This is a genomic window from Microbacterium testaceum (assembly GCF_001476285.1).
GTDB classification, from domain to species: Bacteria; Actinomycetota; Actinomycetes; order Actinomycetales; family Microbacteriaceae; genus Microbacterium; species Microbacterium testaceum_B.
This window is the reverse complement of the sequence record NZ_LDRU01000032.1, coordinates 1-56874: the sequence shown is the minus strand read 5'-3', so window position 1 is coordinate 56874 and position 56874 is coordinate 1. Positions and strand designations below refer to the sequence as shown.

Here is a 56874-nt window from a genome sequence, read left to right as displayed (position 1 = left end):
GCTCGGACGGGTCGAAGACGCCTTCGCCGCGCGCGAGCGCGAACACGCGCTGTCTCGTCTCGGTGCCCGGGCCTGGGTCGCGGAGACCCGCGATACCGCACAAGTCGTCCTCGACAGGCTTCAGCGGCCGAGCGGGCACCGGTTCGATCGCGTCGGCTTCATGCGGTACGGCTACCGTGTCGAAGAGGTCGACGTGGCCGCCGACCGCATCGCCCGATACCTCGCCACGGGCGACCCGATCACCGCCGAGCAGGTGCGTTCGGTGGCGTTCCGCATGGAGCGCGGCGGTTATCGGGAGCAGCAGGTGGATGCCGTTCTCGACGCGGTCGTCGAAGTGATGCTCGCGATCGGTTGATCCACACGTCGCCGCCCTTGCATCGCATCGGTAGACTCGAGGAACTGTGACTTCCGGATCCGACCTCACACGTGCGTCTTCGCGCCACGTCTCGCGCCGTGGCGCGAACTCGGCCGACGTCATTCCTCCCGCCCTCCCTCGCCGCGGCGCCCCTCGGTGGTCTCGCCGCCGTGGTGTGGTCGGGGTGTTCGCCGGCTGCGCCGCGCTTCTCTTCGCGGCGGCCTACGTCGGACCCATGGGGGCCGTGATCTCGAGCGCGAAGGCCGAGGAGCCGAAGACGGTCACGCTGTTCGCCGAGGGGCTGAGCGACACGCAGGTCGTGGCCACCTCGGGCGAGCGCGAATCTCCGCAGCTCGACCGCGCGAGCTACAACGTCTACGTCAAGCCGAAGCCGACGCCGACACCCACTCCCTCCCCGGCAGACCAGGGGTCGTCGGGTGGCGGGGGTGGCCCGCTGTTCTACACAGGCGGCGGTGCGCCCGCCGAGTGGATGGCGGCCGCCGGCATCGCCGAGTCCGACATGGGCTACGTCGACTACATCGTCAGCCGCGAGAGCGGCTGGAACCCGAACGCGACCAACCGCTCGTCGGGAGCGTGTGGGCTCGTGCAAGCGCTGCCGTGCAGCAAGGTTCCCGGCAACGGGTACGACCCTGTCGACAACCTGCGGTGGGCCACCGGGTACGCGACGGGCCGATACGGCAGCTGGGCCGGTGCGTACGCGTTCTGGACCAGCAACCACTGGTGGTGAGTGGCATCCATGCCCCGCTCACGCAAGCGCCGCCCGGATTCCCGCCGCGGCGATGACTCGCTCGATCGGTTGATCGCCGGCTGGAAGCGCAACGAGGTCAAGCGCGGCATCGAGTGGACCGTGCAGCCGATATCCGCCCCTCAGGCGCAGAAGGAGTATCGCTGTCCGGGGTGCGGTCGGGCTGTCGAGCCGGGCGTCGCGCACGTGGTCGTGTGGCGCGCGGACGGCGTTCTCGGCGACGCGGCCGACCTGGCCGCGCGTCGCCACTGGCACACACCCTGTTGGAGGATTGCCTGATGGAGATTCGGGGACCCGTGCTGCTTCCGGCGCGACGAGAAGACATCGATCTGCAGACCGTCGACGGTCTGACCCTGGTCGGTGAGCTCGCCCTTCCGGCCGAGCGCGAGCCGGTCGCGACGCTCGTCACCCTGCACCCCCTGCCCACCGCGGGCGGGTTCATGGACTCGCACATCCTGCGCAAGGCGGCCGGCCGCCTCCCTGCCCTGGCAGACCTCGCCGTGCTGCGCTTCAACACGCGGGGGACGACTTCGCCTCGCGGTACGAGCGAGGGCTCCTTCGACGGAGGAGCGGCCGAGGCTTTCGACGTCGCCGCGGCCATGGATGTCGTCCGGGAGCGCGGGCTGCCGCGCCCCTGGCTCGTCGGTTGGTCGTTCGGGACGGAGCTCGCGTTGAAGTACGGACGCGACCACGACATCGAAGGCGTCATCCTGCTCTCTCCGCCCCTGCACCGCGCCACCGCCGACGAGGTCGCGGCGTGGGGCCAGGATCAGCGTCGCGTCGTCGTGCTCGTGCCGGAGTTCGACGACTACCTGCGCCCCGACGAGGCTCGCGAGCGATTCGCGTCCATCCCGCACGCGACGCTCATCGCGGTGGACGGGGGCAAGCACCTCTGGGTCGGAGAGACGCAGACCCGCCGTGTCTTGACCGAGATCGTCGCCGCGGTGAACCCCGACGCGTTGCCGCTCGCCGTCGAGTGGGACGACGACGTCGCGGACTGACTCTCGTCAGCGCTCGTTCTGGCGCGGGATGATGACCTCGCGATAGATGATCAGGATGCTGGCCGCCACCGGAATGGCGATCAGCGCACCGAGCAGGTTCAGCAGCGCTCCGCCGGCGAGCGCCGCGATGACGACGACCGCCCCCGGGACCGACACGGCGCGGTTCATGATCCGCGGTGAGATGACGTACGCCTCGATCTGCATGTACACGAGGTAGTAGATGAGGGCGATGAGGGCCATCGTCGGCGAGCCGAGACCGGGGATCAGACACGTCAGGACGATGATCGTCGACCCGGTCAGGGTTCCCACGAGCGGGATGAGCGAGAAGAAGAACGCCACGACCGCGAGGACCGCCGGGAAGGGGGCGTTGATGATGCTCAGGAAGATCGCGCTCAGGATGCCGTTGATGACGCCCAGACTGACCTGACCCATCACGTAGTACCCCACCGAATCGGTGATCTTCTCGGCCAGCTCGATGAAGCGGGCGCGCTTGGACGCGGGCACCAGCTGGTAGACCGCCGATTTGAGGGACGGAGTGGATGCCGTGAAGTAGATCGTCAGGATCAGGACGATGAACGCGCCACCGAGTCCGGCAGCGACCGCCCCGCCGATCGTCAGCAGACTGTTGCCGACCATGGTGGAGATCGAACCCACGTCGAGCGTCGAGAACCAGTGCTGGATGCCGGCCCACACCTGATCGAGGGGGAGCCACGGCAGAGTCGACGAGGCCCAGTCCTGCGCGCCGGAGACGATCTCGTTCCACCGACCGGGCCGGAGGAGTTCCTCGACCTGTGCGACGAGCTGAGCGATCTGGCTCACGATGATCGGCACGACCATCAGGATGATGCCCGCGAAGATGCCGAGAACTCCGAGGATCGTCGCGAGGACGGCTGCCCAGCGCGGAAGCCCGCGCCGTTCGAGGAAGGAGACCACCGGGTCGAGGCCGAGCGAGAGGAACAGCGCAGTGCCCACGTAGAGGAGGATCGTCGACAGGTTCTCGACGCTGCCGATGAGCAGGAGCCCGACGCCGACACCGAGGGTCGCGAGCAGCGCCACCCGGAAGGGGTTGTGGATCTTCATGCCGGGGACTCCCGCCTCCTGCGGCCGTGGCCGCGTCCTTTCCGCAAGGATACTGAGCGCGCGGCGGTGGGGCGCGTCCAGTCCTCGCCGCGAACTTTCAGGAGTCCTCCGATAGTCTGAAACGTCGATTCTTCGGCGACCACCCGAGTCGCCGATTGAGGATGGTGCATAGCGTGAGATTCGTCTGGGCCGTGGTGGCGTTCATCATCGCCGCCGTCATGATCGGTGCGGGCATCGCCCAGCGCACCGTGTTCCAAGGGCCGGCGGAGACATCGCAGACGATCCAGACGGATCAGTCGACCGCCTACACGATGATCGACGGCGCGGTCCTCGGCAACCTTCCGGGGGCGCAGACGCTGCGCGTCGACGGCGACGCGAATGTCTTCGTGTCCTACGGCCGCACCGAGGACATGCGAGCGTGGCTCTCGGACGCCGAGTACACGTCGGTCACGATGGGCGACCAGAACACCGTCGAGACCTCCGTCGTCGAACCGACCGTGGAGTCCACGCCCGCGGATTCGACGACCGCGACGGATGCGACCGGGGGCACGGATGCCACGGGAACGGCCGATACCACGACCGGAACGCAGACGGCCGGTGCGCGTTCACCGGTCGGGTCCGACCTCTGGCTCGACGAGTTTGAGCAGACCGGCACCCTCACCCAGACCCTGCAGCTTCCCGCCGATATGAGCGTCCTCGTCGCCTCGGACGGACAGGCGCCGGCCCCCTCCACGATCACGGTGACGTGGCCGGTCGACAACTCCACTCCGTGGGCGGGCCCGCTCATCGTGGGCGGGGGAGTCGTGCTGCTCATCGGCCTCGTGCTCTACGTCCTCGGCATCCGTCATGTCCGTCGCTCGCGGCGGCCCCGTCGCAAGGGGCTTCCGCTGCCGGTGACGGAACCGATCTCGATCGCCGACGGCGAGGACAAGGGCATGATCAGCGAGTCGACCCGCCGTCGAGGAACCGGCCGGACACGCGGTGCGCTCGGGTCGGGTCGTCGTGCTCTCATCGCCCTCCCCGCCCTCGGGGTGTCCGCAGCGCTCTTCGCGGGCTGCTCCGCCGACGCGTGGCCGCAGATCGCCGCTTCCGATTCCCCGAGCCCGTCCGCCACGGTGATCGTGCCCGAGGGGCAGTTCCCGCCCGCGGTCACCGAGGCGCAGGCGCAGCGCATCGTGTCGAAGATCTCGCAGACGGTCGCGCAGGCCGACGCGGCGATGGACGCCACCGCCGCCGAGACGCGCCTGACCGGTCCGGCGCTCGCCGAGCGCAAGACCAACTACACCCTGCGCGCGGCCATCCCCGACCGTCCGGCGCTGCCCGCCATTCCCGCGGAGCCGGTGCAGATCACGCTTCCCCAGACCACGAACGCGTGGCCGCGTACCGTGATGACCGTCGTCGAGTCCGCCGACGCGAGCGCCCCCACGACGACGATCATGATGATGACGCAGGACGACCCCTGGTCGGAGTACCGGGCCTCCTACGTCGGCAACCTCGAGGCATCCACGAACCTGCCTGAGCTCGCCGCGCCATATGTCGGCGCGACCCAGGTGCCGCCGGACTCCTCGTTCCTGGTGATGCCGCCGAACGAGCTCGCCACCGCCTACGCGGACCTCATCAACAACGGACAGAACAGCGCGTCGTGGTCGAAGTTCGACACGGCCAACGACCTGCTCCTGCCGGCGATCGAGGAGAACAAGAAGAAGCGGACCGACGAGCTCAACCAGACCGGAGCGGGCACCGCGGAGATCAGCTTCACGGCATCGGCCGGTCCCACGGATCCGATTGCGCTCGCCACCCTCGACACCGGTGCGATCGTCGCGGTGAACGTGTACGAGAGCGACACGGCGAAGCCGACAAACGCGGACGCCGTCATCAAGCTCGACAACAACCCGGCGGTCAAGGCCCTCACCGGCGTCGACCAGTCGGCGACGGGCTTCACCACCACGTACTCCGACCAGATCTTCTTCTACGTCCCGAGCCAGGGGTCGGACGATCCGATCCGTCTCCTCGGCTACCGATCCAGCCTCCTCGAAGCGAAGGTGTCCCCGTGAGCACTCCTGCCCCCGGCTCCGTCATGCGCGGTGCGGTCGATCTGTCGTCGCTGCGCAACCGTCCCACGCCGCCCGCGACGGGTGGCGCTCCCGCGCCGACCGCGGATGCGCCGGCGACGAAGCTGATCTTCGACGTGACCGACGCGTCCTTCGGAGACGTGCTCGAGCTCTCGCGGACGGTCCCGGTGGTCGTCGACCTCTGGGCGGAATGGTGCGGGCCGTGCAAGCAGCTCAGCCCGGTGCTCGAGAAGGTCGTGACCGAGCTCGGCGGTCGGGTCGTTCTTGCGAAGGTCGACGTCGACGCCAATCCTCAGCTCGCACAGGGCTTCCGCGCGCAGTCGATCCCCATGGTGGTCGCTCTCGTCGCGGGCCAGCCGGTTCCCCTCTTCACGGGCGCGGTCCCCGAACAGCAGGTGCGCGAGGTCTTCGCGCAGCTCCTGCAGCTGGCGGCGCAGCACGGCGTGACCGGAACGGTGCCGACGGGAGACGAAAGCGCGGATGCCGATGAGCCCGTCGAGGCTCCGCTGCCGCCGCTGCACGCCGAGGCGTTCGCCGCGATCGAAGAAGGCGACTATCCGCGGGCGATCTCGGCCTACGAGCGCGCTCTCGCGGAGAACCCGCGCGACGCGGAGGCCGCCGCCGGCCTCGGCCAGGTTCGTCTCCTGAACCGGGTCCAGGACGCTGACCTGCAGCAGGCCCGCGCGGCCGCCGCCGCGGCTCCCACCGACGTCGAGGCCCAGTTCCTCGTCGCCGATCTCGATCTCGCCGGCGGCCACGTCGACGATGCGTTCGGACGCCTGCTCGACCTGTTCGCAGCCCTTCCGGCGGAAGAGCGCGCTCCGGTGCGAGCGCGTCTCCTGGAGCTCTTCGGCATCGTCGGTGACGACGACGCGCGCGTCCTCCGCGCGCGAGGGCGACTGGCGTCCCTGCTCTTCTGATCATCGACGAAGGGCCCGTCCGCCGAGGACGGGCCCTTCGTCATATCGGTACCGGGTCAGGCCCCTGCGGAGTGCTGCAGCCAGAGCACCCCGAGCGGCGGCAGAGTCAGGACGGCGCTTCCGCGCGCGTCCGTCGTCACGGCGCCGAAGTTGCCCTGACCCGAGCCGCCGAAGGCTTCGGCGTCGCTGTTGAGGACCTCGGTCCACGTCCCCGCCTCGGGGAGATCGATCGGGAAGTCGCCGAGGGGCACGCCCGAGAAGTTGCACAGCACGGCGATTGTGTTGCCGTGGTGATCGCGCCGGGCGAAGGCGAGCACGTTCGGGTTCCAGGCGGGTGCGCCCAGGCGCGAGAACGCCGCTCCGTCGTGATCGCGCGACCACAGCGGCGCGTGCTCCTTGTACACGCGGTTGAGCTCGGCCACGAAGTCGTGCAGCTGCGCGTGAGACGGCTGGTCGAGCATCCACCAGTCCAGGCCGCGTCCTTCGGACCACTCGGACATCTGGCCGAACTCCTGGCCCATGAACAGCAGCTGCTTGCCGGGGTGGCCCCACATGTACGCCAGGAACGCGCGCATGTTCGCGAGCTTCTGCCAGTGGTCTCCCGGCATCCGTCCGAAGAGGCTGCCCTTGCCGTGTACGACCTCGTCGTGACTGATCGGAAGGATGAAGTTCTCGCTGAACGCGTAGACGAACGAGAACGACAGCTCTCCCTCGTGGTGCGAGCGGTACATCGGATCGCGCGCGATGTACTGCAGGGAGTCGTTCATCCACCCCATGTTCCATTTGAAGCCGAAACCGAGGCCGGCGTGGGACGTGGGCGCGGTGACGCCCGGGAAGCTCGTGGACTCCTCGGCGATCATCGCGATACCGGGGTAACGCTTGTACGAGGTCGCGTTGACCTCCTGGAGGAAACGGATCGCCTCGAGGTTCTCGCGCCCGCCGAACTGGTTGGGCGCCCATTCGCCGTCGTTGCGGGAGTAGTCGAGATAGAGCATGGAGGCGACGGCATCCACTCTCAGACCATCGACGTGGAACTCCTCGAACCAGTAGAGCGCGTTCGCGACGAGGAAGTTGCGCACCTCGTTGCGGCCGTAGTCGAAGATGAGCGTGCCCCAGTCCTTGTGCTCGCCGCGGCGGGGGTCGGGGTGCTCGTAGAGCGCCTCGCCGTCGAAGCGCGCCAGGGCGAACTCGTCCTTGGGGAAGTGGCCGGGGACCCAGTCCATGATGACGCCGATGCCGGCCTGGTGCAGGCGATCGATCAGGTAGCGCAGATCGTCGGGGTCGCCGAAGCGGCTCGTCGGGGCGTAGTAGCCCGACACCTGGTAGCCCCAGGAGCCGCCGAACGGGTGTTCGGCGAGCGGCAGGAACTCGACGTGCGTGAAGCCCTGAGCGCCGACGTAGGCGATGATCTCGTCCGCGGCGTCGCGATACGACAGCCCCTGCTTCCACGAGCCGAGGTGGAGCTCGTAGATCGACATCGGACGGTCGATCGGCGCGCTGTTCGAACGCTCCGTGATCCAGCTGTCATCCGACCAGGTATAGGTCGAATCCGTCACGACCGAAGCCGTCGCGGGCGGAACCTCGGCGAGGCGCGCCATCGGGTCGGCCTTCTGCACCCATGCGCCACTGCGCGCGAGGATCTCGAACTTGTAGCGCGCGCCGACGCCCACGCCCGGAACGAAGAGCTCCCAGATACCGCTGGACCCCATGGAGCGCATCGCGCTGCCCTGACCGTCCCAGCCGTTGAAATCGCCGATCACGCGCAGCGCCCGCGCATTGGGAGCCCAGACGGTGAAGGCGGTCCCGGAGATACCGTCGATCTCGCGCACGTGCGCTCCGAGGACACGCCACAGCTCCTCGTGTCGGCCCTCGGCGATGAGGTGCAGGTCGAGCTCGCCGACCGACGGCGGGAAGCGATAGGGATCGTCGGCGACGTGACCGACGCCGTCGTCGTAGGTCGAGCTGACGCGGTACGCACCGGGGTGGCCGGGGACGGACGCTTCCCAGATCCCGCCCCGCACGTGCGACAGAACGGCCGTCGTGCCGTCACCGAGTTCGGCGACGACCTCCTTGGCGAGGGGGCGACGAACGCGGATCACCCACCCCTCAGCGGTCTCGTGCGCGCCGAGGACGCTGTGCGGGTCGTGGTGCGTGCCGTAGGCGACGGCATCCAGGATCTCGGCGGGAAGCGTGCTCATCGGACCTCCTTCACGTGCAGGATGTGCACGGGTTCGTCGAACGCGTCCAAGCGCACGAAGTTGTGATCGGCCCAGGTCCAGACCTGACCGGTCACGAGGTCTTCGACCTCGTAGGGGGTGCCGGGCTCGACGCCCCACACCGTGGTGTCGAGATGCACCGTGCTCTGCCGCGCCGAGTGCGGGTCGACATTGGCGACGACGATGATCGTGTCGCTCTCGCCGGTGGGGGAGAGCGCCGCGTCGAGGTGCTTCGAGTAGACGAGGATCGCGTCGTCGTCGCTCCAGTGCACGTCGAGGTTGCGAAGCTGGCGCAGGGCGGGGTGGTCGCGCCGCACGTGATTCAGCATGCGCAGGTAGGGAGCGAGGGAATCGCCCGCCGCTTCGGCGCCCACCCAATCGCGGAACTTGTACTCGTACTTCTCGTTGTCGATGTTTTCTTCCGACCCCGGACGAGCCACGTTCTCGTAGAGCTCGTAACCGGCGTAGACGCCGTAGGTCGGTGCGGCCGTCGCCGCCAGGGCCGCGCGGATCTTGTAGGCCGGACGGCCTCCGAACTGGAGGTACTCGGTGAGGATGTCGGGGGTGTTGACGAAGAGGTTGGGGCGCAGGAAGTCGGAGGTCTCGTGCGCGAGGCCCGAGAGGAACTCCTCGAGCTCTTCCTTCGTGTTCCGCCACGTGAAGTAGGTGTAGCTCTGCTGGAACCCGGCCATGGCGAGTCCCTGCAGGGGAGCCGGGCGCGTGAACGCCTCGGCGAGGAAGACGACGTCGGGCTCTTCGGCGCTGACGGTCGCGATCAGCCACTCCCAGAACTGCAGGGGCTTGGTGTGCGGATTGTCGACGCGGAAGATGCGGACGCCCTGGGCGATCCAGTGCCGCACGATCCGCAGGACCTCGGCGCGGATGCCGTCGGGGTCGTTGTCGAAGTTGACCGGGTAGATGTCCTGGTACTTCTTCGGCGGATTCTCGGCGTAGGCGATCGAGCCGTCGGGCAGCGTCGTGAACCACTCGGGGTGCTCCGTCACCCACGGGTGGTCGGGCGAGGCCTGGAGGGCCAGGTCGAGCGCGACCTCGATGCCCTGGGCGCGTGCGGCCGAGACGAAGGCGCGGAAGTCGTCGAGAGTCCCGAGGTCGGGGTGCACGGCGTCGTGACCGCCCGCCGGACCGCCGATGGCCCACGGCGAGCCGGGGTCGCCGGGCGACGTGACGAGGGTGTTGTTCGGGCCCTTGCGGTTGCTCTCGCCGATGGGGTGGATCGGCGGCAGGTACAGCACGTCGAAGCCCATGCCGGCGACCCCCGGCAGACGGTCCGTCGCGGTGCGGAAGGTTCCGCTCACGACGGTTCCGTCTTCGGCGCGCGTCGCGCCCTCGGATCGGGGGAAGAACTCGTACCACGCGCCGACGCCGGCGCGCTCACGCTCGACGAGCAGCTCCGTCTCACGCCCCACCGAGACCAAGCCCATCACGGGCCTGGCCGTGAAGATGGCGGCGATCTCGGGGCTGCGGACGATCTCGAGGGCGACGTCATCGTGCGTGTCCGGGTCGCGCAGCGCGCGCGCCGCCTCGTACAGCACGTCCTTGTCGCTGCCGGGGCGCTTCTTCTCCCCGCGCGCGCGGTCGAAGAGCCGGGCACCGATCTCGCGCATGAGAGCGGTGTCGACCCCCGCGGCGATCTTGACGTCGGCCGCGTGCTCCCACGTCGCGAACTCGTCGGCGAACGCTTCGAAACGGAATCGCCAGATGCCCTGCTCGAGCGGAGCGACGAGCGTGGACCACCGGTCGAACCCGTCGTTCAGGGGGCTGAGCCGGTGCAGCGACTCGTCGCCGGAGGGCGAGAACAACCTCACGTGCACGCCGATGCGGTCATGCCCTTCGCGGAAGGCGGTGACCGTGAAGGGGACGGCCTCGCCGACGTACGCCGACGGGCGGAAGCGTCCGCCCGGCACGCTGGGGTGGGGGAGCGCGAGCGGGATGCGCGGCGTCACCACGCCCTTCGCGGTCGGCGTCGGTTTGACCGGGCGCTCGGGAATCGAGGCGCCGCTGCGCCAGGGACGTACGGGCGTAGGAGTCGTCGTGGTGGCCACGATCCGAACCTATCGCGGCCCGCCGACCTCACGGCATCCATTCTCCCGGCCTTGACACGGCGGCCCGGTTACTCGACGCGGAACAGTCTCATCGACGTTCCCGCGACGGCGAGCACATCTCCCGCGGCGAAGCGTTCGCCGTGCTCGGTCGGGGCCTCTTCCTCGCTCGACCAGAGCGAGACGAACGAGACGCCCGGCTCCAGCGTCGGCAGCGTCACGTCGATCGCGCGCTCGTTGCCGTGCACGATGAGCAGGATGCGATTGAGTTGCTCTTCCTCGGGCGTCGAGGTCGCCAGATATTGCAGAGTCCGGTGCGACGGGTCGGTCCACCGCTCGCCCGACATGGTCTCGCCCCGCTCGTCGAACCACTCCATCACCGAGGCCGAGGGGATGCTCTCTCCCGCTCGGGCGAACCGCTTCGGGCGCAGCGCCGGGTTCTCGCGCCGCAGCTGCAGGAGGCGCTGCGTGTGTGCGAACAGGTCGCGTTGCCAGGGCGCGAGGTCCCACGACAGCCACGTGAGGGTCGAGTCGTGACAGTAGGCGTTGTTGTTGCCGCGTTGGGTGCGGCCCATCTCGTCGCCCGCGGTGATCATCGGCACGCCAGCCGATAGCAGGAGCGTGCCCATGAGGTTGCGCATCGCTTTGCGGCGTGTGGCGAGCACCCGTTCGTCGTCGGTGCGGCCCTCGGCCCCGTGGTTGAACGAGCGGTTCGTGTCGGCGCCGTCGCGGTTCTGCTCGCCGTTGCCGAGATTGTGCTTGACGTCGTACGAGACCAGGTCGCGGAGCGTGAATCCGTCGTGGGCGGTCACGAAGTTGATGCTCGCGAGAGGTCCGCGCTCTTCGCTGAAGGTGTTGGACGAACCGGCGAGTCGCGTCGCGAAACCCCCGATGCCGACCGGGGCGGTATCGGCCCGGCGGGCGTAGTCGATGTCGCTCAGCCAGAAGTTGCGCACCCGATCGCGGTAGCGGTCGTTCCATTCGTGCCAGCCCTCGCCGAAGGCGCCGGTCTGCCACCCGCCCATGCCGACGTCCCACGGCTCGGCGATGAGCTTGGTCCCGGCCAGGTGCTCGTCGTCTCGGATGGCCTGCAGCAGCGGATGATCGGGCGTGAAGGAATGGTTCGCGTCGCGCCCGAGCGTCACCGCGAGGTCGAAGCGGAAGCCGTCGATCTGCACATCGTTCGTCCAGTACCGCAACGAGTCCAGGACGAGGCGCGCAGCGGCATCCGTCGACGTGTTCACCGCATTGCCGCAGCCGGTCTCGTCGATGTAGACGCCCTCGTCGGTCTGTCGGTAGTAGGAGCGGTTGTCGATGCCGCGCAGGCTCGTGCGCGGGCCGCCGATGCTCTCTTCGGCCGTGTGGTTGTAGACCACGTCGAGGATCACCTCGAGGCCGGCCTCGTGCAGGAGCTTGACCATTCCCTTGAACTCGCGCAGGACGGCCTCGGGCCCCTCGGCGCGGCTCGCGGCCGTGGCGTACGCGGCGTGCGGGGTGAAGAAATTCAGCGAGTTGTAGCCCCAGTAGTTGGTGAGGCCGAGTTGGAGCAGGCGCGGCTCGGTCGCGAACGCGTGCACGGGGAGCAGTTCGACGCTGGTGATGCCCAGCGAGTGGAAGTGCTCGATCATCGCGGGGTGCGCGAGGCCGGCGTACGTGCCGTGAAGCGCGGGCGGGATGAACGGATGCCGCTTCGTCAGCCCTTTGACATGCCCCTCGTAGATGACGGTGCGGTCCATCGGCACCCGCGGCTTGGTGGACGCGCCCCAGTCGAAGGCGCCGTCGATCACCACGGAGCGCCAGTCGCCGAACGACCCGGAGACGAGTCCGCGCGAGTAGGGCTCGATGAGAAGCGTCTGCGGATTGAAGGTGTTCCCCGGCCCGTGCGGACCACCGACGCGGATCGCGTAGCGCGCACCCGGGCGCAGCAGGGGAGTCGTGACCTCGAACACCCCGCCACCCGTCGGCGCCATCGTGAGCGTCTCGGTCGCCCAGTCGAGATCGACGTCGTCGAACACGAGGAGCTGCATCGCGTCGGCGTGAGCCGACCACACGCGCAGGGTGCCTCCGTCGGGGCCGAGGGTCACACCGAGGTCGTCGAATGCGTCATCGAGCAGGCCGGCGTGCGGGGGAAGGACAGTCTCGGGTCGGACCATGAGATCTAGGGTAGTGAAGGCGGCGCGCGTCGTCGGGAGGGAAAGCGGGATGCAGGTCTACCTCGATCACGCAGCGACCACCCCGCTGCGCGCAGAAGCCCGGGAGGCATGGCTGGCCGCGCACGAGGTGCTGGGCAACCCGTCCTCGATCCACGGCGCCGGCCAGGCCGCCAGGCGTCTGCTCGAAGACGCCCGCGACGAGCTCGCGCGCGTTCTGCGGTGTCAACCGATCGAGATCGTCTTCACGTCCGGCGGGACGGAGGCGGCGAACCTCGCGCTGAAGGGACTGTGGTGGGCGCGCCCTCACGGGTCGGACACGGTGGTCCTCCCCGACGGGGAGCACCACGCCACGCTCGACGTCGTCGGCTGGCTCGCGTCGGCCGACGGCGCCGACGTCCGGGCAGTCGCTCTGGACGATGCGGGACGCATCGGCACCGACGCCTTCGCCGCGGCCCTCCCCGGCGCGGCGCTCGCGACGGCGCTCGTGGCGAACAACGAGGTCGGAACGCTGCAGGATGCCGCGAGCCTGTCTTCCGCGGCATCCGCGGCCGGAGTTCCCCTTCATCTCGACGCGGTCTCGGCGCTCGGACAGGTCCCGATCGATTTCGCCGGTTGGCGGGGGACAGGCACGGCGGGCGGAGGACTTGCCGCGCTGTCGGTGTCGGCGCACAAGGTCGGCGGTCCCGTCGGTGTCGGAGCCGCCGTCGTGTCGCGCCACGCGACCCTGACGCCCCTGGTGCACGGCGGGGGACAACAGCGGGGGCTCCGCGCCGGTACCCAGGACGTCGCCGGAGCCGCCGCCTTCGCGGCGGCTGCCACCGCAGCCGAGGCCGAACGCGAAGACGAGACGCGGCGGCTGAGCGCCCTGCGCGATCGGCTGATCGACGGCATCCGTCGTTCGATTCCCGAGGCTCGGCTGCTGGGCGACCCGGTCGACCGGCTTCCGGGGAATGCGCACGTCTTGTTTCCGGATGCCGCGGGCGAGACGTTGCTGTTCCTCCTCGACATGGCGGGGGTCGCGGTTTCCACGGGGTCGGCGTGCCAGGCCGGCGTGGCCGAGCCGTCTCACGTGGTCCTGGCCCTGGGGCTGGGGGAGCGCGCGGCGCGTTCGGTGCTCCGTTTCACCCTCGGACGCACCTCGACCGCGGGGGACGTCGATGCCGTCCTCACCCTGCTTCCGGACGCCTACGCCCGGGCTGTGGCATCCGGAGCCCGTTCAGGTCACGCTTCGTAGACTGGGACGATGCGAGTTCTGGCGGCGATGAGCGGTGGCGTCGATTCCGCGGTGGCGGCGGCGCGCGCCGTCGACGCCGGCCACGACGTGGTCGGCGTGCACCTGGCGCTCTCGCGCGCCGGCGGCACGCTTCGCGCGGGGAGCCGCGGGTGCTGCACGATCGAGGACGCGATGGACGCCCGACGCGCGGCCGACAAGCTCGGGATGCCGTTCTACGTCTGGGACTTCTCGGAGCGGTTCCGCGACGACGTCATCGACGATTTCGTCGCGGAGTACCGCGCGGGTCGGACGCCCAACCCCTGCATGCGATGCAACGAGAAGATCAAGTTCGCCGCGCTCCTCGAGCGCGCGATCGAGCTCGGCTTCGACGCCGTCTGCACCGGGCACTACGCCACTCTCGTCGACACGCCCGAAGGGCGGGAGCTGCACCGGGCGTCGGACAACGCCAAGGACCAGTCGTACGTCCTGGGCGTGCTGACGGCCGAGCAGCTCGCGCACACATACTTCCCGCTGGGCTCGACCCCGTCGAAGGCGCTCGTGCGCGCCGAGGCGGAGGAGCGCGGCCTGACGGTGGCGCAGAAGCCCGACAGCCACGACATCTGCTTCATCCCCGACGGTGACACCCGCGGCTGGCTCGCCGACAAGGTCGGTGCCGAGAAGGGCGAGATCCTCGACCGTTCGGGAGCCGTGGTGGGCACCCACGACGGAGCTCACGCGTTCACCGTCGGCCAGCGCCGAGGGCTGCAGCTGGGCGTTCCCGCCGCCGACGGCAAGCCGAGGTTCGTGCTCGAGGTGCGTCCGGTGAACAACACCGTGGTGGTCGGCCCGAAGGAGGCTCTGGCCTGCGCCGAGATCGCGGGGGAGCGTTTCACGTGGGCGGGGCGCGCGCCGTCGGCGACGTCGTTCTCGTGCGACGTGCAGATCCGCGCCCACGCCGATCCGGTTCCCGCGGTCGCGACGCTGGACGGCGGCGTGTTGACCGTGCGCCCGGAGGTGCCGTTCGACGGCGTGGCCCCCGGCCAGACGGCGGTGCTGTACGACGGCACGCGCGTGATCGGGCAGTTCACGATCGACCGGACCGTGTCGGCGGTGCCGGTCGAGGTCTGAGCGCTGTCGCGGAAGGCGCGGCGCCGGGACAGGGCGGCGTCACCGCAGAACAGCCCTGCGCGCGCGGCGTGAGGGCGCTGCGCGCGGGCGGGAGGGCGTTGCGCGCGGGCGGGAGGGCGCTGTGAGCGGGCGAGAGGGCGTTGCGCGCGGGCGGTGTGACGGGCGGAGGACGAGGGACGAGCGGAGGACCGCCGCGTCGGAAACGCCCTCCCGTCGTCCCTGGTCCTCCGCTCGACACGCTCCCGCAAGGCCCGCGCTCGATGTCGGAGGCCCTCCCTAAGCTGGATCCGTGACCGAGCACGATCAGCTTCCCGACCTCACCCTCGACGACGCGCGCACCGAGGCCGCCGACCTGGCCCAGCGCATCGTCGACGCCCGCGAGGCGTACTACGGTCGCGATGCCGAGCTCGTCGATGACGCGACCTACGACGGCTGGATGCACCGGCTCGAGGCGCTCGAGCGGCTTCATCCCGAGCTGCAGGGGCAGGACAGCCCGACGCTGTCGGTCGGTGCGGCCGGGGCCACGGATCTCGCGACGATCGAGCACGCCGAGCGCATGCTCAGTCTCGACAACGTGTTCTCGCCAGACGAACTGCGCGACTGGGCGGTCAAGACCGAAGCCGCCGCGGGGCGGAAGGTGCACTGGCTCAGCGAGCTCAAGATCGACGGCCTGGCGATCAGCCTGAGGTACGAGAACGGCGTGCTGACCTCGGCGGCGACGCGCGGCGACGGGCGCGTGGGCGAGATTGTCACCGAGAACGCGCTGCGTCTCGCGGGTGTGCCGCGCGAGCTCTCGGGAGCGGGCCATCCGGCGCTCGTGGAGGTGCGCGGAGAGGTCTTCATCCCCGTCGCGAAGTTCGAGAACCTCAACCGCCTCCAGGGGGAGTTCCGGGAGCGCGCCGTCGCTGAGGCGCGAGAGCGTGCCGCCGGTCGGCGCGGTGCGCGTGCGTTCGACGAAGAGAAGGCGGAGCAGGCTGCGGCGCGCCGGTTCCCCGCCTTCGCCAACCCGCGAAACGCGGCCAGCGGTGGCCTGCGGCAGCAGATCGAGAAGAAGAGCGGTCTCGAACTCGAAGCGGGTCTCGCGCGGATCGACTCCCTGTCGCTGTACGTGCACGGGATCGGAGCGTGGCCCGATCCGCCCGTTGCGGCGCAGAGCGAGATCTACGAACTCCTCGCGTCTTGGGGACTCCCCACGTCGCCCTACAGCCGCGTCGAGTCGAGCATCGACGGCGTGCTGTCGTTCGTCGCGCACTACGGCGAACACCGACACGACGTCGAGCACGAGATCGACGGCGTGGTGGTCAAGGTCGACGAGCTCGCGCTGCACGACGAGCTCGGCGCGACCAGCCGTGCACCGCGGTGGGCGATCGCGTACAAGTACCCGCCCGAGCAGGTGAACACGAAGCTGCTCGACATCGTCGTCTCGGTCGGTCGCACGGGGCGCGCGACACCGTTCGCGGTGATGGAACCGGCGAGGGTCGCAGGGAGCGTGGTGCGCCAGGCCACCCTGCACAATCAGGATGTCGTCAAGGTCAAGGGCGTCCTCATCGGCGACACCGTGGTCCTGCGAAAGGCCGGCGACGTCATCCCCGAGGTGCTCGGACCCGTCGTCGAGCTGCGCGACGGGACCGAGAGGGCATTCGTGATGCCGGCGGACTGCCCCGAGTGCGGCACGCCCCTCCGCCCCGCGAAAGAGGGCGACATCGACCTGCGGTGTCCCAACGCACGCTCGTGCCCCGCGCAGGTGCGAGGCCGCGTCGAGCACATCGGCTCGAGGGGCGCTCTCGACATCGAGGCGCTCGGTGAGGTCACGGCGGCTGCGCTCACGCAGCCGGACGTGCCCGAGCGCCCGCCGCTCGACACCGAGGCCGGGTTGTTCGACCTGACCGTCGAGGAGTTGGTTCCCATCGAGGTCGTCGTCCGCGATTCCGAGACGGGCGAGCGCAAAGTCGACCCGGACACCGGAGAGCTCGTCCGTCGGGCGCCGTTCCAGAAGCTCGGCCCAGCGTCGTACCCGCCCGGGACCCAAGACCTCGACCCGGCCGAGCGAAGGCGCCGCGGCATCCGCAAGGACCACCGCGAGGTGCTGCCGTCCGAGCAGGCCATCAAGCTGGTCGCCGAGCTCGAGAAAGCCAAGACGAAAGACCTGTGGCGTCTGCTCGTCTCGCTGAACATCCGCCACGTCGGCCCCGTCGCCGCGCGGGCACTCGCTCAGTGGTTCGGATCTCTGGATGCCATCCGCGCGGCGTCGCGCGAAGAGCTCGCCGCGGTCGAGGGGGTCGGCGGCATCATCGCCGACGCCGTGATCGACTGGTTCGAGATCGACTGGCATCGAGAGATCGTCGATCAGTGGGCGGCTGCCGGGGTGCGGTTCTCGGTGCCGGGGCACCCCGGTCCCGGGGCCGCCGCCGCGGCGGGTGGTGTTCTGGCCGGCCTCACCGTGGTCGCGACGGGGTCGCTCGACGGCTACACGCGCGAGGGGGCGCAGGAGGCGATCCTCGCCGCCGGCGGCAAAGCGGCGTCGAGCGTGTCGAAGAAGACCGACTTCGTCGCGGCGGGGCCGGGTGCCGGATCCAAGCTCGCGAAGGCCGAGGAGCTGGGGCTGCGCATCCTGGATGCCGCTCAGTTCCGCATTCTGGTCGAGCAGGGGCCCGCAGCGCTCGATGGCGGTGCGCCTGAAGGCTCGGACGCGGTCGTCGACGAGCGTTAGGCCGCACGGCGGTGCGATCGGCGAGTCGGCACCGGCGACCCGCGGCAGGCGACGACGTCATCGCTCAGGCGACGATCACTCCTTCGGGAGGAGCTGCTCCCGTACCTGGCGGCGCAGCACCTTGCCGATGAGTGACTTCGGCAGTTCGTTGACGACGACGATGCGACGCGGAACCTTGTACGGCGTCAGGATGCCGCGCGCGAACGCCCGCACCGCCTCAGCGTCGATCGCGCCGGGAGTAGTCGGAACCACCGCGGCGACGACCTCCTCACCGGAGTGTTCACTCGGCAGCCCGACCACGGCCACATCGGCCACGTCGGGATGCTGGCGCAGCACGTTCTCGACCTCGGTGGGTGCGACGTTGAAACCGCCCGTGATGATCAGTTCTTTGATCCGGTCGACGATGCGGACGAACCCGGCGTCATCGATCGTGACGATGTCCCCCGTGCGGAACCACCCGTCGACGAAGACTTCGTCGGTCGCTTCGGGCTTGCCGTAATAGCCGGAGAACACCTGCGGTCCTCGGACGACGAGTTCGCCGCGTTCGACGTCGCGACGCGGGTCGTCGGGGTCGACGACCCGGCACTCGGTTCCGGGGAGCGGAAGACCGACCGTCCCGGCGACGCGGTTGTCGGCGACGGGGTTCGCCATGAGGACGGGGGAGCACTCGCTCAGACCGTATCCCTCGACCAGGTATCCGCCCGTGGCCTTCTCGAAGGGGACGACCAGATCGTGCGGCAGCGCCATCGCGCCGGAGATCGCCACGTCGGTGCCGTGGAGCGAGATGCCCTTCGCCTGCGCCGCGGCGAGGAGCCGCTCCGCGATCGGCGGAACCAGGGGCAGGAAGGTCGCGGGGTGCTTCTTCGTCACAGCCAGGACCAGATCGGGATCGAACTTGGGGAACAGCACCAGTCGCGCTCCCATCGACATGGCGAACGTGAGGCACAGAGTGAGCCCGTAGGCGTGGAACATCGGCAGGACGGCATAGACAACGCACCCTTCGCCCCGCACGATCTGCGGCACCCACGCGCGCGCTTGCGCGGCGTTGGCGAGGAGATTTGCGTGCGTCAGCATGGCACCCTTGGGGGTACCGGTGGTGCCGCTCGTGTACTGGATGATCGCCAGGTCGGCCGACGAGGGACGCGGGTGCGCCTCGGGCAGCGGCGAGTGACGCACGAGGTCGGCCCAGGGGGTGGCGTCCCGCGTCTTCTCGGTGAGTGCCGCCCGCGACTCTCGGGCCTTCGCGATCGGGAGGCGCAGCGCCAGGCGCATGCGGAACGGCATCGCTTCTGTCACGTCGACCGACACGAGCGTCGTCAGCCGCAGGTCCGCGGGGAAGTCCTGCACCGTGCGCACGACCTTGCTCCAGACGATGGCGTGCTTCGCGCCGTGGTCTTCGAACTGCTTCCGCAGCTCGCGAGCGGTGTAGAGCGGGTTGTGCTCGACGACGACGGCGCCGAGCCGCAGGACGGCGTAGAACGCCACGATGTGCTGCGGGCAGTTCGGGAGCACGATCGCCACCGGGTCGCCGGCGCGCACGCCGTGAGCAGCCAGCGCGCCTGCGACGCGCGCGATCTCGGCGGACATCTCGGCGTACGTCGTCTCTCGTCCGAAGAACTGGAGCGCCGGAGCGTCGGGATAGTCGCGGGCCGAGGCATCGACGATGTCGACGAGCGACCCGGTCTGGGGCTCGAGGTCTTCGGGAACGCCGGCGGCGTAGCTGTGGGTCCAGGGACGGGGCGGATCGAAGCTGGTCACCCGGCCAGCCTAGGGCGAGGCATGTCGCGCGGGGCGTCGTTCACAACCGCGATCCGTGTCCACAGGATTTCGGAGGCGAGTCGACCGTTCCTCCCCAGGCGTGTCTCGCTCGGCGACTCTCCCCGGCCATGCCGGTCGCGAGCGCAGGGCGAACACGACGCGAACTAGGATCGGAGGGTGTCTGAAATCACTCCTGATCTCGTGCGCCATCTCGGTGTGCTCGCCCGGATCCAGTTGAGCGACGAGGAGGTCCAGAGCCTCACCGGCCAGCTGGATGCCATCGTCGACAACATCGCGAAGGTGTCCGAGGTGGCGACCCCCGAGGTCGTCGCGACGAGCCACCCGATCCCGCTCGAGAACGTCTTCCGCCCCGACGTCGTGCAGCCGCAGCTGACGCGCGAGCAGGTGCTGCAGAACGCGCCCGACCAGGCCGACGGCCGATTCCGCGTGACCGCCATTCTGGGAGAAGAGCAGTGACCGATCTCACCCGCCTCACCGCGGCCGACCTGGCGGCCAAGCTCTCGTCGTCCGAGGTGTCGAGCGTCGAAGCCACGCAGGCGCACCTCGACCGCATCGCCGCCGTCGACGGCGCCGTCCACGCGTTCCTGCACGTCAGCGACCACGCCCTCGACGTCGCGGCTGACATCGACCGCCGTCGCGCCGCCGGTGAGCAGCTGCACGAGCTGGCGGGAGTGCCGCTCGCGGTGAAGGATGTGCTCGTCACGACCGACATGCCGTCCACCAGCGGTTCGAAGATCCTCGAGGGCTACATGTCGCCCTACGACGCCACGGTCGTCGCTCGTTCCCGTGCCGCCGGTCTCGTGCCGCTCGGGAAGACCAACATGGACGAATTCGCGATGGGCTCGTCCACGGAGTTCTCCGCCTACGGTCCCACGCGTAACCCCTGGGATCTCGACCGCATTCCGGGTGGTTCCGGCGGTGGCTCGGCGGCGGCCGTCGCCGCCTTCGAGGCACCCCTGGCACTCGGCTCCGACACCGGTGGTTCGATCCGCCAGCCCGCCCACGTCACCGGCACGGTCGGCGTCAAGCCCACCTACGGTGGGGTCAGCCGCTACGGCGCGATCGCCCTGGCCTCGAGCCTCGACCAGGTCGGTCCGGTCACCCGCACCGTGCTCGACGCAGGCCTGCTGCACGACGTGATCGGCGGGCATGACGCGAACGATTCCACTTCGCTGTCGGACGCGTGGCCCTCATTCGCCACGGCCGCCCGAGAGGGGGCGACCGGTGAGGTCCTGAAGGGCCTGAGAGTGGGCGTCATCCGCGAGCTCGACGACCGCGGCTTCCAGAAGGGCGTGTCGGACTCGTTCCGCGCCTCGCTGGCTGCCATGGAAGCCCAGGGCGCCGAGATCGTGGAGATCAACGCGCCTCACTTCGAGTACGGAGTCGCCGCGTACTACCTGATCCTTCCCGCCGAAGCGTCGAGCAATCTCGCGAAGTTCGACTCGGTGCGATTCGGTCTCCGCGTGACCCCGCAGGGTGCCCCCACGGTCGAGAACGTCATGGCCGCGACGCGCGACGCCGGGTTCGGGCCCGAGGTCAAGCGCCGCATCATCCTCGGAACGTACGCGCTGTCCGCCGGCTACTACGACGCCTACTACGGCAGCGCGCAGAAGGTGCGCACGCTGATCCAGCAGGACTTCGATGCCGCTTTCGCGCAGGTGGACGTCATCGCGACGCCCTCGGCGCCGACGACGGCCTTCCGACTCGGCGAGAAGATCGACGACCCCCTGCAGATGTACCTCAACGACATCACCACGATCCCTGCCAACCTCGCGGGCGTCCCGGGTATCTCGATCCCCAGCGGCCTGGCCGAAGAAGACGGGCTGCCCGTCGGCATCCAGTTCCTCGCCCCCGCCCGCGAGGACGCGCGCCTGTACCGCGTCGGCGCGGCGCTCGAGGCGTTGCTCGTCGACCAGTGGGGCGGTCCGCTCCTCGACCGTGCCCCTTCTCTCACGAACGGAGCGTCGCTCTGATGGCGAAAGACGCCCTGATGGACTTCGACGAAGCGCTCGAGATGTTCGAGCCCGTCCTCGGTTTCGAGGTGCACGTCGAGCTCAACACCGCGACCAAGATGTTCTCGTCCGCGCCGAACCCGGCGAACGAGGCGAACCACGGCGCCGAGCCGAACACGCTCGTCGCGCCGGTCGACATGGGGCTCCCCGGTGCCCTGCCGGTGGTGAACGCCGAGGCGATCCGCTCGTCGATCAGCCTGGGCCTCGCCCTCGGCTGCTCGATCGCGCCCTCGAGCCGGTTCGCTCGGAAGAACTACTTCTACCCCGACCTCGGCAAGAACTACCAGATCTCGCAGTACGACGAGCCGATCGCCTTCGAGGGCTCGGTCGAAGTCGAGCTCGAAGACGGCTCGATCGTCACCGTGCCGATCGAGCGCGCACACATGGAGGAAGACGCGGGCAAGCTCACCCACATGGGCGGCTCGACCGGCCGTATCCAGGGCGCGGAGTACTCGCTCGTCGACTACAACCGCGCCGGTGTGCCGCTCGTCGAGATCGTCACCAAGCCGATCTTCGGTGCGGAGCACTCCGCCCCCGCCCTCGCCAAGGCGTACGTCGCGACAATCCGCGACATCGTTCGCGGTCTCGGCATCTCGGAGGCCCGGCTCGAGCGCGGAAACCTCCGCTGCGATGCGAACGTGTCGCTGCGTCCGCGCGGCCAGGAGAAGCTCGGCACCCGCACCGAGACGAAGAACGTGAACTCGATGCGTTCTGTCGAGCGCGCCGTGCGGTACGAGATCCAGCGCCAGGCCGCGATCCTGGCCAAGGGTGGCACGATCACGCAAGAGACGCGGCACTGGCACGAAGACACCGGGCGCACCTCGCCGGGCCGACCGAAGTCGGATGCCGACGACTACCGCTACTTCCCGGAGCCCGACCTGCTCCCTGTGGTGCCCGCGCCCGAACTGATCGAGGAGCTTCGAGCGGCGCTCCCCGAGCCTCCTGCCGCGCGTCGGCGTCGACTCAAAGCCGAGTGGGGCTTCACCGACCTGGAGTTCCAGGACGTCGCCAACGGCGGGCTCCTCGACGCGGTGGCCGACACGATCGCCGCAGGGGCCGCCCCCGCGGCCGCCCGCAAGTGGTGGACCGGCGAAATCACTCGCGTCGCCAACGCGCAGGAGCGCGATGCCGCCGATCTCGTTTCACCGGCGAACGTCGCGGCCCTTCAGAAGCTCGTGGACGCGGGAACGCTCACTGACAAGCTCGCCCGCCAGGTGCTCGAAGGCGTCATCGCCGGTGAGGGGACGCCCGAAGAGGTCGTCGCTGCGCGCGGTCTCGCCGTCGTCTCCGATGACGGGGCGCTCATCGCGGCGATCGACGATGCGCTTGCCGCTCAGCCCGACGTCCTCGCGAAGATCCGTGACGGCAAGGTGCAGGCCGCCGGCGCCGTCATCGGCGCGGTCATGAAGGCGATGAAGGGGCAGGCCGACGCCGCCCGCGTGCGAGAGCTCGTGCTGGAGCGCGCGGCCGCGCAGTAGAACCGCCCGCAGGACCCCGGATGCCACGATCCCGGCCGCGCATGCGCGGCGGGTCGTGGCATCCGTCGTTCTTGCGGGCTTGAGGCATCGTCAGCGCCAGCGTCTCGATGTCGGAGGCCCGGGAGAGAATGGACCTATGGGACGCGGGGACGGCACGGGGCGCATCGTCTCGCCCCCGGGCGCGGATGACACCGGCACCGGCATCCTGCACGTCGACATGGATGCCTTCTTCGCCTCGGTCGCGGTGCTCGATGACCCCTCCCTCGCCGGAAAGCCGCTCATCATCGGCGGCTCCGAGGGCCGCGGCGTGGTGTCGAGCGCGTCCTACGAGGCTCGTCGCTACGGGGTGAAGTCGGCCATGCCGGTCGCCGTCGCGCTGAGACTATGTCCGACCGCGATCGTCGTCAATCCTCCGTATCACCGGTACACGGAGATGTCGCGGCAGGTCATGGCGATCTTCCACGACGTCACGCCCCTCGTCGAACCCCTCTCGATCGACGAGGCCTTCCTCGACGTGCGAGGCGCTCGACGTCTGTGGGGGAGTCCGGGGCGGATCGCGCGCGATCTCCGCGCACGAGTCGAGGCCGAGACCGGACTCACGTGCAGCATCGGGGTCGCGGCGACGAAGCACGTGGCGAAGATGGCGTCGACGATCTCCAAGCCCGACGGGTTGCTCATCGTCGCGGCGAGCCAAACCGAGGCTTTCTTGCGTCCGCGGTCGGTGCGGGCCCTCTGGGGTGTCGGACCCAAGGCGGCCGAGGCTCTCGAGGCGCGCGGCATCCGTCTCGTCTCCGACATCCTGGACGCGCCCCAGGCCGTGCTCGAGCAGGCACTGGGACCGGCGATGGCAGACCGGGTCTGGCATCTCTCCCGCGGGATCGATGCCCGCGAGGTCCATACGGGTCGCACGGAGAAGAGCATCGGTCACGAAGAGACATTCCACGCTGACATCTCCGATACGCCCACGCTCCACGTCGAGCTGCGCCGTCTCGCGGATCGGGTCGGAGCGCGTCTGCGCGCGCAGCAGTACGAGGCGGGCACCGTGGCCATCAAGGTGCGCTTCAGCGACTTCACCACGCTGAGTCGCTCGCGTACCCTGCCCGAGGCGACCTCCGTCGGTCAGCGCATCGGCGATGCGGCGATCGAGCTGTTCGACGCGATCGACCGTCGACAAGCGGTGCGGCTCGTGGGCGTGCGCGGCGAGAAGCTCGCTCCGGCGGCCATGGCCGCGACCCTGTGGGATGACGACGCCGAATGGCGCCGCGTCGAGGGGGCGCTCGACAGCGCCGTCGCCCGTTTCGGTCGCGGCGCCGTGACCCGCGGCTCGTTGCTCGGACCGACCCGTGGCGGCGGGGCGCTCCCGACCAACCCTCGTCCGACGTACGACCACTGACACGGTCGGCGCGACGGCGCAACACCCCTGGGCTCCGGTGGGCGTCGCGGGTACGGTGGGGAACATGCCCAACATCGCATTGGAACTCGGCAAGCAGTCCACCAACTTCGGCGTCACGGCCGCGTACGGCGAGCAGCAGGACGTCGACGGCGTCCGCATCGTCCCGGTCGCGCTCACGTGGGCCGGTTTCGGCGGTGGATCCGACGAGCAGGGCAACGGTGGCGGTGGCGGCGGCGGATACACCCTGCCTCTCGGCGCATACATCCGCCGCGGCGACGACCTGCGCTTCGACCCGAACATCGTGTCGCTACTCGCCGTCGCCGTTCCGTTCGTATGGGTCGCGGGTCGCGCGCTCAGCCGTGTCATCCGCGCCCTCAAGAAGTAACGCGGACGAGGTCGACGAGGCTCTCACCGCGGCCACGTCCGCGGTGTTCGAGCGCGTGCGCGCGGTCGGCGCGACCAACCCGGTGATCGTCATCGACGGGCGCAGCGGTGCGGGGAAGAGCTCGCTCGCACGCCGCCTCGTAGCGGCCTGGCCGTTGAGAGGACGAGTGCAGCTCGTCGCGCTCGACGATGTCTATCCCGGCTGGGACGGTCTCGCCGCCGGCTCGACGTACGCGTGCGAGATGATCCTGACTCCGCACGCGAAGGGCGCTGTCGGGGTGTGGCAGCGCTGGGACTGGGAAGCCGGCGGGCGTGCGGAAGCCTACGCCGTCGACCCGTCCCTGCCACTCGTCGTCGAGGGAGCGGGTGCTTTGACTCCGGAGACCGCGCGGTTGGCGGACGTCGCGGTGTGGGTGGATGCGCCGTCGCCGTCGCGCAGACATCGCGCTCTCGAGCGTGACGGCGATACGTATCGTCCGCACTGGGAGCGGTGGGCGGCGCAGGAGGACCGGCACATCGAGCAGAACGGCCCGGTGTCGCTCGCGACCCTATTCGTGCGGGTGCCGTAAGCCGGACGCAGTGGCCCCAACGATCGCGGGCGCTCGGGCAGTGGCGCGTCCGGCGCCTTCGACCAGCTGGAGGGTCGGGTCCCTGAGCTCGTCGAAGGGACCGGGCGATGCCGAAACGCTCAGCGGCGGTTGAGTGCGGTGACGAGACCGTCGAGGCGGTAGCCGATCCAGTCGTAGATCCCAAAGCGCGGATCGTCGGGCTGATGATCGTCTTCGCTAAGGATGCCGAGGCGTGTCGCCATCACGAGACGCACCGCCGACAGGGTCCGCATCCACGACAGGGCCTCGTCTTCGCCGAGAGCGATGGTGAGGGTGGCATCCGGGTCGCCTTGGTCATGCGCCCCGCCGTCCATGCCGAGGGTGCGGAGGACGACCTCCGCGTCGGCGGCGCGTCGACCGAGCAGGTCGTCGCCGGTCAGCCGACGGAACTCCCGTGTCGCTTCCTCATCATCGGGATACGCATCCGGCAGCAGGCGTGCGACGGCAGGGTCGTCACTGCGCTGCGTGTCCGTCACGACATCACGGAACTGCCCGACGATGCCGGCGAGGTGAAGGGCCTCGAGACCGCTGATCTCGAGGACGACGATCTTGTCGCTCACGCGGGTTCCTTCCGAACTGTCGCCCACAGGCCGTAATCGTGCATGGCATGCGCGTGTGCTTCCATCACCTCGCGGGGGCCGCGCGCGACGACCGCGTGACCGTCGTGGTGCACGGCGAGCATGAGCCGCTCGGCCGTCGCGGCGTCGAAGCCGAAGTAGGTGCGGAACACGTGACTGACATAGCTCATGAGGTTCACGGGGTCGTTCCACACCACCGTCTGCCATGACGAGGGCGGAACGGCCGTGAGCTCGGTGTCGTCGACGACGTCGAGATCGGGGGTGGCCACCGTCGGCATCATGCCCACCCCAATTCGTGCAGGCGCGCGTCGTCGATGCCGTAGAAGTGGGCGATCTCGTGGACCAGGGTGGTGTGGATCTCGTCGCGGAGCTCCTGCTCGTCGGAGCAGGCCGCGAGGTGCGGCTCGCGGTAGAGGATGATGCGGTCGGGAAGCTCGCCCACGCCGTATCGGTCGCGCTCCGTCAGAGCCCAACCGTCATAGAGTCCGAGGAGATCGAGCGACCCGTCCTCGGGCCGGTCTTCGACGACGAACACGACATTGTCCAAACCCTCGACCATGTCGTCGGGGAGCTGGTCGAGTTCGTCGACGACCAACGCCTCGAACTGTTCGGCGTCGAGCCGGAGCGCGACGCCGGAACCCGCGTCTTCGCTCATGTCATCTCCTGAAAGTCGCCGCTCGGGCAATTCTACGGTCGATCGGCTCGAGCCCGACGAAGGACGAAGGCCCGTCGAGGTGATCGACGGGCCTTCGGGGGAGTGGGGTGGCTAACGGGACTTGAACCCGCGACCCCCGCGACCACAACGCGGTGCTCTACCAACTGAGCTATAGCCACCATGTGTCTGCCGCAGCGGACAACTGAACAATTATGTCACACGTGGTGAGCGAACGATGACACGGCCGAGGACGCGATCGACTTCGCCTCGTCACTGGTGGGACCCGGCTGAGGGACGAATACGGCTTCGCGATAGTAGGCGAGTTCGCGGATGGACTCGAGGATGTCGGCGAGCGCCCGGTGTCCGCCGTTCTTCGCCGGCGCGTGGATGTACGCCCGCGGATACCACCGGCGGGAGAGTTCCTTGATGCTCGAGACGTCGACGTTGCGATAGTGGAGCCAGCGGTCGACGCGCGGCATGTACTTGGCCAGGAACATGCGGTCGGTGCCGATGGTGTTGCCCGCGAGGGGAGCCTTGCCCTCGACCGGCGCGAACCGCTGGATGTATTCGAGCGCCTGGAACTCGGCATCCGCGAGGCTCACCCCGTGGGGGATCTCGTCGAGGAGTCCGGACGAACGGTGCATCTCGGTGACGAACTCGCCCATGTTCTCCATCGCCGAAGCGTCGGGCTTGATCACGATGTGGAAGCCGGGGTCGAGCACGTTGAGCTCGAAGTCGGTGACGACGACGGCGATCTCGACCAGCTCATCGACCGCGAGGTCGAGGCCCGTCATCTCGCAATCGATCCAGACGAGCCGGTCATTCGTGGAGGCGCCTACCATCCCTCCAGTCTAGTGAGGGGGTCCGACACCGGAGCCGAGTCCCCCAGACACGATTCGAACGTGTGACCGGCGGATTAGAAGGCCGCTGCTCTATCCACTGAGCTACTGGGGGTCGTGCACCAGGATATCTCCGCCGTCCGACCCCACCACACCGACTCGCGCGTCGATCCCCTGGCCGCGGGCCGCGGACGGAGGTACTCTGCCGCCATCGAGAGCAAAGGAGCACTCATGTCCGAAACGGTGACGCGACGCCTCTGGGTCGCATACGGGCCCGCGGGTGTCGTCGGCAAGATCCAGAAGGATGCCGATGGCTACGGCGTTCACATGGCGGGGAAGGACGAGCCGCTGGGCGTGTACCCCACGATGGAGATCGCGAAGAACGCGCTCCACTCGCACCTGAAGCCCGGCAGCGACCGGCCCGAGTTCCGCGAGCACTGAGCAGAGATTCCCGCGCGCAGCCTCGGACGGGGCAGCGCGCGGGGACCCTCTCGTCGCTCGTGCGCGGGCACCGTCACACGTGCGCGGGCGCGGGGACCTTGTCGCGCGTGGCCAGCAGAGGCAGGGCCACGTGGACCAGTGGCCCGATGCCGAGGGCGAAGACCACGGTCCCGATCCCCACGGTGCCGCCGAGGATCCATCCGAGGACGAGCACGGTTCCCTCGACACCGAGCCGGCAGGCCCAGATCGGCCAGCCGAAGCGCGCGTGGAGGCCCGTCATGAGCCCGTCGCGCGGGCCGGGACCGAAGCGGGCGCCGATGTAGAGACCGGATGCCGCCGCCACGACGACGACACCGGCTACGAGCATGAGTGCTTGAAGCCACCACGCGTCGGGGTGCGGGAGGAATCCCAGAGCGATCTGCATACTCGTGCCGACCAGCAGGATATTGGCGACCGTACCGACCCCGGGCTTCTGGCGCAGGGGGATCCACACGAGGAGAACGCCGAGTCCCACGATGTTGGTGATCCATCCGACGCCGATTCCGGTGACGCGCGAGAGTCCCTCCGCGAAGACCGTCCACGGGTCGACCCCGAGCCCGGCTGCGACCGTGAGCGCACAGCCGAAGCCATAGGCGATCAGGCCGATGAGAAGACGAAGAATGCGCTGGGACATGAGGAAATCCAATCAGGGGATTGGCTTTTGCGCGTGATGCCAATTCACCTATCGTGGCCTCATGGATTCCCGGATCTCGGCACGCGCTCTGGCGGAAGCCCTGGGCGGCTGGCGGGGCAACGGGCCTGCCTACGAAGCTCTCGCGGACGCCGTGCGGCTGCTCTGCCTCGACAACCGCATCGCTCCCCGGACGGCCCTGCCGGCAGAGCGTGAGCTCGCCGCGGCGCTGTCGCTGAGCCGGACCACCGTCGCGGCCGCGTATCGAAGTCTCCGTGACACGGGCCACATTGAAAGCCTGCGGGGGAGTGGGAGCGTCACACGCCCCCTACCGCGGAACGATCCCGCGGGCCTCGCGGCCGTGACGGACGCGATCGATCTGCAGCAGGCCAGCCCCGCTGCGTGGCCAGGTCTGCCCGCGGTCATCAACGAGGTGCTCCAGGACGCCAGCGCCATCGTCGCCCGCTCCGGATACGACGTGGTCGGGTCGATCGCCCTCCGCGAGGCGATCGCGGACCGCTACCGCGGACGCGGGGTGCCGACCACAGCCGACCAGATCCTGGTCACGACCGGCGCTCAGAGCGCGATCCACCTCGTGGCATCCGTGCTTCTCAATCGTGCGGACCGCGTACTGATCGAGACGCCGACCTACCCGCATGCAGCGGAGGCCTTCCGGTACGTGGGTGCCCGTCTGGTCGGGGTGCCGGTCTCGACGGCGGACGGGTGGGACCTCGACCGGGCCGCGCAGACGTTTGCACGGACTCTGCCCTCTCTCGGGTACCTCATGCCGGACTTCCAGAACCCGACGGGTCGCACGATGTCGCCCGCGGAAGTGGATGCGTTCGTGAAGGGTGCGGAAATGACCGGTACGTTCCTCGTCCTGGATGAGACCACGGCGGACCTCGACATCGATCGCCCGGGGCGTGCCACGCACTTCCCCGAGTCCGACTTGGTGATTCGCATCGGCTCGCTGGGCAAGACCGTGTGGGGCGGGTTGCGGGTCGGGTGGATTCGTGCCGAAGCGGACATCGTCCGCCGCTTGGCCAGCGGCCGGCCGGTCCACGATCTGGGTACGCCCGAACTCGAGCAGGCCGTCGCCACGCTGCTCGTTCCCCGCCTCGACGAGATCGCCGCCCAGCGGGGAGACCTGCTCCGCGCCGGGCGCGACGCCCTGGTGCGCGCCCTGCGCTCGACATTCGAGGACTGGGAGATCCCCACCCCGCACGGCGGGGTGTCGCTCTGGCTCGGGATCGGCGAGCCCGTCAGCACACCCCTCGTCATGAACGCCCGCTCTCGCGGGCTCCTCCTCTCGGCCGGGTCGCGGTTCGCGACCGAGGGCGGACACGATCGGCGGCTGCGGATGCCGTTCACCGCCCCGCCGGCCACCCTCGACCGCGCCGTCGACCTGCTCGGGGCGGCGTGGGCGGACGTCCGCGCCGACGGCCGCGCATCTCGCCTCGGCGAGCTCACCGCGCTGGTGTGAGGCGTTCCGCCACCGCTCCGGAAGCAGGTCATCGCGCGTAGCGAAGACATTCGAGAGCCTCGGCCGCGGACCAGAACTCGCCGAGCCGTCGGAAGGCGCCGGACGCGGAGTGGAACCGCTCGGCGGCATATCGCCAGCCGCGCTCGGACGCCGTGGCCCGAACGTGCCCCACAACGACTCCGCGTCGATCGGCGATGCGCCACAGACCAGCGGCGACATGGGTCGCTGCGCCCCACCCGGCCGGACGCGGTGCCGGAGCGAGGTCGTTCCACAGTGCGGTGCTCATGCGGGGAATCTACGACCGACCTCCGACATCGGGACGGATGAGGGTTTTCACGCCTCACCCCCACGACGCGAAATGCGCGGATCCTCCACAAAACCGGTCTTCCTCGGCATGACGCTCGCGCGGCGACGGGCAATCTGGCCTCGCTCCGGTATCCGTCGGGCACACGGATGCCGGAGCGCACACCCTAAGGAAAGGAATCCACCATGAGCGACCACATCACTCTCGTCGGCAACATCGTCGGCGACCCCGAAGAACGCGCGACTCGCGGAGGCGACTCCATTGCGGCCTTCCGTCTGGCGGTGAGCGAGCGCCGGTTCGATCGCGAGCGCGGACAGTGGATCGACGGGCACACCAGCTATTACGCCGTGTCGGCGTTCGGCGAACTCGGACGGAACGCTCTCGCTTCAATCCGAAAGGGCGAGCGCGTCGTGGTCTCGGGACGGCTGCGCCTGCGCGAATGGGAGAACGAGACGAAGCGCGGTGTGAGCGCCGACGTGACAGCGGACGCGGTCGGACACGACCTTCGCTGGGGGACCACGCAGTTCCAGCGGACGCCCCGCGGCGACACGGCGCGTTCCGAGACCGCGGAGACGCCGGCGCCTTCGAATGACGAATGGACGGCTCCGACCGCTGAGGACGGAGCCATCGCCCCGTCCTCGGGTGAGCAAGCGGGCGAGAACGACAGAGAAGCGATCGAAACCGCGGACGCCACACCCTTTTGACGACGGTATCGCGCGCCGGGTGCTGCGGGGCGTGGAAAGCGCCGTCGGAGGAGGTCCGTAGAATCGAGCGCGTGTCTCGCCCCTCAGGTCGTCTTCTCGCTCCCGCAGCGCTCGTCGCTCTCCTGGCTTTGAGCGGATGCACCGGGGCATCACCCGAGCCCGCTCCGGCTCCGGCGACGAGCGCGCCCGTGGACTCGTCGGCACCCACGTCGTCGCCGACGGCCGCCCCGGCTCCGACACTGGAACCGAACGGCTCTGCGGCCGACAACCTCCCCTACTTCTCGCAGATCGTCGCGGGCGTCGCGGGGGGTCCGAATCCGGTTTCCGGTCGCGCGTACATCGATGCGCTCGTCCAGGGCGGCTTCGACAAGGCCGCGATGCAGGTGACGCAAGACGAGTCGACGATCGGAAACCCCGCCGAGAGCATCGAGTTCTCGGTGAGGTGGGGAGACCAATGCCTCGTCGGGCAGGTCGGGCCGTCGATCGGCGCTCCCGTGAGCACGGTCCTTCCGGGACTCAGCTCCGGGGGATGTCTGATCGGCCAGACCCGTCCCATCGACTGGTGACGAGCCGTCCCGTCGCGAAGCGTCGCACCGCCGTGCACGCCCTCTCGAGCGGCTCTCTCCACCGCGGGCGCTGATCGACATCGGGGAGGCGAGCAACGGCACGGGCGCCGGATGTCCGTGCGTCCCCTAGACGCGCGGGAGCCCGGCCGTCGCCCCCGCGGGCCATAGACTGGACAGGTTATGGCGGAATACATCTACTCCATGGTCCGCGCGCGCAAGGCCGTGGGCGACAAGCTGATCCTCGACGACGTCACGATGTCGTTCCTCCCCGGTGCCAAGATCGGCATGGTCGGGCCGAACGGTGCCGGTAAGTCCACGATTCTGAAAATCATGGCCGGTCTCGACACCCCGTCCAACGGAGAGGCGCGGCTGAGCCCGGGCTTCACTGTCGGCATCCTCATGCAGGAGCCTGAGCTCGACGACAGCAAGACGGTCCTCGAGAACATCCAGGACGGCGTGGCGATCAAGCCGAAGCTCGACCGGTTCAACGAGATCTCGGCGCTCATGGCAGACCCGGACGCCGATTTCGACGCGCTGCTCGCCGAGATGGGCACGCTGCAGGAAGAGATCGACGCGGCCGACGGCTGGGACCTCGACTCCCAGCTCGAGCAGGCGATGGACGCCCTGCGCACGCCGCCGGCTGACGCGAGTGTCGTCCCCCTCTCGGGTGGTGAGCGCCGTCGCGTCGCGCTCGCGAAGCTGCTGCTGCAGAAGCCCGACCTGCTCCTCCTCGACGAGCCCACCAACCACCTGGACGCCGAGAGCGTGCTCTGGCTCGAGCAACACCTGAAGGCCTACAAGGGCGCCGTCATCGCCATCACCCACGACCGGTACTTCCTCGACAACGTCGCGGAGTGGATCGCCGAGGTCGACCGCGGTCACCTGTACCCCTACGAGGGCAACTACTCCACGTACCTCGAGAAGAAGGCACAGCGTCTCGACGTCCAGGGCAAGAAGGACGCGAAGCTCCAGAAGCGCCTGAAGGAAGAGCTCGAGTGGGTCCGCTCCAACGCGAAGGGGCGCCAGGTCAAGTCGAAGGCTCGTCTGGCACGCTACGAGGAGATGGCGGCCGAGGCCGAGCGCACCCGGAAGTTGGACTTCGACGAGATCCAGATCCCCGCGGGTCCGCGCCTGGGCAGCATCGTCATCGATGCCAAGAAGCTCGAGAAGCGCTTCGGCGACCGGTCGCTCATCAGCAACCTGAGCTTCAACCTGCCGCCGAACGGCATCGTCGGCGTGATCGGTCCCAACGGTGTCGGAAAGACCACGCTCTTCAAGACCATCGTCGGCCTCGAGCCCCTCGATGGCGGCACCCTGAAGATGGGCGAGACGGTCAAGATCAGCTACGTCGACCAGTCGCGCGCCAACATCGACCCCGAGAAGACGCTGTGGGAGGTGGTGTCGGACGGTCTCGACATCATCACGGTCGGCAAGACCGAGATCCCGTCGCGCGCCTACGTCTCGAAGTTCGGCTTCAAGGGACCCGACCAGCAGAAGAAGGCCGGCGTGCTCTCGGGTGGTGAGCGCAACCGCCTGAACCTCGCCCTCACGCTCAAGGAGGGTGGCAACCTGCTGCTGCTCGACGAGCCGACCAACGACCTCGATGTCGAGACGCTGAGCTCGCTCGAGAACGCGCTGCTCGAGTTCCCCGGCTGCGCCGTCGTGATCACGCACGACCGGTGGTTCCTCGACCGCATCGCCACGCACATCCTCGCGTACGAGGGCACAGAGGAGCACCCCGACCAGTGGCACTGGTTCGAGGGCAATTTCGAGGCCTACGAGGCGAACAAGATCGAGCGCCTCGGTGCCGACGCCGCGAACCCGTCGCGCTCCACCTACCGCAAGCTCACGCGTGACTGACGACGTCGCTTCGGTGACCCCCGACGAGGGTCCGGCATCCGCCGGGCCCTCGCGGGTCCACGTCCCCATCCACCTGCGATGGGGCGACCTCGACGCCCTCGGGCACGTCAACAACACCTCGATGCTGAAGCTCCTCGAAGAGGCGCGTCTGCGGGCATTCTGGTTCAGCGACGGTGAGGGCGAACCGCTTCCGACCGCCGTGTTCGACATGGACGTGCTCGACAGCGGGGGAGACCGCGCCACGCTCATCGCCCGGCAGGAGATCGAGTACCTCCGTCCCGTGCCCTACAGCCAGCGCCCCCTCGACGTCAGGATGTGGATCGGCGCCATGGGCGGTTCGAGCGCCGACATCTGCTTCGAGGTCTACAGCCCTGTCGGCGACGCCGAGCCGACGCTGTACGCACGCGCCACGGCAGTGGTCGTGCTCGTCGACACCGCCAGCGGGCGACCGATCCGCTGGAGCGAGACCGAGCGCTCGGCGTGGGCGCCCTACGTCGGAGCGCCCATCGAGTATCGCCGTCGGCCCGGCCGCAGCTGACCACGACAGGGCGAACGGATGCCGAGGGCTCGGCATCCGGAATCAGTCGCGGGGAACCCGCACCATGACCTCTTGGGCGACGCTCGCGATGAGGACGCCGTCGCGACCGTAGATGCGGCCTGTCGACAATCCGCGACCGCCGCGCGCGTTCGGCGACTCCTGCACGTACAGCAGCCAGTCGTCGACGCGGCCCGGGCGGTGCCACCACATCGCGTGGTCGAGGCTCGCGACTCTCAGCCCCGGCGTGTTCCACGCGACGCCGTGGGCCCGCAGGATGGACTCCTGGATCGTCAGGTCGCTGAGGTACGCCAGCGCGGCGCGGTGGACGGCCGGGTCATCGCCGACGGGGCGGCGCAGCTTCATCCACACGGCCTGCCTCGGCACGTGAGGGCCCTCCGCCGAGGCGTAGAGCGGCGAGGCGACATGACGCACTTCGACGGGGCTGGCTGACAGCATGCGCCTGCTGATCGGGTGCAGGGCGTCGACCTCGAGGGTCGGAATGGCCTCCGGGGTGGGGACACCGTCGGGCATCGGTTCGAAGTGTTCGAGTCCCGGGTCGTCGTCCTGGAACGACGCGATCATCGAGAAGATCGGCACACCGGACTGGAACGCCTGCGTCCGCCGTGTGGAGAAGGACCGACCGTCGTGGATGCGGTCCACCGAGAACGTGATGCCGTCCGTCGGGTCGCCGGGACGCAGGAAGTAGCCGTGCATCGAGTGCACCGTCCGCTCGGGCGGAAGGGTGCGAGAGGCGGCCACGATCGTCTGCGCGAGCACCTGCCCGCCGTAGACACGACCGGTCGGCATCGGCTGCGACACGCCCGTGAAGATGTCTTCGGTCGTCCGGGCGCCGGCATCGCGGAGATCCAGCACCGCGAGGAGGGACGCCACGGGATCGTTGGCGTCGGTCACGCTGACTCCCGTTCCGGCGCGGCGTACCCGCACCGCTTGATAGTTTAGGGCGGGTGTCCGCGCGCCTGTTGTTCCCCGACCCGCAGGCGGCAGCCGACCTGCTCACCTTCGCCTCCCGGGCCATCCGTCTCGGAGACGGCACGGTGCGCCTCCGCGCCGCCTCCGGCGTCCTCGCCACGACCGCGGCTCCCCTCGCACCGCGCGGCTTGTTCGACGCGACGCCGACGGTGCTCGGGATGCGCGTCTCCGCCATCGATCCGGAGCTCGAGTGCGACCTCGTCGTCGAGGCATCCGCGCTGCTGCCGGCCCCGGATGACGCGTCCGCCGTCGTTCTGCCCGAGACGGGGACCTCGCCCGCGTGGGCGGGTATCTCTCCTCCGCGGAGCGGATGGGAGCAGACGGATGCCATCGACGCCGCTGTTCTGGCATCCCGCGCCCAGTACGGAGTGGCGGCCGTCGCCGATTCTCTTCCCACGGATGCCGGCGAGGACGTCGTCCGGACGGTTCGCGCGCAGGTATGGGGACAGCCCGACGAGGCCCTCGGGGGACTGCCCCTCGGTACGGCCTTCGCCGCGTTCGCGCTCGGATTCATCGCCGGGGGCGAGGAGGCGCCCGTGCGCAGGAGCGGCGCGTGGACTCGCGTCACGCTCGCGCGTGGGCACGTTCTCGTGCGGGGGCCGGTGCGTTCCGGGCTGACCGCGGTGCGCACGACCGGGAGCTGATTCAGGGAACTCAGGGAACGCAAAGGCGGCGTCTCTACGCTGGATGCAGCAAGGGGAGTACTCCCATCGCGATGCATCCGTCATCACGAGGTCACCGTTGGCCTCCGGGTGCGTCGGGCCGGTTTCGGCGGAGGAGACCTTGACGTCGCAGCCGTGTGCTGCCCGTCGAGAGGTGCCCCCATGGTCTCGTTCTCCCGCCTGTTCGATCTCGCTTCGAAGGCCGTCGACAAGGCGTCCTCCTCCGGTGCCGGCTCGCGCCCCGCCCCCGGTGGTCGCGATTGGCGCGACATGGTCCGCTCCGCCGCGGATGCCGTCACCGGCGATCGGCGCGGAGACGCGCCCGCGTCCTCGACGCCTCCGCCCGCGGCCGGCACCCCCGGCCGCTACGCGCCCCCGCCGGCCGGAGTCACCCACGGCGCCCGACACGCATCCGGCGGGGCCTCGGCTGCGACTCCGTCGGCCGACGATCGCGCCGCGATCGCCCGCTACGACTATCTGCTGCGAACGGCAGACCCCGACCGCGTCGAGCAGATGCACCGCGAGGCCTTCGCCCGCTTGACCCCCGATCAGAGGGCGCACGTGCGGTCTCGGATGGACGCCGATCTCGATCCGCGCGAGCGGCCCCGCTCCGATGACCCCGCGGATCTCGCGCGGACCGCGGCACGGGCCGAAGCGGCTCGCCCCGGGCGGATGTCGGCGCTGCTGGCCAAGGCCGGACGGGGCGGACTCGTCGGGGCCGGCGTGGTGGGAGCCGGAGGACTGCTCGCGGCCGTCGCCGGCGGGGCTGTCGTCAGCGCCGTCGCCGCACCCCTGCTCGCACAGGCGGGGGAGATGGGCGTCGACTTCGCGGGGCTCGCCGAAGGGGTCGACCTCGAGGCCCTGGCATCCGGTGCCGATCTCTCCTCTCTCGCCGAGGGGACCGGGATCGGGGAGCTGGCCGACGGAGCCCCGGATGCCGTGACGGGCTTCGGCGAGCAGCTGTCGGGGTTCGAGCTGCCGGGCTTGAAAGACCTCTTCTGACGGATCGCGGTGCGAGGACCGCCTCCCGTAGATGCGTGGTTACGAGGGCGATCCGTCGGCCGCACGGACGGGGAGACCCGTGTCGGGGCGGCCGTTCTGCTGCGGCCCGATGCCCCGCGCCTCGAAGGTGTTGACCATCGCGTACGCGGCACGCTCGAGATAGTCCCAGAGGGGCGCCTCGAACGCGGGTGGGAGGGCGATCTCGTCCACCGCGGCACGCATGTGTCGCAACCATCGATCGCGCGCGTCGGGGTCGACGTGGAACGGCATGTGCCGCATGCGCAGGCGCGGGTGTCCGCGCGTCGCGCCATAGGTCGTCGGGCCGCCCCAGTACTGGGCGAGGAAGAGCGTGAGACGTTCGGCCGCGGGCCCGAGGTCTTCCTCGGGGTACATCGGCTTCAGCACCTCGTCGGTGGCGACACCGCGATAGAACGCATCGACCAGTCGGCGGAAGGTGTCCATCCCCCCGACCTGGTCGTAGAAGCTCACGGGCTCGCTCATTGGCTCGCTCACGGGGTGTCTTTCTCGTCAGCCCGAACAGCGGGCGGGGTCGGCTTGGGCTGGTCGACGCCCGGCGCGTCCGGCAGGTTCACGACGGCCGTCGGGGTGTCGTCCCGCACGGCCTTCTTCTTCTTGACCCGGGGCGGCACGTCGGACGCGCGGTCCTCGACCGTCTCGGACACCTCGAGCTTCCGACCGCGGGGGCGCCACCGCGGCCGCTCCGCGCCGGGGGCCACCTGCGTTTCCTTGGTCTTCGGCGGGTGCGCGCCCCGAACGCTCTGCGCGCCCTCGGGCCCGGTGAGCGTGATCGAGTTGAGCTGCGGCAGGGCGATCCCCATCGCGTCGATCGCGCGCTTCAGCCGGGCGCGCAGCTCGCGAGCGACGTCGTCTTTCGCGCTCGATCGGGTCTTCATGACGAGCCGGATGACGAGGGCGTCGCCGCTGATCGACTCCAGCCCCCAGATCTCGGGCTGCTCGATGATGCGCGAGCGCCACTTCGGCTCCTTCGCCATGGCCTTCGCAGCGGTGAGCATCGCGGTCTCGACATCGTCCAGATCGGCGTCCGTTGGAACCGCGAGGTCGATGATGACGCGCGACCACCCCTGCGACATGTTGCCGATGCGCGTGATCTCGCCGTTGCGGACGTACCAGAGGGTGCCGTTCACGTCGCGGACGTGGGTGATGCGCACGCTCACGAACTCGACGATGCCGGTCGCGAGACCGAGGTCGACGACGTCGCCGATACCGATCTGGTCTTCGGCGACGATGAAGATGCCGTTCAGCACGTCCTTGACGATGTTCTGGGCGCCGAAGCCGAGTCCGGCACCGACGGCCGCCGTCAGCAGCGTGAGGGATGCCAGCGCGTCGGGAGCCACGATGGTGGCTATCCACACCAGGGCGACGACGACCAGGATCACGTTGACGATGTTCTGGAGGATCGTGCCGAGGGTTCGCGTCCGCTGGACGAGACGGACCGCGCTGAGCGGGGATCTGTCGAGCGCCTGCGTGTCGTCGACCCGGGCCTTGCTCTTGGCGCCGTTGACGATGCGGTCGACCACTCGGCGGATGATCACGCGGAGGAGCCACGCGGCGACCGCGACGCCGACGATGATGCCCAGGATCTGCAGCAGGACGCCACCGAACCCGAGCAGCTGGCCGCCGATCCAGGTCCAGGTGTCGATGCTCGTCAGGTTGCCCGGGTCGACGGACTGCGAGGGAGACGGTTCGGGGACTTCGGCGAGAAGTGACATCCCTCCCATCGTAACGAGCGGCTCCTCAGCGCGGCCTGGAAACGACGGATGCCCCCGCTCTGAGGGAGCGGAGGCATCCGAGGTCAGGGCGGGCGTTACACCGCGTCGCGCTCCTGAACGGCCAGGGCGCGCTCCACTCCGGCGAGGTTCTCGCTCACCAGTCGGCGGAGCGCCGGCGCGGCGTCCTTGTGCTCGGCGAGCCAGCCACGCGTGGCGTCGCGCAGAGCCGCGCTCGCGAGAGCGGCGGGATACAGACCCACGATGAGGTACTGCGCGATCTGGTAGCTACGCGACTCCCAGATCGGCAGCAGCATCGCGAAGTAGGGCTCGACGAAGTCGGCCAGGACTTCGACGGTCGCCGGGTTGGTGAAGCCCGCAGCGGTGGAGCGCACGATCGTGTTGGGAGCGTCGGTGCGTTCGATGAGCGAGTCCCACGCCTCCTGCTTCGCCTCGTGCGACGGCAGCGACGCCTTGGCCATCGCCGCGAACTCTCCGCCCTTCGCCGTGTTGTCGGCGGCGCGCGCCTCATCGATCTCGGCCGCGGTGACGGCGCCCGCCGAGGCGAGCGACACCAGCAGCTGCCACGACAGATCGGTGTCGATGGTCAGACCCTCGAGCGTGATCTCTCCGTCGCGCAGAGCTTTCACGGTCTCGGCGTGCGCGGGAGTGGATGCCGCCGACGCGAACGCCGTGACGAACTGCAGCTGGCTGTCGCTGCCGGCCCCAGCCGCTTGCGCGAGCTCCCACAGACCGTCCGCGACGCGTTCGCGCGACGCCTCCCGCTTCGCGGGCGCGACGTACGAGTTCGCCGCGAGTTGCAGCTGGGCCAGCGTCGTGCGGACGGTGGTCGACTCGGTCTCGGAGCCGATGTTGCGCAGCACGAGGTCGAGGTAGTCGGTCGCCGAGGCCTCGGCATCCCGGGTCTGATCCCACGCGGCGCCCCAGACGAGCGAGCGCGCCAGGGGGTCGGAGATGTCCTTCAGGTGCGCGATGGCCGTGGCGAGCGACCGCTCGTCGAGGCGGATCTTCGCGTAGGCGAGGTCGTTGTCGTTCAGCAGGACGAGGTCGGGACGACGGATGCCGCGCAGTTCGGGCACCTCGGTGCGGTCGCCGTCGACATCGATCTCGACGTGATGCACGCGCTCGAGGGCGCCGGCATCGTTCAACGAGTAGAAGCCGACGCCCAGGCGGTGGGGACGGATGGTGGGGTAGTCGGCGGGGGCGGTCTGCACGATCGCGAAGCGCGAGACGGTGCCGTCTGCGCCTTCCTCGATGAGCGGGGTGAGGGTGTTGACGCCCGCGGTCTCGAGCCACTTCTTCGCCCAGTCGCCGAGGTCGCGACCGCTGGTGGCCTCGAGCTCGACGAGAAGATCGCCCACCTCGGTGTTCGACCACTGGTGCTTCTGGAAGTACGCCGCGACACCGGCGAAGAACTGCTCGATGCCGACCCAGGCGGCGAGCTGCTTGAGCACCGATCCACCCTTCGCGTACGTGATGCCGTCGAAGTTGACCTGCACGTCCTCGAGGTCGTTGATCTCGGCGACGACGGGGTGGGTCGACGGCAGCTGGTCCTGACGGTACGCCCAGGTCTTCTCCATCGCGTTGAAGGTCGTCCAGGCGGCCTCCCACTCGGTCGCCTCGGCCGTGGCGATGGTCGACGCCCACTCGGCGAACGACTCGTTCAACCAGAGGTCGTTCCACCACTTCATCGTGACGAGGTCGCCGAACCACATGTGGGCGAGCTCGTGCAGGATCGTGACGACGCGGCGCTCCTTCACGGCATCCGTCACCTTGCTCCGGAAGACGTAGGTCTCGGTGAACGTCACCGCACCGGCGTTCTCCATCGCGCCCGCGTTGAACTCGGGCACGAACAGCTGGTCGTACTTGGCGAAGGGGTACGGGAAGCCGAACTTCTCCTCGAAGTAGGCGAAGCCCTGACGGGTCTTCTCGAAGACGTAGTCGGCATCCAGGTACTGCCAGAGGCTCTTGCGCGCGAAGACACCGAGGGGGATGACGCGGCCGTCGGCACTCGTCAGCTCGCTGTAGGTCGCTTCGTAAGGGCCGGCGACGAGTGCGGTGATGTATGACGAGATGCGCGGCGTCGCGGGGAAGTCCCAGCGGGCGACGTCGTCGGAGACGGCCACCGGCGCGGGTGTGGGGGAGTTCGAGACGACCTTCCAGCGTGCGGGCGCCGTGACCGAGAATGTGAACTCGGCCTTCAGGTCGGGCTGCTCGAACACCGTGTACATGCGGCGGGAGTCGGGCACCTCGAACTGCGAGTAGAGGTAGACCTCGCCGTCGACGGGGTCGACGAAGCGGTGCAGACCCTCACCCGTGTTCGTGTACTCGCAATCGGCTTCGACGACGAGCTCGTTCTCGGATGCCAGGTCGTCGAGCGCGATGCGCGAGTCGGCGAACACCACAGCGGGGTCGAGCGTGCGACCGTTCAGCGTGACGGAGTGGACCGTTCGTGCGATGAGGTCGATGAACGTCGAGGCGCCCTCGGTGGCGGCGAAGGTCACCACGGTGCGCGAGGAGAAGACCTCGTCGCCGCGGGTGAGGTCGAGCTGCACGTCGTAGGCGCGCGTGTCGACGATCGCGCGACGCTCCTGTGCTTCGATGCGGGTGAGGTTCTCTCCTGGCACTGGCGTACTCCCTGGGATGAGGGTGGATCGCCGCAGAAAGCGCTCTCGCGGATGACGACGAACGCCGTCGGCGACGATGACAACCAGATAAGCCTAGTCACGAGATAACCCGCATCCTGCCCCGTCGAGCAGGTGGGAGGATGTCACCGTGAGCACGACCGACACGGACACCAACCCTGAGACCGTCCTCTACGCGTCGCCCGCCGCGGCGTCCGGACCCAAGTGGGTCGAGACCCCCGTGGCGTACGACGGCATCCTCCTCGCCGGCTTCGGCGGGCCGGAGGGCCAGGACGACGTCATCCCCTTCCTGCGCAACGTCACGCGCGGACGCGGCATCCCCGATGAGCGCCTCGAAGAGGTCGCCCACCACTACCGCCACTTCGGCGGCGTGAGCCCGATCAACCAGCACAACCGCGAACTGAAGGCGGCGCTGGAGGCGGAGATCGCGAAGCGCGGACTGGGTCTCCCCGTCTACTGGGGCAACCGCAACTGGGCGCCGTACCTCGAAGAGGCCGTGACCGAGGCCGCCGAGGCCGGAGACACCACTCTTCTCGCCATCGCGACGAGCGCCTACAGCTCGTTCTCAAGCTGCCGCCAGTACCGCGAGGACTACGCCCGCGTGCTCGAGGCAACCGGCCTCGGCGAGACGGTGACCATCGACAAGGTGCGCCAGTTCTTCGACCACCCGGGCTTCGTCTCGACCTTCGTCGAGGGTGTGAAGGCCGCCGTGTCCGAATTCACGGCGGACGGCATCGCCCCCGAGAAGATCCGCGTCCTCTTCTCGACCCACTCGATCCCCACCGCCGACGCGCAGCGGTCCGGCCCGCGGGACGTGGACTTCGGCGAGGGCGGTGCGTACGAGGCCCAGCACAAGGCCGTGGCGGCGTTCGTCATGGCCGAGGTGGCCGCGGCGGTCGCCGACGTCGAATGGGAGCTCGTCTACCAGTCGCGCTCCGGCCCGCCGACGCAGCCCTGGCTCGAGCCGGACGTCAACGACGTGATCGCGGAGCTCCCCGGCCGTGGAGCGGAGGCCGTCGTGATCGTGCCGCTCGGCTTCGTGAGTGACCACATGGAGGTGCTCTGGGACCTCGACACCGAGGCGATGGAGGCGGCGGAGGAAGCCGGCATCCGGGCGGTGCGCACGCCCACGCCCGGCATCGACCCGGCGTACGTGTCCGGCCTCATCGACCTCGTCGAGGAGCGGTTGAGGGGGACGCCCAAGACCGAGCGGCCGCACCTGACGGATCTCGGACCCTGGTACGACGTGTGCCGCCCGGGGTGCTGCGAGAACATCCGCGCGGGCTTCAAACCGGTCGCCGCGGGCCTGCGGCCCTGACGACGTGATCGATGCCGTCCGTTCTCTCCACGAGAGCGGACGGCATCGTCATGTCCGCCCGGGTGTCGGTGGCCCTCAATAGGATGAGCGCATGCGAATCCACCTCGGCACCGATCACGCCGGTCTCGAATTCTCGACCCAGATCCAGCACCACCTCGCCGCGCAGGGGCACGAGGTCGTCGACCACGGTCCGATCGAGTACGACCCGCTCGACGATTACCCCGCGTTCTGCATCCGGGCCGCGCAGGCCGTCGTGCGCGATCAGGCCGACGGGGTCGAGGCGCTCGGCGTCGTGTTCGGCGGATCGGGCAACGGCGAGCAGATCGCGGCCAACAAGGTCCTCGGTGTGCGCGCGGCCCTGGTGTGGAGCATCGCGACGGCGGAGCTCGCTCGCGAGCACAACGACGCGAACGTGATCGCGATCGGCGCCCGTCAGCACACGTTCGAGGAAGCCTCGTCGTTCATCGACCGCTTCATCGCCACGCCGTTCTCGGGCGAGGAGCGCCACGCGCGCCGCATCGCGCAGCTTGCGGCGTACGAGCAGGACGGCGTCCTGCTGCCCGACCCGCGCGAAGGACGCGCGCAAGCCGACGTCCTCGCGGCCGGCGACTCGTTCGACCCCGAGGCAGGCTGATGCCCGAAGGGCATTCCGTCCATCGCATCGCGCGGCAGTTCGCGCGGAACATCGTCGGCCGCACGGTGTCGGCATCCAGTCCGCAAGGGCGGTTCGTCGAGGGCGCGTCGGTGATCGACGGGCGAGAGGCGATCGACGTGCGCGCGGTCGGCAAGCAGATGTTCCTGGCCTTCGACGGCGACGTGTGGTTGCGCGTACACCTCGGGATGTACGGCGCCTGGGATTTCTCGGGTGAGATCGCCGTCGACGCGACCATCGCCTCGGCGAACGGGCGCATGGGGCACACCAACCAGCGCGGGACCGTCATCGATGACAACCCGATCCTGGATGCCGCCGGCGAGAACTCTCTGAGCTCGATCGGTGCTCCGCGGCGCACACGTGTGCGGATGTCAGAGCAGACCACCGGGCTCGAAGAGCAGGTGGAGTGGCCGCCCCCGGTGGTGGGGGCGGTGCGGCTGCGGTTGCTCACCGAGGCCACGTGCGCCGACCTGCGTGGCCCGACGGCCTGCGTCCTGCAGTCTCCGGATGAGGTCGCCGCGACCATCGCGAAGCTCGGACCGGATCCGCTCGTCGACGACGTGACCGAGGGTGAGGAGCGTTTCGTCGCGACGGTGAGGAAGAAGCCGACGGCGATCGGTCTGCTTCTGATGGACCAATCCGTGGTCAGCGGTATCGGCAACGTCTACCGCGCCGAGATCCTCTTCCGCGCGCGGCAGAACCCGCACACGCCGGGGCGCGATGTGCCAGAGGATGTCGTGCGCGAGATGTGGCGCGACTGGGTGCGGCTCCTCTCGATCGGTGTCGAGACCGGTCAGATGATGACGATGGACGACCTCGACCCCGAGGCGTACCGTCGCGCGATGGCGCACCGCGACGACCGGCACTGGGTGTACCACCGTGCCGGGTTGCCCTGCCGTGTGTGCGGGACGACGGTCCTGATGGAAGAGGCGGCCGGGCGCAAGCTGTACTGGTGCCCGCGGTGTCAGGCGTGACGGGGGCGCCGGGGCCTTGGACAGGCTCAGGGACCTGAGCAGGCGCCGGCAGGGGCTGTGGCGACGGCGCGCCGCGGAGGTGGCTGAGCCTGTCGAAGCCACCGGGACCGGCGATCTAGGCTGAAACGGTGCGTCAGAACCCCAGCTTCGCGATGACCGATGTCAGCGAGCTCCGCCGTCTCATCGCCCATCACCCTTGGGTCACCCTGGTCAGCCAGGGGGATACCGGTCTCGTCGCCTCTCACTACGCGGTCCTCCTCGACGACGACCGCGAAGATCTCACGATCGTCGGCCACGTCGGCAAGCCCGACGACACGATCCTCGGCCTGGGCGAGAAGGAGCTCCTCGTCGTCGTCCAGGGCCCGCACGGGTACATCACGCCGAAGTGGTACGGGGACGTCCCGGCGGTTCCGACATGGAACTTCGTGTCGGCGCACCTCTCCGGCATCCCGGAGCTGTTGAGCCCGGCCGAGAACCTGCGCGTTCTCGAGCGCCTTGTCGAGCGGTTCGAGGGGACCGGCGACGAGGCGCGTGGCCTGTACACGCTCCCGAACGACGTGGCCTTCGTCGAGCGTCTCGAGCGGGGCACCGTGGGTTTCCGGCTCACGCCCACGCGGGTGACCGCCAAGCGCAAGCTGAGTCAGAACAAGGCTCCCGAGGTCGTCGACACGATCATCGCGGGACTCACGGAGCACAATCCCGCCCTGGCGGCCGAGATGAGCCGTGCAGCCGCAGCTCGGGTGCGACCGTGATCGGCGAGAACGTCGGTTTCGTTCGCGCGGTGCGGGTCGCCGGTCCGGGTCGGGAGCTGCTGCCGACCCTCGAACCCGTCGACCTCGTCATCGAGAACGGTGTCATCGCCGACATCGCACCGACCGGCAACCTGAAGCCCACGGGGCTGGTCCTCGACGGCGAGGGCGGATGGCTCCTTCCCGGGCTGTGGGATCACCATGTTCACGTGCTGCAGTGGGCACTGTCCGCCGACCGCGTGCCCCTCGGTGAAGTCGCGTCCGCGCACGATGCCGCCACGATCATGGCTCTGGCGCCCGAAATCGACGGCCGCCGGATCGGCTCCGGCTTCCGCGACGGACTCTGGCCCGATACCCCGACTCTGCGCATGCTGGATGCCACGACGGGCGAGGTTCCGACCTACCTCATCAACGCGGACGTCCACAGCGTGTGGATGAACTCCGCTGCTTTTCGGAGCGAGGGCTTCGAGCCCGTGGCATCCGGGCTCCTCCGCGAGGAGGACGCGTTCGAGATCTCCCGCCGTCTGAACGCGGTGGAGCCCCGAATCGCCGACCATTCGGTCGAGCGGATGGCGAGCGCGGCCGCCGCCCGCGGGATCGTCGGCCTCGTCGACCTCGACATGACCTGGAATGACGAGCCGTGGCAGCGGCGTGTCGCCCGGGGATTCGACACCCTGCGCATCACGTACGGCACGTACCCGCAGCACCTCGACCGAGCGATCGCCGAAGGCCTGCGCACGGGCGACAGCGTACGCGGGGCGACACACGATCTCGTGCGCGTCGGACCGTTGAAGGCCATCACCGACGGCTCGCTGGGAACGCGGACGGCGGCCTGCGCCCATCACTACCCCGGCGAGATCGACAATCACGGCCTGCTGACCATCGCGCCCGACGAACTGGTCGAGATGATGACCAGGGCGACGGCGGCGGGTCTCGAATGCGCCATCCACGCGATCGGCGACATCGCGAACGCGCACGCGCTCGACGCGTACGCGCTGACCGGCGCGGTGGGCACCATCGAGCACGCCCAGCTCGTCGCGCACAGCGACATCCCGCGCTTCGCCCGGCTCGGGGTCGCCGCGAGCGTGCAGCCCGAGCACGCGCTCGATGACCGCGACATGACGGATGCCATCTGGGCCGAGCAGTCCGCTCAGCCCTACCCCCTGCGGGCGCTGGCCGACAGCGGCGCAAACCTGCGCTTCGGATCGGACGCCCCGGTCGCTCCTCTCGACCCGTGGGCGGCGATGGCGTCGGCGGTGTTCCGCACGCGGGACGGACGCGATGCCTGGCAACCCCACGAGCGGGTGGGCATCGAGACGGCGATCGCGGCATCCACCGCCGGCGGGTCGACCGCACCGGCCGAGATCACCCCCGGGGCCCTGGCCGACCTCGTCGTCGTGGGGGCCGACCCGTTCGCCGCCGACGAGAGAGGCCTTCGGTCGATGCCGGTTCGCGCGACGCTGCTCGCGGGCCGCGTCACCCACGGCGCCTGAGTCCGGCCGCGCACGAACGACGAAGGGGGCGGTGCCGAAGCACCGCCCCCTTCGCGCGAAAATTCTTACGCGGCGAGGTGCGCGAAGAGGAACCAGCGGTCCTTGTCGAGGCCGCGCTTGATCTCGATCGCGACGTCCTGGCTCGACATGTCGATCTCATCGAGGCCCTCGATGGCCGCCTCGATGTCGACCAGAACGGCGTCGATGTCGGCGATGACGGCGCGGATCACGACGTCCGACGGGGCGAAGCCGGCGGGAACCTCGGTGGCCTTCGCCTTGGCCGCGACGGTCGAGAGACGGGAGTCGATCGGGAGCCCCAGGGCGACGATGCGCTCAGCGGCCAGGTCGGCCCAGTCCTGCGCGTGAGCGACGACGGAGTCGAGGAGCTCGTGGACGCCGATGAAGTTCGAGCCGCGCACGTGCCAGTGAGCCTGCTTTCCGTTGACGACGAGGGCCTCGAGGCCGATGACGACGGGGGAGAGGAACTGGGCGGTGCCGGCGGCCATCGTGGGGTCGACGGTGGTGGCGGCGGGGGTCTGAACGGTGCTCATTTTCTGCTCCTTCTCGCAGCGAACGAAGTCTGATGGATGTAACGCTACTCACGCGACAGCATTCCGCAAGCAAGTTGAGGCTCGGCTAAATCCCTGATGAATAGGCAATCCTCACCTCACTCGCCGCGTCAGCTGCGCCTTTGGACTCACGCGTGTGAGGATCGGCGCATGCCGCATCACACCCCGCGCACCGAGGCGTATGGAGATCATCCCGACCAGTGGGTACGAATCGTCGGTGACGCCTCCGCTGAGCTCGTCTTCTGCTTCGTCCACGGTGGGTACTGGCGCCCTCGTTACACGGCGGAGCTGATGGATCCGCTCGTCGAGCGGGTCGTCCGGGACGGCCCTGTCGCAGCAGCGGTGAACATCGAGTACCGCCGTGAGGGCGACCCCGCAGCCATGCAGGACGATGTGCGCACCGCACTGCATCGCGTGCGAGAGCTGTTCCCCGACGCGCTTCGCGTGGCGGTCGGGCACTCCGCAGGCGGCCACCTCGCTCTGCTCTGCGCCGACGAGGTCGATCTCGTCGTGGCGTTGGCCCCCGTGACCGACCTCGTGGGCGGATACGGTGCGCGCATCGGGTCCGGAGCTGTCGCGGAGCTGATGGGGGCGTCGCCCGCCGAACGGCCCGAGGCCTACGCCGCAGCCACCCCCCGCCCCACGTCCACGCCCACCCTGGTCGTCCACGGCGTCGACGACGACCGCGTCCCCGTCGACCACGCGAGGGACTTCGCCCGGCAGGCGCGCGATCTGGACGCACCGGTGGACTTCTTCGAGTTCGCCCGCCTCGCGCACATGGATCTCATCGACCCGGACGGACCGCACGTCGCCCTCGTCGCGGCCTGGGTGCGTGGGCACCTGCGCGCCCCACGGAAGGATGCCTCGTGACCATCGCCCCGGACGCCTCGGTCCTCGCCCTGCCCGATGCCGCACCCACCGTGCACGACGACGCGTTCGTGGCATCCGGTGCTCGTCTCGTCGGGGACGTATCGCTCGGCGCCGGCGCGAGCGTCTGGTACAACGCGGTGCTGCGCGGGGACGGGGCCGCGATCGTCGTGGGCGCGCGATCCAACGTGCAGGACAACGTCTCGATCCACGTCGATGCGGGGCACCCGGTGACCATCGGCGAGGACGTCTCGATCGGCCACAACGCGGTCGTGCACGGCTGCACCATCGGAGACGGCTCCCTCATCGGGATGGGCAGCGTCGTGCTGTCGGGCGCCGAGATCGGTCCGGGATGCCTTGTGGCCGGGGGAGCGGTCGTGCTCGAGGGGACCGTGGTCCCGGCCGGGTCCCTCGTCGCGGGCGTTCCCGCGAAGGTGCGGCGTGTCCTGTCGGACGAGGAACGCGAGAAGATCCTGCGCAACGCCGGGAACTATCTGGGCCATTCCGCGCGGCATCGGGGCGCCCGGGCGACCGCCCCGTAAGGCATTTTCATATTCTCGACTTGCTCAATTCACAGGGAACTGCGAAATTGAAGAATCGGCACTCCGGATTGTTGCCGCGCATGGGGGAACTGCGAAAAATGAACACGCGTGAACGCGCTCCGCGTACCCGACGGTTCGGTGTCTTCCTGGCGAGTCTCGCGCTCGTCGTCACGGGGGCGATGGTGGCGCCGCAGGCGGCGTTCGCAGACGATTCATACGTCCCTCCGACGCTGTCGGGGGATTGCACGGTGGATGCGACAGTGACGGTCGATCTCGGAACTCTTCCTCCGAATGCCGTGAAGTCGACCTTCGAGTGGTCGAGTGTGCCGCAGCGCAACAAGTACGGCGATCCGCCGATTCGGTACGGGTCGAGCGATCTTTCGTTCACTATTCCCGCCAGTGCCGGATACCGCGTTCTCTACCCGGGGATCACGTATTGGTACGACGAGGGGGATGGGCTTCTCTACGCGGATGAGGTGAAAACGCCTTCCTGCGTGGTCCAACCCGCGCCGGGAGCCGTGAACACCTCTCCGCCCGTCGTGAACGGCACGGTGCGTGCGGGAGAGACCCTGACGGCGACGCCGGGCGAGTGGTCGGAGACGGACGGCTGGTCGTACTCGTACGAGTGGACCGGTGGTCCCGACCGCCCGAAGAGGGACACGAACAAGCAGAATCTGACCTTGGACGCCGGCTACATCGGCTCCGTCCTCACACTGACCGTCACGGCACACAAGCAGGGATACATCTCGGAACCGGTATCCGTCACGCTTCCGCCGGTGGGGATCGGGGCCGCGCCCGCGCCCACCGACGGCCCGTACGCCCGCGGTTCGGGCCAGGTCGGCAGCCCCTTGCAGGTCGACTACGGAACGTGGGCTCCCTCGAACCTGACGTACACCTGCGGCTGGTACGCCGGGTCGACCCAGCTCTCGAGCGCGTGCTCCGCATACACCCCGGTTCCCGCGGATCTCGGCAAGGACATCGTGTTGAAGGTGACCGGCTCCCGCCAGGGATACGCGGCCGGCGCGGCGCACAGCTCCGCGCCGGTTCGCGTCACGGCCGGCCCCGCGGCGACGGTGACCCGCGCGCCTGCGATCAACGGAACGACGACCGTCGGTCAGACGGTGACCCTGGACCAGGGCGACTGGAACCTCCCGCCGAACGCGAAGTTCTCCTACCAGTGGCTGCGGGACGGGAGCCCGGTTTCGGGACGCACCTCGGGTGCCTACGCGGTCGGCACCGCCGACGCCGGGAAGCGCCTGAGCGTCGTCGTCACCGTGACCGCGGCCGGCTATACCACGGCGACGGCGACCACCTCGCCCACGGCACCGATCGGCAAGGGGCCACGTCCTGTGGCGACGACCGCGCCGAAGATCTCGGGGACCACGTCGGTCGGCAATACGCTCACCGCGACCGCGGGCATCTGGTCCAAGACCGGTCTGACGTTCAAATACACCTGGCTGCGCAACGGCGTCGCGATCGACGGCGTCACCGGCTCGAGTCTGAAGCTCACCTCCGCCGATTTCGGCACGGCGATCTCGGTGCGGGTCACCGCCACCTCGACCGCGTGGGAGACGAACACCGCGACCAGTGCCGCCACCTCGAAGATCGCCCAGGGCGCGGCACCGAAGGTGCTCACTGTGCCGAAGATCTCGGGGGTCGCGGCCGTGGGGAAGAAGCTGACCGTGAGCACCGGGTCGTGGTCGCTCCCCAGCCTCACCTACACGTACCAATGGCTCTCCAACGGGAACCCCATCCCCGGCGCCACGTCTTCGGCGTACACGTTGAAGAGCTCGCAGTCCGGCAAGGTCATCACCGTCAAGGTCGTCGCCACCCGTGCGGGATACGCATCCGGTGCCGCGATCACCGCGGGGACGTCGCCGGTGAAGTAGGGGGGTCGGGTCGCCGTCCCCTCCGACTCTTCGTGCGCTCCTCGCGCACGACCTCAGCGGAGAGGTACGGCGGCCCGCAGCACCCATCCCTCGGGGGTCGGCCCGGCATCGAGGGTTCCCGAGAGAAGGGCGAGCCTCTCCCGGGCGCGCGCCAGCCCATGGCCTCCTAACGCGCTCTCGGCGGGCACTCGGACGCGGGACCGACTGTTGCGTACCTCGAGGGTGACCGACTCCGCGTCTGCCGCCACCGCGATGACCGCTGCAGATGCTCCCGGGGCGTGCTTGATGATGTTCATGGCCGCTTCCGTGATCGTCTCCCCGAGGACCTCCGCGAGGTGAGCGGGGAGCGTGGTCGCGCCCGATACGCTCACGTGCGTCCGGATGCCGGCATCCCGAAGCGTCTGGGCGAGTGCCTCGGCGACTGCCGACACGTCGCCGGGTACCGCTTTCCCCGATCCGACGGGGGAGCGCCCCGGCGCTTCCCTCATGACGGCGAGCAGGGACTGCGCGCTGCGGAGCGCCCGGCTCGCCGAGTCCTCGATCGTCGAGAGCGAGACCTGCCGGGACTGCTCGTCGGGCTGCTTGGGAAGAGCGCGAGCGTGGAACAGGAGCAGCGTCAGATCGTGCGCGATGCCGTCGTGAAGTTCATCCGCGATGCGATCCTGCTGAAGACGGGAGATCTGATCGAAGGCGCGCGCGATGCCGGCGCGCTGGGCGAGCAGCACCTCCTCGCGCGCGGTGAACAGCCTCGCGGTGATCCCCGCGAGCAGAGCGACGACGGCACAGGCGAGGATCCCAAAGACCCCGTTGGTCACGAGCGTCGATTCGGCGATCACGAGGTAGGCGCTCACACCGGCCATCAGCGCGACGTGCAGCACGATGACGGCGGGCGCACATGTCGCCGAGACGAGGACGAGCGCCACGCCGAGCTCGAGGAGGTCGCCTCCGCTGCCGGTGAGAACGGCGCTCGTCCCGCAGATCGCCATGGTCATCAGGGCGGCGCTGAGCGGATGCCACGCGAACAGCGCGAGGCCGGAGTACAGGCCGAGGGCCAGGAGGTCGCCCCGCTCGATCTCCCCTTCGGCGATCATGACGCCGACCTGCGCGCAGACGAGGACGGCGACCACGAGGAGGAGAAGCAACCGGAAGAACGGGTGCAGCTCGCGCGCACGCCAGAAGACCGGCGTCCTCAGCATGTGTACCAGCGAGATCGACGTGTCCTGCTCCAGAGCCCCGGAGGTGCTCGATCCGCGCGAAGGGCGGCTTTCAGGCACAGAACCCCAGGAGCTGGCAGATGATGTCGCCGAGGTCGAGGGGCATGATCGCCCCCGCCTTACCCGGAAGAAGGAAGTCGGATATCACGTCGTTCAGCATGTCGTCTCCTTTGCGTCGCCCTCGACCATACCCGGCCCTCGTGCGCGGCCCGGCGGTGCGGCCGGCTCCCGCGACGCGTTCTCGCGCGCGTCGCGCGGGTAGCGTTGAAGAGTGAACCGGCCCGTACGCGTCCTCGTCGTCGACGACGAAGCCTTGCTCCGGCATGCCCTGCGCGCATTCCTGTCCGCAGACGATCGTGTCGATCTCGTGGGCGAGGCGACCGACGGACATGAGGCGATCACGGCCTATTCCGCGTGCGCTCCCGACGTCGTCCTCATGGACATCAAGATGCCCCGCCTCGGCGGTATCGAGACCACGCGCCGACTCGTCGAGCAGGATCCCCACTGTCGTGTCATCGCCCTGACGACGTTCACGACCGAATGGCGGGCTCTCGAGATGCTGAAGGCGGGCGCGGCCGGCTATCTGGTCAAAGACTCGACGCCCGAGCAGATCGTCGACGCCATCATCGCGGCGTATCAGGGAGATCGCGTCGTCTCGCCCGAGGTGCAGCGGACGTTCGTGCTCGATTCCCTCGACGAGGAGAACCCCCGCACGGCGCCATCGGAGGCCCTGAGCGAGCGCGAGAGAGAGATCGTCGGGCTGATCGCACGTGGTCTCTCCAACGTCGAGATCGCTGAGGCGCTGCACTACGCGGAGAGCACGGTCAAGGCGGACATCCGCAACATCAACCGTCTGTGGCAGGTCGAGAACCGCCTCCAGGTCGTCCTGCGTGCGGCTCAGCTCGGAGTCGTCTCGCTCTGACGGGCGCTACTCGCACTTCGTAGCCCTAGGGCTACACCTGCCTTCTCGCCTGGATTCGGGCACCCGCACGTGGACATCCTGGGTCGGAACATCCATCCGAGGAGGAACGATGAAGAAGCTGCTCACATCCATCGCGTGGGGGACGACCATCGTCCTCGCCGTCAGTGCGGGTACGGCCACAGCCGCTATGGCCACCACCAGTCCCGCTCCCCAGACCCAGCAGGTCGTCCAGAGCGGATACTCGACCGAACAGATGCTGGATGGCATCGTCTTCAACCGGGGCGTGGTCGCCGCCGACCTCGACATCGTCGTCGCTCTCCCGGAGAACATGACCGCCGCGGACGTCACCGAATACGACGACGTGGTGTCGACGCTGCGCACGTCCATGCTGACGCGTGACGCCGACGCTCTCGCGGTCGCGGCCGAGCAGATGACCTCGGGCGACCCGTATCAGGTCGAGACCGCGCTCGCCGCCTACCGAACGAGCTTCGAAGCGGCGATGGATGCCGAATACCCCGGCGTCCGCGAGGACCACCAGATCATCACGCCCATGTGCGGCCTGATCGCGGTCTGCGGCGCCGTCTCCGTCGCCGCGATCGCTCTCGGCGCCGCGATCGCCGTCGTGACGTTCAACGTCGCCGGCGGCGTCAACATCATCTACCTGGAGAACGGGCTGTGGGACGGAAACTCGTTCACCGGCGCGCGGAGCGCGCCCACGGACGAGTCAGGCAGCGAGAAGCCCCAGGGCCTCAGCGCTACCGACACGGTGCGCTTCCTCGCCACCAACCTCGCGGGGAAGTGACCGGCGAAGCACGCGCCCACCGCGCTCCCCGTCGCTGGGCGGTCTGGGTCGCCCTGCTGGTTCCGGCGGTGTTGATCACCGTCGTCGCCGTCGGCTCTGTCGTCGGCAATCGCGCGCGTGCGAACGTGCTGCACCCGCAGGGGCCGCCCCCTGCGGGTGCAGTCGTGGCGGATACGTTCCGTCAGGGGTGGGGCTTCTTCACCCGGGATGCGCGGGAGGATCGTATCGATCTCTTCATCGACATCGACGGGCAGTGGCAGCGGTCGTCCGCGGGGGTCATGGCGACCGCCGATCACCTCTTCGGCGCGAATCGCACACAGCGCGCCTACATGGCCGACGTCGCCTACCTGAGCGCGGAACTCGAAGAGGACGCGTGGGAGGGCTGCGCCGGGGGACCGAACCAGGAGGCGCTCGAAACCTGCTCATCGACGGCATCCGAAACCGTCATCTCCGCCCGACCGATCGCACAGATCCCGTGCGACGAACGGGTCATCGTGACGAAAGAACGGACGATCCCGTTCGCGTACGCAGGTCTCACCGACCAGCGTCAGCTGGAAGTGCAGGTGATCCGCATTGACTGCGATTAGGTCATTCGCCTCGACCCGCTTCACCGCGGCGACGGATGCCATCGTGGCGTGGGGGTCGACGGACCGCCTGGGCCGGTGGGTGCAGGTCGTCCGATCGCTGCTTGCGCTCGGCACCTTTCTGACCCTCGTGGTCAATCCCGCGGCCATCCTGCTGCACTTCCCGACGGGCGTGGTGCCCGACGAGTACTGCGGGGGTGTCCTCGGGCTCGGTGCGTTCTGCGTGTCGCCGTTCGACACCGACACCACTCGGTTGCTCCTCGCGGCGATGTGCGTCCCTCTGCTGATCGGCTTCCTGCCCGCGGTGACCGGTCCGCTGCACTGGTACGCCGCGTTCACCGTCGCCAGCAACACTCTCGGTGTCGAGGGCGGAGACCAGCTCACCGTGAATCTCAGTGCGCTCCTGTGCCTGGCCTCTTTCGTCGACGGCCGGCTCTGGGGCTGGCGACCGCGGAGAAGCGGGGCCGATCGCCCGCTCTCGAACATCTGGGTCGGCGTGATCCTGTTCGCCGCTCGTCTGCAGGTCGCCTACGTCTACTTCGAGGCAGCGATCGTCAAGCTCAGCAACCCGCTGTGGTCGGACGGCACCGCCATGTGGCTGTGGGTGCAGAACGGCGGGTTCGGCGCGACTCCCGCGGTCTCCGCGGCGCTGCAGTCGCTGCTCGCCCACCCCGCGGTCGCGGTGGCGGCGACCTGGGGCACGATCGCTCTCGAGTTGTTCCTCTGCCTCACCATCGTCTTCGCCTCCGCCCCTCGACGCCGCCTCCGCCTGTTCGCGCTCGTGTGCGGCATCCTGTTCCATCTGGCGATCGCCGTCGTGATGGGCTTGGTGACGTTCGGCGTCGTCATGGCGGCGGCCCTGCTGGTGGCGCTGCACCGCGCAGATGATCCCCTGCCCCGCCGCGCGGCGACCGAATCCGCCCCGCAGCGCGAACCCGAAACTTCCATCCTGAACGGAGAACCCCGATGATCATCGCCATCAGTACCGCCATTCCGCTCCTCGCTGCGGGTGTCCTCATCCTGTGGACCGCCTATCGCGCCTACCGGCAGATCCTGCCGATGAACTTCTGGATCGGAATTCGCACGGCGACGACACTCCGATCCGATGAGGCCTGGCGCGCGGGGCACGCAGCCGCAGCGATTCCCATCGCGGTCGGAGGCATCGGCCTGATCGTCGCCGCGGCGGCCGCCGTCTTCGCGGGGGAGGAGTACGCCATCTACGCCGCGATGGCGGGCTGCGCCTGGATCGTCGTCTGGCTGATCATCGGATCCGTCGCGGCGGGGAAGGCGGCGAACCGCGTTCCCCAGGGTTGACGGCCGTTTCCGGAACGGCTCCCGTCGAGCACCCCATCGCGGGTTCGACGGGAGCCGTTTCGACGTTCACGGGAGCGGGGGCGCTCGCGTCGGAAAGCCGGAGGATGGCAGCGAAGAGACCTGCAGATCAGCAGGAGTGGAGGGGATGACGGGAATCGAACCCGCACCATCAGTTTGGAAGACTGAGGCTCTACCATTGAGCTACATCCCCGCGGCGGCGAACCGCAGCGTCGTCCACTCTACTTCACGAGCGGACGTGCTATGAACACCGCGTCGTTCCCGAGTCCCTCCCGTGTCGTCCCGGTCGGCGGGAAACTCCGGATCTCGCGGGCGACAGCCCCCGCGACCTGATCGTCTAGACTCTCAGGGGTCGTTTCGTCGAACGCGCACTGCGCGTCGCCCCGGGGCGTAGCTCAGCTTGGTAGAGCGCCCGCTTTGGGAGCGGGAGGCCGCAGGTTCAAATCCTGTCGCCCCGACGTGACGGCCCCCAGACCACAGGCCTAGCCGGCCCCCGCGTGCGCGCGGGCCACACAAGGAGAACACACCGCATGGTCAACAGCACCGTCGAGAAGCTCAGCCCGACCCGGGTCAAGCTCCACATCACGGTCTCGCCCGACGAGCTCAAGCCGAGCATCGCGCACGCGTACGAGCACATCGCCCGCGACGTGCAGATCCCCGGCTTCCGCAAGGGCAAGGTCCCCGCGCCCATCATCGACCAGCGCATGGGCCGTGGCGCCGTCATCGAGCACGCCGTCAACGAGGGTCTCGACGGGTTCTACCGCGAGGCTGTCGAGGCGCAGGAGCTGCGTGTCATCGGCCGTCCCAACGCCGAGATCGTCGAGCTCCCCGACCTCAAGGACTTCTCGGGTGACCTGGTCGTCGACGTCGAGGTCGACGTCCGCCCCGAGTTCGACCTTCCCGCTTACGACAGCATCACCGTGACCGTCGACGCCGTCGAGGCCGACGAAGCGGGGATCGACGCCGAACTCGACCGCCTGCGCGCGCGCTTCGGCACGCTCGTGACGGTCGACCGTCCCGCCGCGAAGGGCGACTTCGTCGAGCTCGACCTCGTCGCCACGATCGACGGCACCGAGATCGACCGCGCCGAGGGCGTGTCGTACGAGGTCGGCTCCGGCGAGCTGCTCGAGGGCATCGACGAGGCCATCGACTCGCTCACCGCCGACGAGGAGACCACGTTCCGCTCGAAGCTCGTCGGTGGCGACCACGCCGGCGAAGAGGCCGAGGTCTCGGTCAAGATCACGGCTGTCAAGGAGCGCGAGCTCCCCGAGGCCGACGACGACTTCGCGCAGATGGCATCCGAGTTCGACACCATCGCCGAGCTCCGCGAGTCGCTCAGCGAGCGCGTCTCGCAGCAGGCCGTGTTCACGCAGGGCTCCGCCGCGCGCGACAAGTTCATCGACGCCCTCCTCGAGGCCGTCGAGATCCCCGTCCCGCCGCAGCTCATCGAGGACGAGGTGCACAACCACCTCGAGGGCGAGAACCGTCTCGAGGACGACGTCCACCGCGCCGAGGTCACCGAGGCGAGCGAGAAGCAGTTCCGCACGCAGATGGTGCTCGACAAGATCGCCGAAGACGCCGACGTGCAGGTGTCGCAGGACGAGTTGACCCAGTACCTCATCCAGTCGGCTGCGCAGTACAACATGGCGCCGCAGGACTTCGTGAACGCGCTGCAGCAGGGCAACCAGCTCCCCGCGCTCGTCGGCGAGGTCGCCCGCAACAAGGCGCTCGCGATCGCGCTCGGCAAGGTCACCGTCGTCGACACCAACGGCAAGCCCGTCGACCTGACCGGATTCGTCGCGGTCGAGGGTGAAGAGGCTGCCGCGGAGGACGAGGTCGTCGGAGAGGCGCAGGAGATCGCGGATGCCGCGGCCGACGCCGACGCCGTCATCGACGCCGAAGAGGCCCCCGCCAAGGCTCCGGCCAAGAAGCG

The 56874-nt window shown here is 69.2% G+C and carries 54 protein-coding genes and 4 tRNA genes (1 of these 58 only partly in view); 38 read left to right on the top strand and 20 right to left on the bottom strand.

Annotated elements, in window-relative coordinates:
• The 4 genes in view from NS283_RS06700 to NS283_RS06685 are tightly spaced (at most 46 nt apart) and all read left to right on the top strand, a layout consistent with a single transcriptional unit that may run on beyond the window.
• Window positions 1–355, top strand: partial view of a DivIVA domain-containing protein gene (locus NS283_RS06700; RefSeq protein ID WP_058596096.1) — the 3' portion only. The gene continues 221 nt to the left of window position 1, outside the view; only the last 355 of its 576 coding nucleotides appear in the window; its start codon lies beyond the left edge, outside the window; it ends in the stop codon at window positions 353–355.
• Between the two features lie 46 nt (window positions 356–401).
• Window positions 402–1103, top strand: a complete 702-nt coding sequence (locus NS283_RS06695; protein ID WP_241490420.1) for a transglycosylase SLT domain-containing protein — start codon at window positions 402–404, stop codon at window positions 1101–1103.
• A 9-nt stretch (window positions 1104–1112) separates the two neighbouring features.
• On the top strand, window positions 1113–1400 hold the full coding sequence (locus NS283_RS06690; protein WP_058596095.1) for a hypothetical protein: 288 nt from the start codon (window positions 1113–1115) through the stop codon (window positions 1398–1400).
• Window positions 1400–2122 (top strand): alpha/beta hydrolase, encoded by a 723-nt coding sequence (locus NS283_RS06685; protein WP_058596094.1) that lies wholly within the window; start codon window positions 1400–1402, stop codon window positions 2120–2122. Before NS283_RS06690 ends, NS283_RS06685 begins: the two co-directional genes overlap by 1 nt.
• A gap of 6 nt (window positions 2123–2128) precedes the next feature.
• Here the strand turns inward: NS283_RS06685 and NS283_RS06680 are convergent, their stop codons facing one another.
• Entirely contained in the window at window positions 2129–3202 is a 1074-nt protein-coding gene (locus tag NS283_RS06680; RefSeq protein WP_058596093.1) for an AI-2E family transporter, read from the bottom strand.
• 173 nt (window positions 3203–3375) lie between these two features.
• Between NS283_RS06680 and NS283_RS06675 the strand changes: the two genes are divergently transcribed.
• Window positions 3376–5256 carry a glycosyl transferase gene (locus NS283_RS06675; RefSeq protein ID WP_193752639.1) on the top strand — a complete coding sequence of 627 codons (1881 nt, stop codon included), beginning with the start codon at window positions 3376–3378 and terminating at the stop codon, window positions 5254–5256.
• Complete coding sequence (locus tag NS283_RS06670; RefSeq protein ID WP_058596091.1) at window positions 5253–6194, top strand: tetratricopeptide repeat protein; 942 nt, start codon at window positions 5253–5255, stop codon at window positions 6192–6194. The genes NS283_RS06675 and NS283_RS06670 overlap by 4 nt, the downstream gene beginning before the upstream one ends.
• Window positions 6195–6250: 56 nt before the next feature.
• On the opposite strand, the gene glgB is transcribed toward NS283_RS06670, so the two are convergent.
• The 3 genes from glgB to glgX form a co-directional block, all read right to left on the bottom strand.
• Entirely contained in the window at window positions 6251–8392 is a 2142-nt protein-coding gene (gene glgB, locus NS283_RS06665; RefSeq protein ID WP_058596090.1) for a 1,4-alpha-glucan branching protein GlgB, read from the bottom strand.
• A complete protein-coding gene (locus NS283_RS06660) occupies window positions 8389–10473 on the bottom strand; it encodes a maltotransferase domain-containing protein (RefSeq protein ID WP_058596089.1) in 2085 nt (694 codons plus the stop codon). Before NS283_RS06660 ends, glgB begins: the two co-directional genes overlap by 4 nt.
• Window positions 10474–10541: 68 nt before the next feature.
• Window positions 10542–12623 (bottom strand): glycogen debranching protein GlgX, encoded by a 2082-nt coding sequence (glgX, locus tag NS283_RS06655; protein ID WP_058596088.1) that lies wholly within the window; start codon window positions 12621–12623, stop codon window positions 10542–10544.
• A 49-nt stretch (window positions 12624–12672) separates the two neighbouring features.
• Between glgX and NS283_RS06650 the strand changes: the two genes are divergently transcribed.
• The 3 genes from NS283_RS06650 to ligA all read left to right on the top strand — a co-directional run bounded on the left by NS283_RS06650 (window position 12673) and on the right by ligA (window position 17674).
• A complete protein-coding gene (locus NS283_RS06650) occupies window positions 12673–13857 on the top strand; it encodes a cysteine desulfurase family protein (RefSeq protein WP_058596087.1) in 1185 nt (394 codons plus the stop codon).
• A 9-nt stretch (window positions 13858–13866) separates the two neighbouring features.
• Window positions 13867–14964 carry a tRNA 2-thiouridine(34) synthase MnmA gene (mnmA, locus tag NS283_RS06645; RefSeq protein ID WP_081317290.1) on the top strand — a complete coding sequence of 366 codons (1098 nt, stop codon included), beginning with the start codon at window positions 13867–13869 and terminating at the stop codon, window positions 14962–14964.
• Between the two features lie 289 nt (window positions 14965–15253).
• On the top strand, window positions 15254–17674 hold the full coding sequence (gene ligA / locus NS283_RS06640; RefSeq protein WP_058596085.1) for an NAD-dependent DNA ligase LigA: 2421 nt from the start codon (window positions 15254–15256) through the stop codon (window positions 17672–17674).
• Window positions 17675–17749: 75 nt separating this feature from the next.
• Here ligA and NS283_RS06635 read toward each other — a convergent pair whose 3' ends face one another.
• On the bottom strand, window positions 17750–19432 hold the full coding sequence (locus NS283_RS06635) for a long-chain-fatty-acid--CoA ligase (RefSeq protein WP_058596084.1): 1683 nt from the start codon (window positions 19430–19432) through the stop codon (window positions 17750–17752).
• A 177-nt stretch (window positions 19433–19609) separates the two neighbouring features.
• On the opposite strand from NS283_RS06635, the gene gatC reads away from it, so the two are divergent.
• The 6 genes from gatC (at window position 19610) to NS283_RS06605 (ending at window position 25289) form a co-directional block, all read left to right on the top strand.
• A complete protein-coding gene (gatC, locus tag NS283_RS06630; protein WP_058596083.1) occupies window positions 19610–19909 on the top strand; it encodes an Asp-tRNA(Asn)/Glu-tRNA(Gln) amidotransferase subunit GatC in 300 nt (99 codons plus the stop codon).
• On the top strand, window positions 19906–21426 hold the full coding sequence (gene gatA / locus NS283_RS06625; protein ID WP_058596082.1) for an Asp-tRNA(Asn)/Glu-tRNA(Gln) amidotransferase subunit GatA: 1521 nt from the start codon (window positions 19906–19908) through the stop codon (window positions 21424–21426). The genes gatC and gatA overlap by 4 nt, the downstream gene beginning before the upstream one ends.
• Entirely contained in the window at window positions 21426–22943 is a 1518-nt protein-coding gene (gatB, locus tag NS283_RS06620) for an Asp-tRNA(Asn)/Glu-tRNA(Gln) amidotransferase subunit GatB (protein WP_058596081.1), read from the top strand. The genes gatA and gatB overlap by 1 nt, the downstream gene beginning before the upstream one ends.
• Window positions 22944–23079: 136 nt before the next feature.
• On the top strand, window positions 23080–24336 hold the full coding sequence (gene dinB / locus NS283_RS06615) for a DNA polymerase IV (RefSeq protein ID WP_058596080.1): 1257 nt from the start codon (window positions 23080–23082) through the stop codon (window positions 24334–24336).
• A gap of 64 nt (window positions 24337–24400) precedes the next feature.
• Window positions 24401–24721, top strand: a complete 321-nt coding sequence (locus tag NS283_RS06610) for a hypothetical protein (protein ID WP_058596110.1) — start codon at window positions 24401–24403, stop codon at window positions 24719–24721.
• Complete coding sequence (locus tag NS283_RS06605; RefSeq protein WP_058596079.1) at window positions 24696–25289, top strand: aminobenzoate synthetase; 594 nt, start codon at window positions 24696–24698, stop codon at window positions 25287–25289. Before NS283_RS06610 ends, NS283_RS06605 begins: the two co-directional genes overlap by 26 nt.
• Window positions 25290–25408: 119 nt before the next feature.
• On the opposite strand, the gene NS283_RS06600 is transcribed toward NS283_RS06605, so the two are convergent.
• From NS283_RS06600 to NS283_RS06575, 6 genes are all read right to left on the bottom strand, one after another.
• Window positions 25409–25888 (bottom strand): DUF2017 family protein, encoded by a 480-nt coding sequence (locus NS283_RS06600; RefSeq protein WP_241492203.1) that lies wholly within the window; start codon window positions 25886–25888, stop codon window positions 25409–25411.
• Window positions 25885–26184, bottom strand: coding sequence for an ATP-dependent Clp protease adapter ClpS (gene clpS, locus NS283_RS06595; protein WP_241490422.1), 300 nt, complete (start codon window positions 26182–26184; stop codon window positions 25885–25887). The genes NS283_RS06600 and clpS overlap by 4 nt, the downstream gene beginning before the upstream one ends.
• Window positions 26184–26561 (bottom strand): metallopeptidase family protein, encoded by a 378-nt coding sequence (locus NS283_RS06590; protein ID WP_058596077.1) that lies wholly within the window; start codon window positions 26559–26561, stop codon window positions 26184–26186. Before NS283_RS06590 ends, clpS begins: the two co-directional genes overlap by 1 nt.
• A gap of 103 nt (window positions 26562–26664) precedes the next feature.
• A tRNA-His gene (locus NS283_RS06585) sits at window positions 26665–26740 on the bottom strand.
• Between the two features lie 36 nt (window positions 26741–26776).
• On the bottom strand, window positions 26777–27403 hold the full coding sequence (gene orn, locus NS283_RS06580) for an oligoribonuclease (RefSeq protein ID WP_058596076.1): 627 nt from the start codon (window positions 27401–27403) through the stop codon (window positions 26777–26779).
• 39 nt (window positions 27404–27442) lie between these two features.
• A tRNA-Arg gene (locus NS283_RS06575) sits at window positions 27443–27515 on the bottom strand.
• Window positions 27516–27631: 116 nt separating this feature from the next.
• Here NS283_RS06575 and NS283_RS06570 point away from each other — a divergent pair.
• Window positions 27632–27841 (top strand): hypothetical protein, encoded by a 210-nt coding sequence (locus NS283_RS06570; protein ID WP_058596108.1) that lies wholly within the window; start codon window positions 27632–27634, stop codon window positions 27839–27841.
• A gap of 73 nt (window positions 27842–27914) precedes the next feature.
• Here the strand turns inward: NS283_RS06570 and yczE are convergent, their stop codons facing one another.
• On the bottom strand, window positions 27915–28514 hold the full coding sequence (gene yczE / locus NS283_RS06565) for a membrane protein YczE (RefSeq protein WP_058596075.1): 600 nt from the start codon (window positions 28512–28514) through the stop codon (window positions 27915–27917).
• A 61-nt stretch (window positions 28515–28575) separates the two neighbouring features.
• Here yczE and yczR point away from each other — a divergent pair, with 61 nt between their 5' ends.
• Window positions 28576–29994 carry a MocR-like transcription factor YczR gene (yczR, locus tag NS283_RS06560; protein ID WP_058596074.1) on the top strand — a complete coding sequence of 473 codons (1419 nt, stop codon included), beginning with the start codon at window positions 28576–28578 and terminating at the stop codon, window positions 29992–29994.
• Window positions 29995–30022: 28 nt separating this feature from the next.
• On the opposite strand, the gene NS283_RS06555 is transcribed toward yczR, so the two are convergent.
• Window positions 30023–30280: a hypothetical protein gene (locus NS283_RS06555; protein ID WP_153001351.1), complete on the bottom strand. Its 258-nt coding sequence runs from the start codon at window positions 30278–30280 to the stop codon at window positions 30023–30025.
• 203 nt (window positions 30281–30483) lie between these two features.
• On the opposite strand from NS283_RS06555, the gene NS283_RS06550 reads away from it, so the two are divergent.
• From NS283_RS06550 to NS283_RS06535, 4 genes are all read left to right on the top strand, one after another.
• Window positions 30484–31002 carry a single-stranded DNA-binding protein gene (locus NS283_RS06550; protein ID WP_058596073.1) on the top strand — a complete coding sequence of 173 codons (519 nt, stop codon included), beginning with the start codon at window positions 30484–30486 and terminating at the stop codon, window positions 31000–31002.
• A gap of 71 nt (window positions 31003–31073) precedes the next feature.
• Window positions 31074–31568 carry a DUF6993 domain-containing protein gene (locus NS283_RS18865; protein ID WP_193752638.1) on the top strand — a complete coding sequence of 165 codons (495 nt, stop codon included), beginning with the start codon at window positions 31074–31076 and terminating at the stop codon, window positions 31566–31568.
• Between the two features lie 180 nt (window positions 31569–31748).
• Entirely contained in the window at window positions 31749–33428 is a 1680-nt protein-coding gene (ettA, locus tag NS283_RS06540) for an energy-dependent translational throttle protein EttA (protein WP_058596072.1), read from the top strand.
• Entirely contained in the window at window positions 33421–33966 is a 546-nt protein-coding gene (locus NS283_RS06535) for an acyl-CoA thioesterase (protein ID WP_241492202.1), read from the top strand. Before ettA ends, NS283_RS06535 begins: the two co-directional genes overlap by 8 nt.
• A 42-nt stretch (window positions 33967–34008) precedes the next feature.
• Here the strand turns inward: NS283_RS06535 and NS283_RS06530 are convergent, their stop codons facing one another.
• The gene (locus tag NS283_RS06530) at window positions 34009–34878 is read right to left on the bottom strand and encodes an acyl-CoA thioesterase (RefSeq protein WP_193752637.1); all 870 of its coding nucleotides are present in this window, start codon (window positions 34876–34878) and stop codon (window positions 34009–34011) included.
• Between the two features lie 53 nt (window positions 34879–34931).
• On the opposite strand from NS283_RS06530, the gene NS283_RS06525 reads away from it, so the two are divergent.
• Together NS283_RS06525 and NS283_RS06520 are read left to right on the top strand one after the other, a co-directional pair.
• Window positions 34932–35600, top strand: coding sequence for a hypothetical protein (locus NS283_RS06525; protein WP_058596071.1), 669 nt, complete (start codon window positions 34932–34934; stop codon window positions 35598–35600).
• Between the two features lie 180 nt (window positions 35601–35780).
• A complete protein-coding gene (locus tag NS283_RS06520; protein ID WP_058596070.1) occupies window positions 35781–36620 on the top strand; it encodes a hypothetical protein in 840 nt (279 codons plus the stop codon).
• Between the two features lie 39 nt (window positions 36621–36659).
• On the opposite strand, the gene NS283_RS06515 is transcribed toward NS283_RS06520, so the two are convergent.
• The 3 genes from NS283_RS06515 to pepN all read right to left on the bottom strand — a co-directional run bounded on the left by NS283_RS06515 (window position 36660) and on the right by pepN (window position 41016).
• Window positions 36660–37121, bottom strand: a complete 462-nt coding sequence (locus NS283_RS06515) for a globin (protein ID WP_058596069.1) — start codon at window positions 37119–37121, stop codon at window positions 36660–36662.
• Window positions 37122–37129: 8 nt separating this feature from the next.
• The gene (locus NS283_RS06510) at window positions 37130–38371 is read right to left on the bottom strand and encodes a mechanosensitive ion channel family protein (protein WP_058596068.1); all 1242 of its coding nucleotides are present in this window, start codon (window positions 38369–38371) and stop codon (window positions 37130–37132) included.
• A gap of 95 nt (window positions 38372–38466) precedes the next feature.
• Complete coding sequence (pepN, locus tag NS283_RS06505) at window positions 38467–41016, bottom strand: aminopeptidase N (protein WP_058596067.1); 2550 nt, start codon at window positions 41014–41016, stop codon at window positions 38467–38469.
• Window positions 41017–41164: 148 nt separating this feature from the next.
• Between pepN and NS283_RS06500 the strand changes: the two genes are divergently transcribed.
• The 5 genes from NS283_RS06500 (at window position 41165) to NS283_RS06480 (ending at window position 46220) form a co-directional block, all read left to right on the top strand.
• Window positions 41165–42352 (top strand): ferrochelatase, encoded by a 1188-nt coding sequence (locus tag NS283_RS06500; RefSeq protein ID WP_058596066.1) that lies wholly within the window; start codon window positions 41165–41167, stop codon window positions 42350–42352.
• Between the two features lie 91 nt (window positions 42353–42443).
• Window positions 42444–42986 (top strand): ribose-5-phosphate isomerase, encoded by a 543-nt coding sequence (locus tag NS283_RS06495; RefSeq protein ID WP_058596065.1) that lies wholly within the window; start codon window positions 42444–42446, stop codon window positions 42984–42986.
• Window positions 42986–43978, top strand: coding sequence for an Fpg/Nei family DNA glycosylase (locus tag NS283_RS06490; protein WP_058596064.1), 993 nt, complete (start codon window positions 42986–42988; stop codon window positions 43976–43978). The genes NS283_RS06495 and NS283_RS06490 overlap by 1 nt, the downstream gene beginning before the upstream one ends.
• Before the next feature lie 128 nt (window positions 43979–44106).
• Complete coding sequence (locus tag NS283_RS06485; protein ID WP_193752636.1) at window positions 44107–44730, top strand: FMN-binding negative transcriptional regulator; 624 nt, start codon at window positions 44107–44109, stop codon at window positions 44728–44730.
• The gene (locus NS283_RS06480) at window positions 44727–46220 is read left to right on the top strand and encodes an amidohydrolase (RefSeq protein WP_058596063.1); all 1494 of its coding nucleotides are present in this window, start codon (window positions 44727–44729) and stop codon (window positions 46218–46220) included. The genes NS283_RS06485 and NS283_RS06480 overlap by 4 nt, the downstream gene beginning before the upstream one ends.
• 65 nt (window positions 46221–46285) lie before the next feature.
• Here NS283_RS06480 and NS283_RS06475 read toward each other — a convergent pair whose 3' ends face one another.
• The gene (locus NS283_RS06475) at window positions 46286–46771 is read right to left on the bottom strand and encodes a Dps family protein (RefSeq protein WP_058596062.1); all 486 of its coding nucleotides are present in this window, start codon (window positions 46769–46771) and stop codon (window positions 46286–46288) included.
• Between the two features lie 168 nt (window positions 46772–46939).
• Between NS283_RS06475 and NS283_RS06470 the strand changes: the two genes are divergently transcribed.
• The 3 genes from NS283_RS06470 to NS283_RS06460 all read left to right on the top strand — a co-directional run bounded on the left by NS283_RS06470 (window position 46940) and on the right by NS283_RS06460 (window position 50087).
• Window positions 46940–47659, top strand: coding sequence for an alpha/beta hydrolase family protein (locus NS283_RS06470; RefSeq protein WP_058596061.1), 720 nt, complete (start codon window positions 46940–46942; stop codon window positions 47657–47659).
• Window positions 47656–48198, top strand: coding sequence for a gamma carbonic anhydrase family protein (locus NS283_RS06465; protein ID WP_058596060.1), 543 nt, complete (start codon window positions 47656–47658; stop codon window positions 48196–48198). The genes NS283_RS06470 and NS283_RS06465 overlap by 4 nt, the downstream gene beginning before the upstream one ends.
• A 98-nt stretch (window positions 48199–48296) precedes the next feature.
• On the top strand, window positions 48297–50087 hold the full coding sequence (locus NS283_RS06460) for a hypothetical protein (protein WP_058596059.1): 1791 nt from the start codon (window positions 48297–48299) through the stop codon (window positions 50085–50087).
• Window positions 50088–50140: 53 nt separating this feature from the next.
• Here NS283_RS06460 and NS283_RS06455 read toward each other — a convergent pair whose 3' ends face one another.
• Window positions 50141–51283 carry a sensor histidine kinase gene (locus NS283_RS06455; RefSeq protein ID WP_058596058.1) on the bottom strand — a complete coding sequence of 381 codons (1143 nt, stop codon included), beginning with the start codon at window positions 51281–51283 and terminating at the stop codon, window positions 50141–50143.
• Between the two features lie 289 nt (window positions 51284–51572).
• Here NS283_RS06455 and NS283_RS06450 point away from each other — a divergent pair, with 289 nt between their 5' ends.
• The 5 genes from NS283_RS06450 (at window position 51573) to NS283_RS06430 (ending at window position 54923) form a co-directional block, all read left to right on the top strand.
• A complete protein-coding gene (locus NS283_RS06450) occupies window positions 51573–52223 on the top strand; it encodes a response regulator (RefSeq protein WP_058596057.1) in 651 nt (216 codons plus the stop codon).
• Window positions 52224–52332: 109 nt separating this feature from the next.
• Complete coding sequence (locus NS283_RS06445; RefSeq protein WP_058596056.1) at window positions 52333–53025, top strand: hypothetical protein; 693 nt, start codon at window positions 52333–52335, stop codon at window positions 53023–53025.
• The gene (locus tag NS283_RS06440) at window positions 53022–53612 is read left to right on the top strand and encodes an SdpA family antimicrobial peptide system protein (RefSeq protein ID WP_058596055.1); all 591 of its coding nucleotides are present in this window, start codon (window positions 53022–53024) and stop codon (window positions 53610–53612) included. Before NS283_RS06445 ends, NS283_RS06440 begins: the two co-directional genes overlap by 4 nt.
• Window positions 53599–54579: an HTTM domain-containing protein gene (locus NS283_RS06435; RefSeq protein ID WP_153003297.1), complete on the top strand. Its 981-nt coding sequence runs from the start codon at window positions 53599–53601 to the stop codon at window positions 54577–54579. The genes NS283_RS06440 and NS283_RS06435 overlap by 14 nt, the downstream gene beginning before the upstream one ends.
• On the top strand, window positions 54576–54923 hold the full coding sequence (locus NS283_RS06430) for an SdpI family protein (protein ID WP_058596053.1): 348 nt from the start codon (window positions 54576–54578) through the stop codon (window positions 54921–54923). Before NS283_RS06435 ends, NS283_RS06430 begins: the two co-directional genes overlap by 4 nt.
• 137 nt (window positions 54924–55060) lie before the next feature.
• On the opposite strand, the gene NS283_RS06425 is transcribed toward NS283_RS06430, so the two are convergent.
• Window positions 55061–55134, bottom strand: a tRNA-Gly gene (locus NS283_RS06425).
• A gap of 191 nt (window positions 55135–55325) precedes the next feature.
• Here NS283_RS06425 and NS283_RS06420 point away from each other — a divergent pair.
• Together NS283_RS06420 and tig are read left to right on the top strand one after the other, a co-directional pair.
• Window positions 55326–55399: transfer RNA gene (locus NS283_RS06420), tRNA-Pro, on the top strand.
• Window positions 55400–55471: 72 nt separating this feature from the next.
• Window positions 55472–56874: trigger factor (gene tig / locus NS283_RS06415; RefSeq protein ID WP_058596052.1), on the top strand; the 1403-nt coding region annotated here is incomplete at its 3' end.

Bases quoted from the DNA above. Each gene is read 5' to 3' on its own strand.
- ettA (WP_058596072.1), top strand. From the start codon at position 31,749: ATGGCGGAATACATCTACTCCATGGTCCGCGCGCGCAAGGCCGTGGGC.
- yczR (WP_058596074.1), top strand. From the start codon at position 28,576: ATGGATTCCCGGATCTCGGCACGCGCTCTGGCGGAAGCCCTGGGCGGC.
- NS283_RS06570 (WP_058596108.1), top strand. From the start codon at position 27,632: ATGTCCGAAACGGTGACGCGACGCCTCTGGGTCGCATACGGGCCCGCG.
- NS283_RS06550 (WP_058596073.1), top strand. From the start codon at position 30,484: ATGAGCGACCACATCACTCTCGTCGGCAACATCGTCGGCGACCCCGAA.
- NS283_RS06650 (WP_058596087.1), top strand. From the start codon at position 12,673: ATGCAGGTCTACCTCGATCACGCAGCGACCACCCCGCTGCGCGCAGAA.
- NS283_RS06495 (WP_058596065.1), top strand. From the start codon at position 42,444: ATGCGAATCCACCTCGGCACCGATCACGCCGGTCTCGAATTCTCGACC.
- NS283_RS06520 (WP_058596070.1), top strand. From the start codon at position 35,781: ATGGTCTCGTTCTCCCGCCTGTTCGATCTCGCTTCGAAGGCCGTCGAC.
- dinB (WP_058596080.1), top strand. From the start codon at position 23,080: ATGGGACGCGGGGACGGCACGGGGCGCATCGTCTCGCCCCCGGGCGCG.
- NS283_RS06475 (WP_058596062.1), bottom strand. From the start codon at position 46,771: ATGAGCACCGTTCAGACCCCCGCCGCCACCACCGTCGACCCCACGATG.
- glgX (WP_058596088.1), bottom strand. From the start codon at position 12,623: ATGGTCCGACCCGAGACTGTCCTTCCCCCGCACGCCGGCCTGCTCGAT.
- NS283_RS06680 (WP_058596093.1), bottom strand. From the start codon at position 3,202: ATGAAGATCCACAACCCCTTCCGGGTGGCGCTGCTCGCGACCCTCGGT.
- NS283_RS06610 (WP_058596110.1), top strand. From the start codon at position 24,401: ATGCCCAACATCGCATTGGAACTCGGCAAGCAGTCCACCAACTTCGGC.
- NS283_RS06590 (WP_058596077.1), bottom strand. From the start codon at position 26,561: ATGAGCGAAGACGCGGGTTCCGGCGTCGCGCTCCGGCTCGACGCCGAA.
- NS283_RS06690 (WP_058596095.1), top strand. From the start codon at position 1,113: ATGCCCCGCTCACGCAAGCGCCGCCCGGATTCCCGCCGCGGCGATGAC.
- NS283_RS06455 (WP_058596058.1), bottom strand. From the start codon at position 51,283: ATGCTGAGGACGCCGGTCTTCTGGCGTGCGCGCGAGCTGCACCCGTTC.
- NS283_RS06515 (WP_058596069.1), bottom strand. From the start codon at position 37,121: ATGAGCGAGCCCGTGAGCTTCTACGACCAGGTCGGGGGGATGGACACC.
- NS283_RS06510 (WP_058596068.1), bottom strand. From the start codon at position 38,371: ATGTCACTTCTCGCCGAAGTCCCCGAACCGTCTCCCTCGCAGTCCGTC.
- glgB (WP_058596090.1), bottom strand. From the start codon at position 8,392: ATGAGCACGCTTCCCGCCGAGATCCTGGATGCCGTCGCCTACGGCACG.
- gatB (WP_058596081.1), top strand. From the start codon at position 21,426: ATGGCGAAAGACGCCCTGATGGACTTCGACGAAGCGCTCGAGATGTTC.
- NS283_RS06555 (WP_153001351.1), bottom strand. From the start codon at position 30,280: ATGAGCACCGCACTGTGGAACGACCTCGCTCCGGCACCGCGTCCGGCC.
- NS283_RS06430 (WP_058596053.1), top strand. From the start codon at position 54,576: ATGATCATCGCCATCAGTACCGCCATTCCGCTCCTCGCTGCGGGTGTC.
- NS283_RS06490 (WP_058596064.1), top strand. From the start codon at position 42,986: ATGCCCGAAGGGCATTCCGTCCATCGCATCGCGCGGCAGTTCGCGCGG.
- mnmA (WP_081317290.1), top strand. From the start codon at position 13,867: ATGCGAGTTCTGGCGGCGATGAGCGGTGGCGTCGATTCCGCGGTGGCG.
- NS283_RS06460 (WP_058596059.1), top strand. From the start codon at position 48,297: ATGAACACGCGTGAACGCGCTCCGCGTACCCGACGGTTCGGTGTCTTC.
- NS283_RS06445 (WP_058596056.1), top strand. From the start codon at position 52,333: ATGAAGAAGCTGCTCACATCCATCGCGTGGGGGACGACCATCGTCCTC.
- NS283_RS06685 (WP_058596094.1), top strand. From the start codon at position 1,400: ATGGAGATTCGGGGACCCGTGCTGCTTCCGGCGCGACGAGAAGACATC.
- clpS (WP_241490422.1), bottom strand. From the start codon at position 26,184: ATGCCGACGGTGGCCACCCCCGATCTCGACGTCGTCGACGACACCGAG.
- NS283_RS06470 (WP_058596061.1), top strand. From the start codon at position 46,940: ATGCCGCATCACACCCCGCGCACCGAGGCGTATGGAGATCATCCCGAC.
- yczE (WP_058596075.1), bottom strand. From the start codon at position 28,514: ATGTCCCAGCGCATTCTTCGTCTTCTCATCGGCCTGATCGCCTATGGC.
- orn (WP_058596076.1), bottom strand. From the start codon at position 27,403: ATGGTAGGCGCCTCCACGAATGACCGGCTCGTCTGGATCGATTGCGAG.